The sequence below is a fragment of the Alcanivorax hongdengensis A-11-3 genome (assembly GCF_000300995.1).
Taxonomy (GTDB): Bacteria; Pseudomonadota; Gammaproteobacteria; order Pseudomonadales; family Alcanivoracaceae; genus Alcanivorax; species Alcanivorax hongdengensis.
The window spans coordinates 1-56,034 of sequence record NZ_AMRJ01000022.1 but is presented as its reverse complement, the minus strand read 5'-3'; the positions used below and the strand labels follow the sequence as shown (position 1 = coordinate 56,034).

At 61.3% G+C, this 56,034-nt stretch carries 53 protein-coding genes and 4 tRNA genes (1 of these 57 only partly in view); 37 read left to right on the top strand and 20 right to left on the bottom strand.

Annotation, left to right across the window (positions count from 1 at the left end; all coding sequences use genetic code 11):
- The 4 genes from purB to A11A3_RS12915 all read right to left on the bottom strand — a co-directional run.
- On the bottom strand, window positions 1-600 hold the 5' portion of the coding sequence (gene purB, locus A11A3_RS12930) for an adenylosuccinate lyase (protein WP_008929758.1). 771 nt of this gene lie to the left of the window's left edge; the window shows 600 of its 1,371 coding nt (coding positions 1-600); the start codon lies at window positions 598-600; the stop codon falls past the left edge of the window.
- Between the two features lie 158 nt (window positions 601-758).
- The gene (gene hflD, locus A11A3_RS12925; RefSeq protein ID WP_008929757.1) at window positions 759-1,409 is read right to left on the bottom strand and encodes a high frequency lysogenization protein HflD; all 651 of its coding nucleotides are present in this window, start codon (window positions 1,407-1,409) and stop codon (window positions 759-761) included.
- Window positions 1,406-2,503: a tRNA 2-thiouridine(34) synthase MnmA gene (gene mnmA / locus A11A3_RS12920; protein WP_040297191.1), complete on the bottom strand. Its 1,098-nt coding sequence runs from the start codon at window positions 2,501-2,503 to the stop codon at window positions 1,406-1,408. The genes hflD and mnmA overlap by 4 nt, the downstream gene beginning before the upstream one ends.
- Window positions 2,504-2,505: 2 nt before the next feature.
- Window positions 2,506-2,973, bottom strand: coding sequence for an NUDIX hydrolase (locus A11A3_RS12915; RefSeq protein ID WP_008929755.1), 468 nt, complete (start codon window positions 2,971-2,973; stop codon window positions 2,506-2,508).
- A 130-nt stretch (window positions 2,974-3,103) separates the two neighbouring features.
- Here A11A3_RS12915 and moaC point away from each other — a divergent pair, with 130 nt between their 5' ends.
- The 3 genes from moaC to A11A3_RS12900 are packed head-to-tail and all read left to right on the top strand — an operon-like array spanning window position 3,104 to window position 4,318.
- A complete protein-coding gene (gene moaC / locus A11A3_RS12910; protein WP_008929754.1) occupies window positions 3,104-3,604 on the top strand; it encodes a cyclic pyranopterin monophosphate synthase MoaC in 501 nt (166 codons plus the stop codon).
- On the top strand, window positions 3,597-3,851 hold the full coding sequence (gene moaD, locus A11A3_RS12905) for a molybdopterin converting factor subunit 1 (RefSeq protein WP_008929753.1): 255 nt from the start codon (window positions 3,597-3,599) through the stop codon (window positions 3,849-3,851). The genes moaC and moaD overlap by 8 nt, the downstream gene beginning before the upstream one ends.
- Complete coding sequence (locus tag A11A3_RS12900) at window positions 3,848-4,318, top strand: molybdenum cofactor biosynthesis protein MoaE (protein WP_008929752.1); 471 nt, start codon at window positions 3,848-3,850, stop codon at window positions 4,316-4,318. The genes moaD and A11A3_RS12900 overlap by 4 nt, the downstream gene beginning before the upstream one ends.
- Here the strand turns inward: A11A3_RS12900 and A11A3_RS12895 are convergent.
- Complete coding sequence (locus A11A3_RS12895) at window positions 4,224-4,847, bottom strand: pseudouridine synthase (RefSeq protein WP_008929751.1); 624 nt, start codon at window positions 4,845-4,847, stop codon at window positions 4,224-4,226. The genes A11A3_RS12900 and A11A3_RS12895 overlap by 95 nt on opposite strands.
- 151 nt (window positions 4,848-4,998) lie before the next feature.
- On the opposite strand from A11A3_RS12895, the gene icd reads away from it, so the two are divergent.
- Entirely contained in the window at window positions 4,999-6,261 is a 1,263-nt protein-coding gene (gene icd / locus A11A3_RS12890; RefSeq protein ID WP_008929750.1) for an NADP-dependent isocitrate dehydrogenase, read from the top strand.
- Window positions 6,262-6,283: 22 nt separating this feature from the next.
- Here icd and A11A3_RS12885 read toward each other — a convergent pair whose 3' ends face one another.
- Window positions 6,284-6,547: a cold-shock protein gene (locus tag A11A3_RS12885; protein ID WP_008929749.1), complete on the bottom strand. Its 264-nt coding sequence runs from the start codon at window positions 6,545-6,547 to the stop codon at window positions 6,284-6,286.
- Window positions 6,548-6,769: 222 nt separating this feature from the next.
- Between A11A3_RS12885 and clpS the strand changes: the two genes are divergently transcribed.
- Together clpS and clpA are read left to right on the top strand one after the other, a co-directional pair.
- Window positions 6,770-7,162, top strand: coding sequence for an ATP-dependent Clp protease adapter ClpS (gene clpS / locus A11A3_RS12880; RefSeq protein ID WP_008929748.1), 393 nt, complete (start codon window positions 6,770-6,772; stop codon window positions 7,160-7,162).
- 51 nt (window positions 7,163-7,213) lie between these two features.
- The gene (gene clpA / locus A11A3_RS12875; RefSeq protein WP_008929747.1) at window positions 7,214-9,478 is read left to right on the top strand and encodes an ATP-dependent Clp protease ATP-binding subunit ClpA; all 2,265 of its coding nucleotides are present in this window, start codon (window positions 7,214-7,216) and stop codon (window positions 9,476-9,478) included.
- A gap of 184 nt (window positions 9,479-9,662) precedes the next feature.
- Here the strand turns inward: clpA and infA are convergent, their stop codons facing one another.
- From infA to trxB, 4 genes are all read right to left on the bottom strand, one after another.
- Window positions 9,663-9,881, bottom strand: a complete 219-nt coding sequence (gene infA / locus A11A3_RS12870) for a translation initiation factor IF-1 (RefSeq protein ID WP_008929746.1) — start codon at window positions 9,879-9,881, stop codon at window positions 9,663-9,665.
- Between the two features lie 104 nt (window positions 9,882-9,985).
- Entirely contained in the window at window positions 9,986-10,699 is a 714-nt protein-coding gene (locus A11A3_RS12865; protein WP_008929745.1) for an arginyltransferase, read from the bottom strand.
- 50 nt (window positions 10,700-10,749) lie between these two features.
- Window positions 10,750-11,481: a leucyl/phenylalanyl-tRNA--protein transferase gene (aat, locus tag A11A3_RS12860; protein ID WP_008929744.1), complete on the bottom strand. Its 732-nt coding sequence runs from the start codon at window positions 11,479-11,481 to the stop codon at window positions 10,750-10,752.
- Window positions 11,481-12,428: a thioredoxin-disulfide reductase gene (gene trxB, locus A11A3_RS12855; RefSeq protein ID WP_008929743.1), complete on the bottom strand. Its 948-nt coding sequence runs from the start codon at window positions 12,426-12,428 to the stop codon at window positions 11,481-11,483. Before trxB ends, aat begins: the two co-directional genes overlap by 1 nt.
- A gap of 399 nt (window positions 12,429-12,827) precedes the next feature.
- Between trxB and A11A3_RS12850 the strand changes: the two genes are divergently transcribed.
- From A11A3_RS12850 to cysG, 5 genes are read left to right on the top strand one after another with little or no spacing between them, the layout of a single operon-like run.
- Window positions 12,828-15,068 carry a DNA translocase FtsK gene (locus tag A11A3_RS12850; RefSeq protein WP_008929742.1) on the top strand — a complete coding sequence of 747 codons (2,241 nt, stop codon included), beginning with the start codon at window positions 12,828-12,830 and terminating at the stop codon, window positions 15,066-15,068.
- Window positions 15,069-15,087: 19 nt separating this feature from the next.
- Window positions 15,088-15,705 carry an outer membrane lipoprotein periplasmic chaperone LolA gene (lolA, locus tag A11A3_RS12845; protein WP_051011819.1) on the top strand — a complete coding sequence of 206 codons (618 nt, stop codon included), beginning with the start codon at window positions 15,088-15,090 and terminating at the stop codon, window positions 15,703-15,705.
- Between the two features lie 6 nt (window positions 15,706-15,711).
- Window positions 15,712-17,037 carry a replication-associated recombination protein A gene (locus tag A11A3_RS12840; RefSeq protein ID WP_008929740.1) on the top strand — a complete coding sequence of 442 codons (1,326 nt, stop codon included), beginning with the start codon at window positions 15,712-15,714 and terminating at the stop codon, window positions 17,035-17,037.
- Between the two features lie 51 nt (window positions 17,038-17,088).
- A complete protein-coding gene (gene serS, locus A11A3_RS12835) occupies window positions 17,089-18,375 on the top strand; it encodes a serine--tRNA ligase (RefSeq protein WP_008929739.1) in 1,287 nt (428 codons plus the stop codon).
- Between the two features lie 32 nt (window positions 18,376-18,407).
- Complete coding sequence (gene cysG, locus A11A3_RS12830) at window positions 18,408-19,793, top strand: siroheme synthase CysG (protein ID WP_008929738.1); 1,386 nt, start codon at window positions 18,408-18,410, stop codon at window positions 19,791-19,793.
- 289 nt (window positions 19,794-20,082) lie between these two features.
- On the opposite strand, the gene A11A3_RS12825 is transcribed toward cysG, so the two are convergent.
- Genes A11A3_RS12825 through A11A3_RS12805 form a run of 5 tightly spaced genes read right to left on the bottom strand, consistent with a single transcriptional unit; the run spans window position 20,083 to window position 22,757 of the window.
- A complete protein-coding gene (locus A11A3_RS12825) occupies window positions 20,083-21,072 on the bottom strand; it encodes a glycosyl transferase family protein (RefSeq protein ID WP_008929737.1) in 990 nt (329 codons plus the stop codon).
- A gap of 54 nt (window positions 21,073-21,126) precedes the next feature.
- Window positions 21,127-21,381, bottom strand: coding sequence for a hypothetical protein (locus A11A3_RS12820; RefSeq protein WP_008929736.1), 255 nt, complete (start codon window positions 21,379-21,381; stop codon window positions 21,127-21,129).
- Complete coding sequence (locus tag A11A3_RS12815) at window positions 21,381-21,698, bottom strand: hypothetical protein (RefSeq protein WP_008929735.1); 318 nt, start codon at window positions 21,696-21,698, stop codon at window positions 21,381-21,383. Before A11A3_RS12815 ends, A11A3_RS12820 begins: the two co-directional genes overlap by 1 nt.
- Window positions 21,691-22,080 (bottom strand): sulfurtransferase complex subunit TusD, encoded by a 390-nt coding sequence (gene tusD / locus A11A3_RS12810; RefSeq protein ID WP_008929734.1) that lies wholly within the window; start codon window positions 22,078-22,080, stop codon window positions 21,691-21,693. Before tusD ends, A11A3_RS12815 begins: the two co-directional genes overlap by 8 nt.
- A complete protein-coding gene (locus A11A3_RS12805; protein ID WP_040297181.1) occupies window positions 22,080-22,757 on the bottom strand; it encodes a Bax inhibitor-1/YccA family protein in 678 nt (225 codons plus the stop codon). Before A11A3_RS12805 ends, tusD begins: the two co-directional genes overlap by 1 nt.
- A 144-nt stretch (window positions 22,758-22,901) precedes the next feature.
- On the opposite strand from A11A3_RS12805, the gene A11A3_RS12800 reads away from it, so the two are divergent.
- Window positions 22,902-22,989 (top strand) — tRNA-Ser (locus tag A11A3_RS12800).
- 110 nt (window positions 22,990-23,099) lie between these two features.
- On the opposite strand, the gene A11A3_RS12795 is transcribed toward A11A3_RS12800, so the two are convergent.
- From A11A3_RS12795 to A11A3_RS12785, 3 genes are read right to left on the bottom strand one after another with little or no spacing between them, the layout of a single operon-like run.
- Entirely contained in the window at window positions 23,100-24,116 is a 1,017-nt protein-coding gene (locus A11A3_RS12795; RefSeq protein WP_040297188.1) for an ArsA family ATPase, read from the bottom strand.
- On the bottom strand, window positions 24,116-24,394 hold the full coding sequence (locus A11A3_RS12790; protein ID WP_008929731.1) for a cory-CC-star protein: 279 nt from the start codon (window positions 24,392-24,394) through the stop codon (window positions 24,116-24,118). Before A11A3_RS12790 ends, A11A3_RS12795 begins: the two co-directional genes overlap by 1 nt.
- Window positions 24,394-26,067, bottom strand: coding sequence for a carbon starvation CstA family protein (locus tag A11A3_RS12785; RefSeq protein WP_008929730.1), 1,674 nt, complete (start codon window positions 26,065-26,067; stop codon window positions 24,394-24,396). The genes A11A3_RS12790 and A11A3_RS12785 overlap by 1 nt, the downstream gene beginning before the upstream one ends.
- 211 nt (window positions 26,068-26,278) lie before the next feature.
- Here A11A3_RS12785 and uvrY point away from each other — a divergent pair, with 211 nt between their 5' ends.
- From uvrY to A11A3_RS12680, 21 genes are all read left to right on the top strand, one after another.
- The gene (gene uvrY, locus A11A3_RS12780) at window positions 26,279-26,932 is read left to right on the top strand and encodes a UvrY/SirA/GacA family response regulator transcription factor (RefSeq protein WP_008929729.1); all 654 of its coding nucleotides are present in this window, start codon (window positions 26,279-26,281) and stop codon (window positions 26,930-26,932) included.
- Between the two features lie 60 nt (window positions 26,933-26,992).
- On the top strand, window positions 26,993-28,819 hold the full coding sequence (gene uvrC / locus A11A3_RS12775; protein WP_008929728.1) for an excinuclease ABC subunit UvrC: 1,827 nt from the start codon (window positions 26,993-26,995) through the stop codon (window positions 28,817-28,819).
- A gap of 112 nt (window positions 28,820-28,931) precedes the next feature.
- Window positions 28,932-29,516, top strand: coding sequence for a CDP-diacylglycerol--glycerol-3-phosphate 3-phosphatidyltransferase (gene pgsA / locus A11A3_RS12770; RefSeq protein ID WP_008929727.1), 585 nt, complete (start codon window positions 28,932-28,934; stop codon window positions 29,514-29,516).
- Between the two features lie 93 nt (window positions 29,517-29,609).
- Window positions 29,610-29,685, top strand: a tRNA-Gly gene (locus tag A11A3_RS12765).
- Window positions 29,686-29,736: 51 nt separating this feature from the next.
- Window positions 29,737-29,810 (top strand) — tRNA-Cys (locus A11A3_RS12760).
- Between the two features lie 23 nt (window positions 29,811-29,833).
- Window positions 29,834-29,920, top strand: a tRNA-Leu gene (locus tag A11A3_RS12755).
- Between the two features lie 194 nt (window positions 29,921-30,114).
- The gene (locus A11A3_RS12750; RefSeq protein WP_008929726.1) at window positions 30,115-33,783 is read left to right on the top strand and encodes a response regulator; all 3,669 of its coding nucleotides are present in this window, start codon (window positions 30,115-30,117) and stop codon (window positions 33,781-33,783) included.
- A gap of 11 nt (window positions 33,784-33,794) precedes the next feature.
- Window positions 33,795-34,658 (top strand): CheR family methyltransferase, encoded by an 864-nt coding sequence (locus tag A11A3_RS12745; protein WP_008929725.1) that lies wholly within the window; start codon window positions 33,795-33,797, stop codon window positions 34,656-34,658.
- A gap of 15 nt (window positions 34,659-34,673) precedes the next feature.
- On the top strand, window positions 34,674-35,141 hold the full coding sequence (locus A11A3_RS12740; protein WP_008929724.1) for a response regulator: 468 nt from the start codon (window positions 34,674-34,676) through the stop codon (window positions 35,139-35,141).
- Window positions 35,142-35,161: 20 nt separating this feature from the next.
- The gene (locus A11A3_RS12735; protein ID WP_040297180.1) at window positions 35,162-35,740 is read left to right on the top strand and encodes a chemotaxis protein CheB; all 579 of its coding nucleotides are present in this window, start codon (window positions 35,162-35,164) and stop codon (window positions 35,738-35,740) included.
- A gap of 7 nt (window positions 35,741-35,747) precedes the next feature.
- Window positions 35,748-36,881 (top strand): response regulator, encoded by a 1,134-nt coding sequence (locus A11A3_RS12730; RefSeq protein ID WP_008929722.1) that lies wholly within the window; start codon window positions 35,748-35,750, stop codon window positions 36,879-36,881.
- Window positions 36,882-36,883: 2 nt separating this feature from the next.
- Window positions 36,884-38,383 carry a type II secretion system ATPase GspE gene (gspE, locus tag A11A3_RS12725; RefSeq protein WP_008929721.1) on the top strand — a complete coding sequence of 500 codons (1,500 nt, stop codon included), beginning with the start codon at window positions 36,884-36,886 and terminating at the stop codon, window positions 38,381-38,383.
- A complete protein-coding gene (gene gspF, locus A11A3_RS12720; protein WP_008929720.1) occupies window positions 38,383-39,600 on the top strand; it encodes a type II secretion system inner membrane protein GspF in 1,218 nt (405 codons plus the stop codon). The genes gspE and gspF overlap by 1 nt, the downstream gene beginning before the upstream one ends.
- A 15-nt stretch (window positions 39,601-39,615) precedes the next feature.
- Window positions 39,616-40,044, top strand: a complete 429-nt coding sequence (gene gspG, locus A11A3_RS12715; RefSeq protein WP_040297179.1) for a type II secretion system major pseudopilin GspG — start codon at window positions 39,616-39,618, stop codon at window positions 40,042-40,044.
- Between the two features lies 1 nt (window position 40,045).
- Window positions 40,046-40,759, top strand: coding sequence for a type II secretion system protein (locus A11A3_RS12710; protein WP_008929718.1), 714 nt, complete (start codon window positions 40,046-40,048; stop codon window positions 40,757-40,759).
- A complete protein-coding gene (gene gspI, locus A11A3_RS12705; RefSeq protein WP_008929717.1) occupies window positions 40,756-41,148 on the top strand; it encodes a type II secretion system minor pseudopilin GspI in 393 nt (130 codons plus the stop codon). The genes A11A3_RS12710 and gspI overlap by 4 nt, the downstream gene beginning before the upstream one ends.
- On the top strand, window positions 41,145-41,771 hold the full coding sequence (gspJ, locus tag A11A3_RS12700) for a type II secretion system minor pseudopilin GspJ (RefSeq protein WP_008929716.1): 627 nt from the start codon (window positions 41,145-41,147) through the stop codon (window positions 41,769-41,771). Before gspI ends, gspJ begins: the two co-directional genes overlap by 4 nt.
- Entirely contained in the window at window positions 41,762-42,826 is a 1,065-nt protein-coding gene (gene gspK / locus A11A3_RS12695) for a type II secretion system minor pseudopilin GspK (protein WP_237738865.1), read from the top strand. Before gspJ ends, gspK begins: the two co-directional genes overlap by 10 nt.
- Before the next feature lie 2 nt (window positions 42,827-42,828).
- A complete protein-coding gene (gene gspL / locus A11A3_RS12690) occupies window positions 42,829-43,965 on the top strand; it encodes a type II secretion system protein GspL (protein WP_040297178.1) in 1,137 nt (378 codons plus the stop codon).
- On the top strand, window positions 43,962-44,474 hold the full coding sequence (locus A11A3_RS12685; RefSeq protein WP_008929713.1) for a type II secretion system protein M: 513 nt from the start codon (window positions 43,962-43,964) through the stop codon (window positions 44,472-44,474). Before gspL ends, A11A3_RS12685 begins: the two co-directional genes overlap by 4 nt.
- 3 nt (window positions 44,475-44,477) lie before the next feature.
- Window positions 44,478-45,770, top strand: coding sequence for a hypothetical protein (locus A11A3_RS12680; protein ID WP_008929712.1), 1,293 nt, complete (start codon window positions 44,478-44,480; stop codon window positions 45,768-45,770).
- On the opposite strand, the gene A11A3_RS12675 is transcribed toward A11A3_RS12680, so the two are convergent.
- Window positions 45,760-47,460, bottom strand: coding sequence for a CocE/NonD family hydrolase (locus A11A3_RS12675; RefSeq protein WP_040297176.1), 1,701 nt, complete (start codon window positions 47,458-47,460; stop codon window positions 45,760-45,762). The genes A11A3_RS12680 and A11A3_RS12675 overlap by 11 nt on opposite strands.
- A 51-nt stretch (window positions 47,461-47,511) precedes the next feature.
- Here A11A3_RS12675 and A11A3_RS12670 point away from each other — a divergent pair, with 51 nt between their 5' ends.
- Both A11A3_RS12670 and A11A3_RS12665 read left to right on the top strand, forming a co-directional pair.
- Window positions 47,512-48,261, top strand: a complete 750-nt coding sequence (locus tag A11A3_RS12670) for a lipoprotein intramolecular transacylase Lit (RefSeq protein WP_008929710.1) — start codon at window positions 47,512-47,514, stop codon at window positions 48,259-48,261.
- Entirely contained in the window at window positions 48,258-50,270 is a 2,013-nt protein-coding gene (locus A11A3_RS12665) for a PEP-utilizing enzyme (RefSeq protein WP_008929709.1), read from the top strand. The genes A11A3_RS12670 and A11A3_RS12665 overlap by 4 nt, the downstream gene beginning before the upstream one ends.
- Window positions 50,271-50,380: 110 nt before the next feature.
- On the opposite strand, the gene metH is transcribed toward A11A3_RS12665, so the two are convergent.
- Complete coding sequence (gene metH / locus A11A3_RS12660) at window positions 50,381-54,082, bottom strand: methionine synthase (RefSeq protein WP_008929708.1); 3,702 nt, start codon at window positions 54,080-54,082, stop codon at window positions 50,381-50,383.
- 268 nt (window positions 54,083-54,350) lie between these two features.
- Between metH and A11A3_RS12655 the strand changes: the two genes are divergently transcribed.
- Window positions 54,351-55,169, top strand: a complete 819-nt coding sequence (locus A11A3_RS12655; RefSeq protein WP_008929707.1) for a mechanosensitive ion channel family protein — start codon at window positions 54,351-54,353, stop codon at window positions 55,167-55,169.
- A gap of 13 nt (window positions 55,170-55,182) precedes the next feature.
- Window positions 55,183-55,965 (top strand): DUF481 domain-containing protein, encoded by a 783-nt coding sequence (locus tag A11A3_RS12650; RefSeq protein WP_008929706.1) that lies wholly within the window; start codon window positions 55,183-55,185, stop codon window positions 55,963-55,965.
- Window positions 55,966-56,034: the final 69 nt, after the last annotated feature.

Sequence of the window (56,034 nt, the reverse complement as noted above, 5' to 3'; positions counted from 1 at the left end):
TGCGGCAAACTGGTCACGCTGGCGCTGCAGGCGGGCAACCACGTTGGCCATTTCCTTGCCGACGGTGGTGGGGGAGGCGGACTGTCCATGGGTGCGTGACAGCATCGGCTGGTCGGCCTGGGCATGGGCCAGCTTGCGGATACCGCTGATCACCTGGTCCAGTTTGGGCAACAGCACCTCGCGGGCTTCGCGCAGCATCAGCGAATAGGACAGGTTGTTGATGTCTTCGCTGGTGCAGGCGAAGTGAACGAATTCGCTCATCTTGGCCAGCTCGTCGTGGGCGGCCATCTTTTCCTTGATGAAGTATTCCACCGCTTTCACGTCGTGGTTGGTGGTGGCCTCGATTTCCTTGATGCGCTCGGCATCCTTCATTTCAAAATCGCGGGTCACGCCACGCAGATGCCAGGCGGCCTGGCCACTCATCAGCGGTACTTCGGGAATATTCTTGTCGTGGGCCAGTTGTTCCAGCCAGCTGACTTCCACATGGACGCGGAAACGGATCAGGCCATATTCACTGGTAATACTGCGCAGGGCATCCACCTTGCCGGCATAACGGCCGTCGACCGGGGAAATGGCAGTCAGAGGGGTAAAGCTGGACATGTCTGGCTCCTGAGAACAATGCAAAGGCGGCGCAATCATACAGTAAAACCGCAGGGGCTGCGTTAGCAGCTTGCCAGCCCGTGCGGCAGTTTGTGTCAGCGCTGCCAGGCCGGGCTTGCCGGGTAGCAAGTAAAGCTATTTATAGCTTTAAATTTTACCTATAAATCATTGATATTTATTGACTCTATGGCGTCAATAAGACGCTTTCTCTGAAACAGCAGGTGCCAGCGGCGACCGCCCAGCTGGTGCCAGAGAAAGGCGGCGCGCACGCCGGCCAGGAACAGTGCCCGAATACGGGCGGCCTTGTCTTCATCCTGCAGGTGAGCCGGTTCTCCCCGGACCTGGATGCGAAAGCGGAAGGTGCCCAGGGTGTCCAGGTAGATGCCGGCCAGACGATGGCAGAAGGCATCGTCGGTGATGTCATCGAAATGGGCCTGCTGGCCGGACAGGGCTAGCAGGCGGTGGCGCAGGATGCTGATGGTGTCGCTCTGCTTGCGTAGCTTGCCACTCAGGTGCAGCAGCGCCAGACCGTAATTGAGCGGGCGCATGTGCGGCCCGTTGGCTTCCTTGCCGAGACTGCGATTGAGCAGGCTCAGGCCTTCGCGCAGCATGGCAGGCTGCGGGTAGATGGCCTGGAACTCGGTGGCATCCATGGCCATGACCCCTTCCAGCAGGCTGCGCAGGGCGCGGCGATCACAGTCACCGCGACTGGCGATGTCGTCGGCCAGCTGGGCGGCTTCAAAGACCGCGGCCAGGGCCAGCAGTTGCTGTTGTTGTGGTGTCAGTTGCGGTGTCAGTTCCGTCGTCATGCGGTCTCCTCAATGACGGCGCCGCCCAGACATTCCTGGCCATGGTAGAACACCACCGATTGGCCGGGGGTGACGGCTCGCTGGGGCACATCAAAGATCACGCGAACCTTGCCATTGCCGGCATCTTCCACGATGCAGGCCTGGTCGGGCTGGCGGTAACGGGTTTTGGCGGTAAGACGTGCTGGCAGGACTGGCGCTTGCAGGGCGGTCCACATGACCGGCGCGCTGGTCAGCTCGCGGCGGAAGAGCAACGGATGGTCGGTGCCCTGGACGGCGATCAGCACGTTGCGCTCGAGATCCTTGCCGGCCACATACCAGGGGGCATCGCCGGCATCGGCACGACCGCCGATACCCAGGCCCTGGCGCTGGCCCAGGGTGTAATACATCAGGCCGTCATGCTGGCCGATGACATGGCCATGATCGTCCTCGATGTTGCCGGGCTGGGCGGGCAGGTACTGCTCCAGGAAGTCCTTGAAGCGTCGCTCGCCGATAAAGCAGATACCGGTGGAGTCCTTCTTCTTGTGGTTGGCGAACCCCTTTTCCTCGGCAATCTGGCGGACCTGGGGTTTTTCCAGGTCGCCCAGCGGAAACAGGGTGCGGGCAAACTTCTCGTGATCCACCGCGTGCAGAAAGTAGGTCTGGTCCTTGTTGGTATCCACGGCCCGCAGCAGCCGGGCCGGGCCACTGTGATCCACCCGCGCATAGTGACCGGTGGCGATGTAGTCCGCGCCCAGGGTCACGGCGTGATCGAGAAAGGCCTGGAACTTGATTTCCTTGTTGCAGAGGATGTCCGGATTGGGCGTGCGGCCGGCCCGGTATTCCGCCAGAAAATGCTCGAACACCCGGTCCCAGTATTCACTGGCGAAGTTGGCGGTATGCAGCTCGATGCCCAGCACGCCGGCCACCTGCATGGCATCCATCAGATCCTCGCGGGCGGTGCAGTACTCGGTGCCGTCGTCCTCGTTCCAGTTCTTCATGAACAGGCCTTCCACCTGGTAGCCGGCATCCAGCAGGCGGGCGGCGGCCACGGAGGAATCCACACCGCCGGACATGCCGACGATCACACGGGTGTCTTGGGGCGCTCTGGATGACACGATCAACCTCGTTGCAGGGGCCAGGGGTGCTGGTAAATGGTGTCCAGCGGTAGTCGGCGGCCGGACAGGTAATCGTCCAGGCAACGCTCCACCAGCGGGCTGCGATGCTGGTGGCGGCGGGCACGGAACTGGTCCGGAGTCAGCCATTCAGCGTCCAGAATGCCGGTGTCCAGCTTCTGGCGCGGATCATGGCTGATCGGCCGGGCGATAAAGCAGGTACGATAATAGACGCCCGCGCCCTTGCGTGGCTGGAAGATATACCAGCCGAGCAGGTCGGTGACTTCCACCTGCCAGGCGGTTTCTTCCAGCGTCTCGCGGTAGGCTGCCTGCATCAGGGTTTCGCCGAACTCGGCGTGCCCGGCGGGCTGGTTGAGCACCTCTTCGCCCTGGCTCATTTCGCGCACAAACAGAAAACGGCCATCTTGTTCCACAACACAGGCCACAGTAATGTGCGGTTCGAAACTGTTCATAGCATCCCTTGGTTATCGTTACCCGGTATGGGGGCATGGGGCCCGAGGATCAATGGCAGGCTGTTTCGCCAGCCTGACAGGGGCGAGAATGGTAGCGTAGAGCGGCCGTCGACAACAGGTTGATTAGTTCATGAGCAACAAGCAATTCAGCCATCTGGACAGCCAGGGCAGGGCGCGGATGGTGGATGTTACCGACAAGAGCGAAACCCGGCGCCAGGCCGTGGCCGGGGCAAGGCTGCGCATGCAGCCGGCCACACTGGCGATGATCCGTGACAATGCCCACCCCAAGGGTGACGTGCTGGCCACGGCGCGCATTGCCGGCATCCAGGCTGCCAAGAAGACCTGGGATCTGATTCCGCTGTGCCACCCGCTGATGTTGACCGGGGTCAAGGTGGAGATCGAGCCCGAGGGCGATGACTGCCTGGTGATTACCGCCCTGTGCAAGCTCAAGGGGGTGACCGGCGTGGAAATGGAAGCGCTGACGGCGGCGTCGGTGGCGGCGCTGACCCTTTATGACATGTGCAAGGCGGTGGATCGCGGCATGGTCATCGAGCAGGTCTGTCTGCTGGAGAAGCAGGGCGGGCGCAGTGGCCATTTTGTCCGTGATGCCCCGGGGAGTGACGATGATTGAACTGCGTTTTTTTGCGGCCCTGCGTGAACGGGTGGGCCATGACCGCCTGTCCGTCACGCCGCCGGAACAGGTGACCACCGTTGAGCAGCTGATCCGCTGGCTGGCTGAAGACAACCCGACAGTGGCCTCGGCGCTGGCGGCGACGCCACGCTACATGGTGGCCATCAACGAAGAGCTGGGCTCCCCGGCGAGCACGCTGAGCCCCGGTGATGTGGTGGCGCTGTTTCCGCCGGTGACCGGCGGATGAAGCGCCATATCGAGATCTGCGAGCGGCCGCTGGCGAGTGCGGCGCCCGCCAGCTGGCTCCATGATGCCGGTCTTAGTGGTGCCCAGGTACAGTTCTGTGGCCAGGTCCGCGACGAGCAAGGGCAGGTTCAGGCACTGCATCTGGAGCATTACCCGGGCATGACGGAACGGGTATTGCGCGCCATCGTGGCGCAGGCCGGCGAGAAATGGCCCCTTAATGGTGCCTGGGTGGTGCACCGCATTGGCACCATCACCGCCGGTGATGACATCGTTCAGGTGGCGGTCAGTGCGTCCCACCGGCAGGATGCCTTTCAGGCCTGCGCCTTCATCATGGACCTGCTCAAGACCCGCGCGCCGTTCTGGAAGAAGGAGCTTATCGGCGGCCACTGGCAGTGGGTCGAGGCCCGCGAGTGCGACGCCGAGGCGGCCGCTGCCTGGCTACAGCAGGCTTCGGTGCATGAACCGTGAGACGGCGCCATTGGCCGGGAGCCAGGCCGTCCAGCGTCCAGTCACCGATCTGCCAGCGTACCAGTCGCAGGGTGGGGTGACCGATGGTGGCGGTCATGCGCCTGACCTGGCGGTTGCGACCTTCGTCTATGGTGAGTTTCAGCCAGCTATCGGCTACCGTTTTGCGCTCACGGACCGGCGGATGCCGGGGCCATAACGATGGTGGCTCGATGGCTTCCACGCGGGCGGGCCGGGTAGGGCCGTCCTTGAGTGTGACCCCCTGGCGCAGTTTTTGCAGTTGCTCCGCGCCGGGCACCCCTTCCACTTGCACCAGATAGGTCTTGGGCAGATGAAAGCGGGGATCGCTGATGCGTGCCTGCAGGGCACCGTCATCGGTCAGCAACAGCAGCCCCTCAGAATCCCAGTCCAGTCGGCCGGCGGGGTAGACACCCGCTACCGGCATGAATTCGCCCAGGGTTTGTCGCCCGCGCTTGTCGGTGAACTGGGAAAGCACCTGAAAGGGTTTGTTGAGCAGGATCAGCTGCGCCATAGAGAAAGTCTGGTCCATGAGAGGTTTGGCGAGATGGTCGTGAGCGTTTTGATACGCGAAAGGTACGTCGCTCTCTAACAAGGGTACTGCGTGAGTGCTATACTCGCCACCGCACGCCGAATTACGGTTTTATATAGAGGGAGTAGTGTAGATGGGATACCAAAAGATCACGGTTCCCGCGGACGGTGACAAAATCACCGTAAATGCGGACCTATCCCTGAATGTCCCCAACCACCCGATTATTCCTTATATCGAAGGGGACGGCATCGGTGTTGATATCTCACCGGTGATGATCAAAGTGGTTAATGCCGCTGTAGAAAAAGCCTACGGCACCAAGCGTGGCATCACCTGGATGGAAATCTACGCCGGGGAAAAAGCCACTGTGGTATACGGGCCTGATGTATGGCTGCCCGAGGAAACCCTGGAAGCCATGCGTGAATTCACAGTGGGCATCAAGGGCCCGCTGACCACCCCGGTAGGTGGGGGCATCCGCTCCCTGAACGTGGCGCTTCGCCAGGAACTGGACCTTTACACCTGTATGCGCCCGGTGCGCTGGTTCGAAGGGGTTCCCAGCCCGGTTATCCACCCGGAACTGACCGACATGATCATCTTCCGGGAGAACTCCGAAGACATCTATGCCGGTATCGAGTGGGCCGCCGACAGCCCGGAAGCCACCAAACTGATTCGCTTCCTGCGCGAGGAAATGGGCGTTACCCAGATCCGTTTCCCGGAAGGCTGTGGTATCGGCATCAAGCCGGTGTCCCGTGAGGGCACCCAGCGTCTGGTTCGCAAGGCGATCCAGTACGCCATCGACAATGACAAGGATTCCGTCACCCTGGTGCACAAGGGCAACATCATGAAGTACACCGAGGGGGCCTTTAAGGACTGGGGCTACGAGCTGGCCCGGGACCGTTACGGCGCCGAGCTGCTGGATGGCGGCCCCTGGCTGACCATGAAAAACCCCAATACCGGCAAGGATATTGTCATCAAGGACGTGATCGCGGATGCGTTCCTGCAGCAGATCCTGATGCGCCCGGCGGATTACAGCGTGATCGCCACCCTCAACCTGAACGGTGACTACATTTCCGATGCCCTGGCAGCGGAAGTGGGCGGTATCGGTATTGCGCCGGGGGCCAACATCGGTGGGTCCGTGGCGCTGTTCGAGGCCACCCATGGTACGGCACCCAAGTATGCGGGCCAGGACAAGGTGAACCCGGGTTCCCTGATCCTGTCAGCGGAAATGATGCTGCGTCACATGGGCTGGGCGGAAGCGGCAGACCTGATTATCAACGGCGTGGAAGGGGCCATTGCGGCCAAGACCGTGACCTACGATTTCGAGCGTCTGATGCCCGATGCCACCCTGCTCAAGTGTTCCGAATTCGGGGATGCTGTGATAGAGCACATGGGCGTGTAACCACGCCCACAGCTACGGCTGATCAGGAAGGCGTCGACTGTTCTGCAGCGGCGCCTTCTTCATGTGTGGCAGTGTCATCATTGTCGCTGGCGCGCAGATTGACGGCGTGAAACCCCTTGTTGGCGGCCTGCACCTCGTATTCCACCGGTTGGCCAGCCTTGAGGCTTTTGTAACCGTCCATCTGTATATAGGAGTAATGCACGAACAGATCCTCGCCGCCTTCGTCCGGCCGGACAAAGCCATACCCCTTGGCGTTGTTAAACCACTTTACTCGTCCCGTTGCCATGGTCCTTCCCTCTGCCTATCCAATGGCGTTTGCTTTTTTGTTATACCCGGCCTTCAGCTGCGGTAGACTGTAATTACCGGATCATTGCACAACTTTTAATCATGCTTGGCAGGGTGTCAAGCCCACCGAAAATTTGCCGCCCCGGGATTGAAAAACACCCTGCCGCCCATCACTTCTTCATTGCCTGCTGACGCCAGCAGGGTTACAACGGTTTTAAGAGATATGAACTGGCAGCACATTCAACAGCAATCACACCCCCTGACATCTGGCCCGATTCCGCTGCGCGGCGGGCCTGCAGACGAGCCCGAACAGCCGGGGCGTCAGGGGGACCTGGCGGTGGAAGAGGCCAAGCCCAAGCTCAGAAAGCCGTCCATGTACAAGGTGCTGATGCTGAATGACGACTACACACCGATGGATTTTGTCGTTGAAGTGCTGGAGACCTTCTTTAGTCTGGACCGTGAGCAGTCAACCCGGATCATGCTCACCGTTCACACCCAGGGAAAGGCAGTGTGCGGGGTCTATCCCCAGGACATCGCCGAAACCAAGGCCACGCAAGTGGTGGATTACGCCCGGGAAAATCAGCATCCGCTGATGTGCCAGGTGGAAAAAGCCTGAGGACCACGGTGATCCCGTTGCCCGAAGGCGAACATGCAGTGAGGTAGCCCTATGCTCAGTAAAGAACTGGAAATGACGCTCAACGAGGCGTTTCGCCATGCGCGCAGCCATCGCCATGAGTTCATGACGGTGGAACACCTGCTACTGGCACTGCTGGATAACGACGCGGCGGTGGAAGTGCTGCGTGCCTGTGGCGCGGACATGGACGAGCTGCGTGATGCCCTGAGTCAGTTCATTGATGAATCCACGCCACTGCTGCCGGATAACGACCCGGAGCGTGACACCCAGCCGACCCTGGGCTTTCAGCGTGTACTGCAACGCGCCGTTTTCAGCGTTCAGTCCTCTGGCAAGAAAGAGGTCACCGGCGCCAATGTGCTGGTGGCCATCTTCAACGAACAGGAAAGTCAGGCGGTTTACTTCCTCAACTGCCAGGACATTCACCGCCTGGACGTGGTGAATTTCATTGCCCACGGCATTTCCCAGGTGCAGGACGCCGAGCCCTCCGTGGAACAGGAGCAGGAAGGCGAGGCCGGCGTGGAAGCCGGTCCGGCCAGCGCTCTGGACAGCTATGCCAGCAATCTCAACGAGCTGGCCCGGGCGGATCGTATTGATCCACTGGTGGGGCGTGCCTTCGAAATCGAGCGGGCCGCGCAGATTCTCTGCCGTCGCCGCAAGAACAACCCGCTGCTGGTGGGCGAGCCCGGTGTCGGCAAGACGGCCATCGCCGAGGGGTTGGCGCGCATGATCGTGGAAGAGAAGGTGCCCGAGCCGCTGCTCGATGCGGTGGTCTATTCACTGGATCTGGGCGCGTTGCTGGCGGGTACCAAGTACCGGGGCGACTTCGAAAAACGCCTCAAGACGTTGCTGGCGGAGCTCAAGAAAGAGCCTAATTCGATTCTCTTCATCGACGAGATTCATACCATCATCGGCGCCGGCGCGGCGTCCGGCGGTGTCATGGATGCCTCCAACCTGCTCAAGCCGTTGCTGGCATCCGGTGAGCTGAAATGCATGGGGTCCACCACCTTCCAGGAATATCGCGGCGTCTTCGAGAAGGACCGGGCCCTGTCACGGCGCTTTCAGAAGATCGATGTGGTGGAGCCGTCCGTGGACGACACCGTGGGCATTCTCAAGGGGCTCAAGAGCCGCTTCGAGGCGCACCACGATGTCAGCTACACCGATGGTGCCCTGAAGGCCGCCGCCGAGCTCAGTGCCCGCTATATCAACGACCGCTTCCTGCCTGACAAGGCCATCGATGTGATCGACGAAGTGGGTGCCTGGCAGCGGCTGCGTCCGGAAGACGAGCGCAAGCAAACCATTGACGAGGAAGACGTGGAAGCGATGGTGGCCAAGATTGCCCGCATTCCTCCCAAGCAGGTGTCTTCCTCCGACAAGGAGCTGCTGCGCAATCTGGAACGCGACTTGAAGATGACCGTGTTCGGTCAGGATGAGGCCATCGACACCATCGCTGCGGCCATCAAACTGTCCCGTGCGGGCCTCAAGGGTGAAAACAAGCCGATTGGCAGCTTCATGTTTGCCGGCCCCACCGGGGTGGGCAAGACCGAGGTCAGCCGTCAGCTGGCCCGTGCCCTGGGCGTGGAACTGGTGCGCTTTGACATGTCCGAGTACATGGAGCGGCATACTGTCAGCCGCCTGATTGGTGCGCCTCCCGGCTATGTGGGCTATGACCAGGGGGGGCTGCTCACCGAGGCGATCACCAAGACGCCGCACTGTGTGCTGTTGCTGGATGAAATCGAGAAGGCGCATCCGGAGGTGTTCAACATCCTGTTGCAGGTGATGGATAACGCCACGCTCACCGACAACAACGGCCGCAAGGCGGATTTCCGCAATGTGATCCTGATCATGACCACCAATGCCGGCGCGGAAGTGCTCAACAAGCGCAGCATCGGTTTCACCGAGCAGGACAACAGCAGCGACGGCATGGAGATGCTCAAGAAGGTGTTCACGCCGGAGTTCCGCAACCGCCTGGATGGCATCATCCAGTTCCAGCCGCTGACCACCAAGGTCATCCTGGGTGTGGTCGACAAGTTCCTGGTGGAGCTGCAGGCCCAGCTGGACGAGCGCGGCGTGGTGCTGGATGTGGACGAGGAAGCCCGTCAGTGGCTGGCGGAGAAGGGCTACGACAAGGATATGGGCGCTCGCCCCATGGCCCGCCTGCTTCAGGAGCAGCTCAAGAAACCGCTGGCGGAAAAACTGCTGTTCGGCGAATTGTCTCGGGCCGGTGGTCAGGTCAAGGTCACCGTCAAGGACGATCAGTTGTCCCTGTCCGTGCAGGAAGCTGAGGCCGAGCCGGCCTGACAGCAAGCTAAGTGGCGACAGGTGCCTAGAGGAAAAGACCCCGGCTTCGGCCGGGGTCTTTGCGTTGGGGCCGGCATTGAAAGAGGGGGTGGCGCAAGCGCGCAGCCATAAAAATACCCCTGGCTCTTGGGAGGCAGGGGTATTTTAGTGATCAGTGGTCCGCGCCAGGCGAGCCATTGACAGGTTATTTCATGCGGAAGGTGATGCGCCCCTTGCTCAGGTCGTAGGGGGACATTTCCACTTTGACACGGTCACCGGTGAGAATGCGGATATAGAATTTACGCATCTTTCCGGAGATGTGGGCCGTGATTACATGACCGTTGTCCAGCTTGACCCGGAACATGGTGTTCGGGAGCGTTTCAACGATGACACCTTCAAGTTCGATCTGCTCTTCTTTCGCCATCCAATGATTACCTTGGGTTGCCGGCTGTTAGCGAGGCGCAATTGTGCCGTAAAAGCCGGCGCCCTGCAAAGGGAGATCGGCCCGGGTGGCGCGGTGGGGCGGGTTCAGTCGTCCTGCAGTTCCTGCCAGTGGCCCTGGATCAGGATTTCCAGTGGCCGGTACTGGCTCTTGTAGCGCATTTTCTGGCACTGGCGGATCCAGTAACCCAGGTAGAGGTAGGGCAGTCCCTGGCGGCGGCAGTAGTCGATCTGCCAGAGCAGTGCCATGACACCCAGGCTGCGATCATCCAGGGTTGGATCAAAAAAGGTATAGACCGCCGACAGGCCGTCATCCAGCGTATCGGTCACCGCCACCGCGCGCAGTTTGCCCGCTTCCCGGAAACAGAAGAAATCCGTGTCTGCCCAGTCGCAAATCAGGAAGTTGTTGAACTGTTCCTCGGAGGGCGGATACATATCACCGTCACCATGGCGGTAATCGATATAGCTGGCATAAAGCTGATAGCACTCGCGGCTGAAGTGGGCGCGCTCGCGGGTCACCTCCAGGTCACCATTGCGTTTGAGAATGCGCCGGTGGCGACGGCGGGGGTGAAAATCCGCCACCCGCACCCGGGCGGGAATACAGGCCTGGCAGCCCTCACAATGGGGTCGGTAAAGATAATCGCCACTACGACGAAACCCCAGCTGGCTCAGTTCACTGTAGAGCGCCGGGGTCAGGGTAGCCTGCGGGTCCACGAACAGGGTGGACGCCTGGTGATCTTCCAGGTAGCTGCAGGCATGGGCCGGAGTGCGGAAGAACCGCAACGTGGACAGATCTGTCATGGCTTTAGTGTAGCCCAGTCATTGTGCCGGCTTAAATCCCTTGCCGGCGGTTAAAAACGGGCTGGCAACAGCGGTTGAAGTTGCGACCACTGCCAGCGATCGCGCGGCCAGTGTTCCGGGGGCACATGATCGGGAATCAGGCTGGCCAGCTGCTGCTCGAAATCCTGGCGGGAAATCAGCCGGGCGCCCAGGCGCATCAGGTGAGGGTTTTCCACCTGGGCATCAATCAGGGCGATGCCCAGCGCCGGGGCCAGGCAGGCGAGGGCGGCCAGCGCACTTTTCGAGCCGTTAGTGCGTGGCGAGACCATGGATTCGCCAAAGAACACCCCGCCGAGCTTGATGCCATAGATGGCCCCGGCGAGCTCGTCGTCCTGCCAGACTTCCAGGCTGTGGGCGTAACCCAGGGTATGCAATTGCTGATAGGCCTGGCACATGTCCTCACTGATCCAGCTGCCGCCGCCATCGGAGCGGGGAGCGGCGCACAGACGCATGACGGTGTCGAACTGTCGGTCCAGCGTAAAGGTTTGCTCGGTACGGTTCAGATGGCGTCGCAGGCTGCGGCTCAGGTGCAGCGTATCGGGGGTGAAGATGCAGCGGGGTGCCGGGCTCCACCAGAGAATCGGCTGGTGGTCGGCATCATACCAGGGAAAGATGCCCAACGAATAAGCCCGGAGAAGCCTCTCCGGGCTCAGGTCGCCGCCGGCCGCCAGCAGCCCGGGAGGGTCCTCCTGGGCGCTGGTGGTGGGCGGAAAGTCGCCGCCGGGAAGCAGCCAGGGGATCATCAGTCCTTGAGGCTGTCCAGGTACTTTTCGGCGTCCAGGGCGGACATGCAGCCGGCACCGGCGGACGTGACTGCCTGACGGTAGACATGGTCGGCCACGTCACCGGCGGCGAACACCCCGTCCACGCTGGTGGCGGTGGCGTTGCCGGCCAGCCCGCTGCGGATCTTGATGTAGCCGTCGTTCATGTCCAGCTGGCCTTCAAAGATATCCGTGTTGGGCTTGTGGCCGATGGCAATGAACACGCCCTGCAGGTCAATGTCCTTGCTGTTGCCGTCCTTGACGGACTTGATGCGCATGCCGGTCACGCCGCTGTCGTCACCCAGCACTTCTTCCAGCGTGTGATCCCACTCGACGCTGATGTTGTCCTTGGCGAGCAGCTTGTCCTGCAGGATTTTCTCGGCGCGCAGGCTGTCACGGCGGTGTACCAGGGTGACGTGCTCGGCAATGTGAGACAGGTACAGCGCCTCTTCCACGGCGGTGTTGCCGCCGCCAATGACGGCAACGCGCTGACCCTTGTAGAAGAAACCGTCACAGGTGGCACAGGCGGAAACGCCCTTGCCCATGAAGGCTTCTTCGGACTGCAGGCCCAGGTACATGGCAGACGCACCGGTGGCGATGATCAGGGCATCACAGGTGTAGGTGCCGGAATCGCCCTTGAGGGTAAAGGGGCGGTTGCGCAGATCGACCTCGTTGATGTGGTCATAGACCATCTCGGTGTCAAAACGCTCGGCGTGCTGCTGCATGCGCACCATCAGGTCCGGACCCTGCAGGCCTTCCACATCACCGGGCCAGTTATCCACTTCCGTGGTGGTGGTCAGCTGACCGCCGGGCTGAATACCGGTAATCACCACCGGCTTGAGGTTGGCACGGGCGGCGTAAACGGCAGCCGTGTATCCCGCGGGGCCGGACCCCAGAATAATCAGACGGTGATGTTGCACGTCGCTCATGTTTGTCTCCATTCACAATTCGTATGCGCTTTATATGAGGCATCTGCCTGCGCGTTCAAGGAGTTTTTCAGAGGCTCCCGAGGCGTGAGAAAGCTACAGTAAAACCGCGGGGCCGTGAAGCCTATGAGTACGATAGGGAACATCAAATACAGTGATGACGTCCAACGACCCGGCGGGGTTTTGTGCGATAATCGCCCACACGTTATGGCCGCCCGGCCCGCCGGCGGTGCCCGGCGCTGGCTTGAGGCGCCGGTTATGACTACAATCGCAATAATTTCAAATTGTTATCTGTTTTTCTTAACAACTTAATGAAGTGAGGGGCAGGGCGTGACAAAAGCATCCGCCGGGCAAGGACAGTCCGGATTTTCCCGCCATCTCAAGCGCGGACTGGTAGAAGGCATGGTGATTGCGCTGATTGCGCTGTCCCTGTACCTGTTGCTGGCCCTGATCAGTTTCGATAGCCGTGATCCGGGCTGGTCCTATGTGGGCGATACCCCGTCGGTTCACAACGCGGCGGGCCGCGCCGGCGCCTTCAGCGCCGACCTGCTGCTGGGCCTGTTTGGCTACATGGCCTATCTGTTCCCGGTCCTGGTGGCGTTCTGGGCCGCCAAGGTGCTGCGTGAACGCCATGCCGGGTTGCCCGGCAGCTGGCCATTGTTCAGCCTGCGGCTGGTGGGCTTTATCCTGACCATGGTGTCCGGCACCGCGCTGTCGTTCATGCATTTCTCCGTGGGGGCGCTGCCGGAAGGCGCCGGCGGCATTCTCGGGCACGAAGTCGGGGGCGCAGCCCTGGCCGGCTTCAACCCCTTGGGGGGCACCCTGATCATGGTGGCGCTGTTCCTGATTGGCGTGACCATCTTCACCGACCTGTCCTGGATTGCCCTGGCGGAAGGCACCGGCGCTCTGATACTCGCCGTGTTCGAGAAAATCCCCGCCTGGTGGCAGGCCCGCAAGCAACAGCGTGAGGAAGCCCGTCAGCGCAAGGAAGCCCGCGAGAAGCGCGCCAAGGTCATCACCGAGGCCAAGAAAAAGGCGGAAACCCGTACGCCGCCGAAGATCGCCAAACCGGCCAAGCCGGTGGAAAAGAGCGAGCGGGTGCAGAAAGAGAAACAGCAGAAGCTGTTTACCACCGAAGTCACCGGCGAGTTGCCGCCGCTGGGCCTGCTGGACCCGGTGGAGGACAGCAAGGGCGGTTATTCCGAGGAAGCCCTGGAGGGCATGTCGCGCCTGCTGGAAATCAAGCTCAAGGATTTCAATATCGACGCGGAAGTGGTGGCGGTACAGCCGGGTCCGGTGATTACCCGCTTCGAGATCCAGCCGGCACCGGGCATCAAGGTGTCCAAGATCACCAACCTGGCCAAGGATCTGGCCCGTTCGCTGGCGGTGATCAGTGTGCGGGTGGTGGAAGTGATTCCCGGCAAGACCACCGTGGGTATCGAGATTCCCAATGAGCAACGGGAAATGATCCGCTTCACCGAGGTGGTGGGCACGCAGTTGTTCGATCAGGCCGCCTCGCCGTTGACCATGGCGCTGGGCAAGGATATTTCCGGCAAGCCGGTCACCGGCGACCTGGCCAAGATGCCGCACCTGCTGGTGGCCGGTACCACCGGCTCGGGTAAATCCGTGGGCGTCAACGCCATGCTGTTGTCCATGCTCTTCAAGTCCACGCCGGAAGATGTGCGGCTGATCCTGATCGACCCGAAGATGCTGGAACTGGCGGTGTATGACGGCATTCCCCACCTGCTGACACCGGTGGTCACCGACATGAAGGAAGCCGCCGGCGCCCTGCGCTGGGGGGTGGGTGAAATGGAGCGGCGTTACCGCCTGATGGCGGCCATGGGCGTGCGTAATATCTCCGGTTACAACCGCAAGGTGGAAGAGGCGAAAAAGAAGGGCGAGCCGCTCAAGGACCCGCTCTGGAAGCCGGACGATCCCATGAACCTGGAAGAAGAAGCGCCGCTGGCCGAGCATCTGCCCTATATCGTTATCGTGATCGACGAATTCGCCGACATGATGATGATCGTTGGCAAGAAGGTGGAAGAGCTGATCGCCCGCATTGCCCAGAAGGCGCGGGCCGCCGGTATTCACCTGATTCTGGCCACCCAGCGACCGTCCGTGGATGTGATCACCGGCCTGATCAAGGCCAACGTGCCCTCGCGTATCGGTTTCCAGGTGTCCTCCAAGATCGATTCGCGCACGGTGCTGGATCAGGGCGGGGCCGAGCAGCTGCTCGGCCATGGTGACATGCTTTATTTGCCCGGTGGCACCAGTATGCCGGAACGGGTGCACGGCGCCTTTGTCTCAGATGAAGAGGTGCACCGGGTCTGTGATGACTGGCGCAAGCGCGGCGAACCCAACTATCTGGAAGAAATTCTCGATGGTGGCAGTGATCTCAACGCGCCCATGCCCGGTATGGAAGGGGCCGGTGGCGACAGCGATGACGAGAACGACCCGCTGTACGACGAAGCGGTGGCCTACGTGACCGAATCCCGCCGGGCCTCCATCTCGTCGGTGCAGCGTAAACTGAAGATTGGTTATAACCGGGCGGCCCGTCTGGTCGAAGCCATGGAAATGGCTGGCGTGGTCAGCGAGGCCGGCCACAATGGTCAGCGCGAAGTGATTGCGCCACCCCCGGTCTGACCGGACACAAGGAGATTCAATGAGGAAAATATTTTGCGGGTTGCTGCTGGTGCCGACCCTGGTATGGGCCGGCCCCACCGAGGAGCTGCTGGGCCATTTGCAGAGCCTGAAAACCCTCTCCGGGCAGTTTGATCAGACCATCCTGGATGCCAGCGGCACCCACCTGCAGGAAGCCCATGGCAACTTTCAGGTGGCCCGTGGCAACCGCTTTTACTGGCATACGCAGGACCCCTTCGAGCAGATTGCCGTGTCCAACGGCAGCAAGGTGTGGGTTTATGACGTGGACCTGGAGCAGGTGGTGGAGCGGCCGCTGAGCGCGGATCTGAGCAAGACACCGGCACTGCTGTTCGGCGGTCAGCCGGACGCGGTGGGCAAGGCTTTTCGCATTGCGGAAAAGGACCATGACGGCCAGACCGTGACCTATCGTCTTACCCCCAAGGGGGATGACCCGCTGTTCGAGCAACTGGATGTGACCTTCCAGGGGAATCAGCCCCAATCCATGCGCCTCAAGGACGCCCTGGGGCAGCAGACCGTGATCGATTTCCCCCAGGCGAAGGTGAACGGCAAGCTGGATGACAGTCTGTTTGATTTTCAGCCACCGGAAGGCGCCGACGTCATTCAGCAACAGTCACCGTAACCGACCATGAGTGACCTGTTCGCTGCCGATGCCGGCCAGCACGCCCAGCCGCTGGCCGCCCGCCTGCGCCCCACCAGCCTGGATGACTACGTGGGCCAGCAGCACCTGGTGGGCGAGGGCAAGCCGCTGCGTCAGGCCGCCGCCCGTGGCCAGCTGCATTCCATGATCCTGTGGGGTCCGCCGGGCACTGGCAAGACCACCCTGGCGCTGATTCTGGCCCAGGCGGTGGATGCTCAGTTCATCACCCTGTCGGCGGTGCTGTCCGGGGTGAAGGATATCCGCGCGGCAGTGGAGCAGGCCAAGGCCCGCCTCGGCCAGGGGCGCCGTACCGTGCTGTTTGTGGACGAGGTACACCGCTTCAACAAGGCCCAGCAGGATGCCTTTTTGCCCCATGTGGAAGAGGGCACCATCACTTTCATCGGTGCCACCACCGAAAACCCGTCCTTCGAGCTCAATAACGCGCTGCTGTCCCGGGCGCGGGTCTATCGCCTGCGTTCGCTCACCAGTGAAGACCTGGCGTCGTTACTGGATCGGGCTCTCAAGGAGCCCAGCCTGGACGGGCTGACACTGGACGATGACGCCCGTCAGCTGCTGCTCAATTACGCCGATGGCGATGCCCGGCGGCTGCTCAACATGCTGGAGGTGGCCGCGGACCTGGCCGATGACGCGCAGCCGGTGATCGACGCCGAGCTGATGGCCGAGGTGCTGCGCGATGCGGTGCGCCGCTTCGACAAAGGCGGCGACCTGTTCTACGACCAGATCAGCGCCCTGCATAAATCCGTGCGTGGCTCCGACCCGGATGCCGCCCTCTACTGGTTCGCGCGCATGCTGGACGGTGGCTGCGACGCTCTGTACATTGCCCGGCGCGTGGTGCGCATGGCCAGCGAGGACATCGGCAACGCCGACCCGCGCGCCCTGACCCTGTGCCTGCAGGCCTGGGATGTGCAGGAGCGCCTTGGCAGCCCGGAAGGGGAGCTGGCCATTGCCCAGGCCATTGCCTACCTGGCGGTGGCACCCAAGAGCAACGCGGTCTACAAGGCCTACAATCAGGCCCGGGCACTGGTGCGCGAGAAGCCCACCGATGAAGTGCCGCTGCATCTGCGCAATGCCCCCACGCAATTGATGAAGGACGAGGGCTTCGGGGCCGAGTACCATTACGCCCACGATTTTCCCGAGGCCTTTGTGCCCGGGGAAAACTACTTTCCCGTCAGCCTGCGCGACACCCGGCTCTATGAACCGGTGCCCCGCGGGCTGGAAATCAAGATGGCAGAGAAGCTGCGCCGGTTGCGCGCACTGAACGATAACAGCGACTGGCACCGTTACGAGGACTGATCGGGTCCCGGCCGGTCGCCACCCCTGACAGAGAACTGGAGTAAAACAACCATGCTGGATATTCGCGCCCTGCGGCAGGACGGCGAAGCGATCAAGGCGGCGCTGGCCAAGCGCGGCTACGAACTGGATCTCGAGGCCTTTGCCGCGCTGGATGCCCGGCGCAAACAGGCGGATGTACGCTCCCAGGAGCTGCAGGCCGAACGCAAGAAAGCCTCCAAACAGGTCGGTGAACTGATCAAGTCCGGCATGGACGTGGAGCAGGCCAAGGCCCAGGTGGCCGAGACCCTGAAAACCCTGGATGCGGAACTGGACCAGGAAGTGGCCAGCGCCAAGGCCATCCAGGATGAGATTCGTGAGTTTCTCATGGGCATTCCCAATGTGCCCCAGCAAGCGGTGCCCGCCGGTAAGGACGAGGAAGACAACGTGGAGGTGCGCCAGTGGGGCACCCCGAAGACCTTTGCCTTTGAACCCAAAGACCATGTGGACGTGGGCGAAGGCCTGGGCGGGCTGGACTTCGAGCGGGCCGCCAAGCTGTCCGGTGCCCGTTTCGCGGTCATGAACGGTGGCCTGGCGCGGCTGCACCGGGCGTTGATCGACTTCATGCTGGATATCCACACCGATGAGCACGGCTACCAGGAAGTCTACGTGCCCTACCTAGTGGGCCCGGAAGCCCTGCGCGGCACCGGCCAGCTGCCCAAGTTCGCCGAAGATCTGTTCAAGATGGAAGGTGAGCGCGAGCTGTACCTGATTCCCACCGCCGAGGTGCCGGTGACCAACCTGGCCGCCGACGAAATCCTCGAGGCGGACACCATGCCGCGCCGTTACGCCTGCCATACCCCCTGTTTCCGCTCCGAAGCCGGCAGCCACGGCAAGGACACCCGCGGCATGATCCGCCAGCACCAGTTCGAAAAGGTGGAGATGGTGCAGCTGGTTCGCGCGGAAGAATCCGACGACGCCCTGGAGGCGCTCACCGGCCATGCCGAAGCCATCCTGCAAAAACTCGATCTGCCGTACCGGGTGGTGATCCTGTGTGGTGGTGACCTGGGCTTTTCCTCCTCCAAGACCTACGACATCGAAGTCTGGCTGCCCAGTCAGCAGCGCTACCGGGAAATTTCCTCCTGCTCCAACTTCCGTGACTACCAGGCGCGCCGCATGCAGGCCCGCTGGCGTAATCCGGAAACCGGCAAGCCCGAACTGGTACACACTTTGAATGGGTCTGGTCTGGCAGTAGGGCGTACACTGGTGGCGATCCTGGAGAACTATCAGAATGACGATGGTTCGGTAACGATCCCCGAGGCACTGCGTCCCTACATGAGAGGCCTGGAGCGGCTGCAGTAATTACGCTCCCGGCAGGGGAACAGGGAGCAACAATGGAATTTTTACCTATCAGCTGGCGGCTTCAGGGCAAGCCCGCGTTGCTGGCCGGCGGTGGTGAAGTGGCGCTGCGCAAGGGGCGCCTTCTGCACCGATCCGGTGCAAAGGTCAGCGTGGTGGCACCGCAGGTGTGCGACGAACTGCGCGAGATTGTGGTGCAAAGTGGCGGTGCGTGCCTGCAGCGTGCCTTTGCACCGGCGGATCTGGACGGCCAGGCGCTGGTGATCTGTGCCACCGATAACCGTGATCTCAACGCCGACATTGCCGCCCAGGCCCAGCAACGCGGGCTACCGGTGAATGTGGTGGACAACCCGGCCCTGGGGGATTTTATCTTCCCGGCCATCGTCGACCGTTCGCCGGTGCTGATCAGCATCAGCTCCTCCGGCGCCTCGCCGGTGCTGGCGCGCAAACTGCGCAGCCAACTGGAATCCAGCCTGCCGGCCCGCTGGGGGCGCCTGGCGGATCTGATGGCGCGTTTTCGCCAGCCGCTCAAGGCCAAGCTCGATAACATTGGTGCCCGCCGCCTGTTCTGGGAACAGGCACTGGATGGCCCGCTGGTGGAGAAGGTCCTTGCCGGCAAGGATTCCGAAGCCGAGGCCATGCTGAGCGACGCCATCGACCAGGCCGACGCCAGTCGTCTGAGCCGTGGTGAAGTCTACCTGGTGGGGGCCGGCCCCGGTGACCCCGATCTGCTTACCTTCCGCGCCCTGCGCCTGTTGCAGAAGGCGGATGTGGTGCTCTACGACCGGTTGGTGGGCAAGGGTATTGTCGATCTGGCGCGGCGGGATGCGGAGCTGGTGTACGTGGGCAAGGCCCGCGACAAGCACGCGCTGCCCCAGGACAACATCAACGAGCTGCTGGTCCATTACGCCAAACAGGGCAAGAAGGTCTGCCGGCTGAAAGGCGGTGATCCCTTTATCTTCGGGCGCGGCGGTGAAGAGATTGATCTGATCGTCGCCGAGGGCATCGACTTCCAGGTGGTGCCGGGCATTACCGCCGCCAGTGGCTGTGCCGCCTATGCCGGCATTCCGCTCACTCACCGGGACCATGCCCAGTCGGTGCGTTTTGTCACCGGCCATCGCCAGGATGGCACCGTGACCCTGGACTGGCAGCACCTGGTCAGCGAAACCGAAACCGTGGTGTTCTACATGGGGCTGGTGGGTCTGCGGCAGATCTGTGATCAGTTGATGGCCCATGGCCGCCGGGGCGATACCCCTATCGCGCTGGTGTCACGGGGCACCACCGACCTGCAGGAAGTGATCACCGGCACCCTGGAGAGCCTGCCGGATGCCATCGAAGGCCGGGAAATCCATGCGCCGACCCTGATCATCGTCGGCAGCGTGGTCAGCCTGCATCCGAAATTTGGCTGGTTCAAACCCTGATCGGGTTTCACCACAGAGGGCACAGCGTTCCCGGCGGAAAGTCCCGATGGGTGCCGTTGATCCATGGCTAGCGGTTTGCCCGCGATACCGGGTGTTACTGTTCAATTCGCGGTTGTTAGCCCCTCTCCCTGTCCCTCTCCCGTAAACGGGAGAGGGGACCTGCCTGAAAGCCAGCAAGTGTTATGTGAGCAGCATTAGGCGAGACATCGGGCTTGGGGTTGTCGATTCGGTGCTCTCTGTGACCTCTGTGGTAGCAATCGCCAGCAGGCTGGCTCCTACAATAAAAGCGTCAAAGGCGGGTCCTGTTGCGTTCGTCCCAGAGCGTGCGGGCCTGTTCGCGGGCGTCTGACAGGCTGGCGGCCTTGTCCAGGCCCCACAGCGCCACGGCCACGGTCTGAATCACCGCCTCGCGGCCATAATCCTCGTCCTGCTGACCGCGCCACAGGGCCAATAGCGCCCGGGCGTCCGGTGTCCCGGGGGGCGTCTGGCGCGGCATGAGGCTATCGAGTTCGGTGCTCTCCAGAGGCTGGCCATGGCGGATGCCAAACAGTTGGGTGCGCGCATCCGGGCGGATTTCCAGTTCGCCGCCTTCGCCCTTGAACAGCAGCAGGTCACGGTCACCGGCCAGATCTGCGGCGCCCTGGTGCAGGGCGATATAGGCCGGATGGAAGACGCTCTGCATGGACAACGGTGCCCGGGCCGGATTCAGGCTGCGCGCCAGGGTGTTGATGGGGGAGCGCAACCCCAGGAAATAGCGCAGTGTCAGCAGCTCGGACAGGGGTGCGCAGAACTGCTCCAGTGGCAGGTAGGCAAGGCCCTGCTGTTGCAGATGCTCGCTAGCCTCTTGCGCATTGCTGGCCACCGGCAGGCCCAGTTGCATGAGCATCTGGTCGCTGTAATGGCGGGCCGGGGTATGGGCCGGGCCGCCGTGGAGCAGGGTGTGAATGCCCTGGTCCGCCAGCAACACCGTGGCCAGCAGATACCAGGGGTGGTGTTTCTTCTTGCCGGCATAGCTGGGCCAGTCCAGCTGCACCGGCGGCAAATCTGCCAGACGCTGATAGCAATAGGGGCGGCAGGCATTCAGAAAGCCGGCCAGTTCTTCCGGGGTTTCTTCCTTGACGCGCAGCAGCATCAGGAAGGCACCCAGCTGCACCGGTTCCACCTGGCCGTCGAGAATGGCCTGCATGGCGTCACGAGCTTCCTCGCGGGTCAGGCTGCGCCGGGCGCGTTTGCCGCGCCCCAGGGTACGCACAAAAGGCGCAAAGGCGTGTTCGGTCATGGTTTCCTCAATGAGCAGAGACGGCCCTGGAGGGCGGAGCCATCCACAGGGCAATCAGTACCAGCTGGTGCAGGGGCCGTGTTCCGCCAGCAGATCCAGCATGGCGTTGTGGTCCAGGGTCGGCAAGTCACTGGCGGGCATGTCCAATGTCGGGTGCTGCAGGCAGTAACCGGGACCCCGCAGGGGCAGGGTAGAAGCAAGCATCAGGCCCGCATCGGTGAAGATGCAGATATCACCCTCGTCATAGAGCGCCAGGAAGCTTTGCCCCTGGTCACTGTGCAGTTGCGAGAAGCCCAGCAGATGTATCATCAGAATACCCGTATTTCCCGCGCCTGGGCGCGCAGGGCGGCCAGGGTGTCATCATCCATCGGCTCCACCGGCAGCGGTAGCCCCGGATGCGCCTGCAGGGCCTGCTCGCTGGCCAGGCAGCGCACGCCGAAATCCGCCAGATTGACCAGGCTGTCATCGTGGCTGGCCAGCGCCAGCGAGGCGATACAGCCGTCGGTGAGCCACAGCGCCGTGGGCTGACCGAAGGCGGCGCCGGTGAGCAGCATATCCAGCATTTCCTGGAAGCGGCTGCTCAGAGGAGACGGACCGGTGGCGATGTAGAGGGTCAGATCAGCCAAACTGGATCACCTGTTCGCTTTGCCTCTGGGCATCAGCCCACTGGCCGAGCCCGGCGAGGGTAAAGCCCGGGGCCAGATTGCCATGGCGCTGTCGCTGGCTGGCCAGTTTGTCGTCGCAGACGCCACGGCGCTGGGCGGCGCCCACACAGACGCTGGCGTCCACCTCATGATCGCGAACAAACGCCTGCCAGAGCTGGGCCGCACCGGCCTGATCGTCGTCACCACGCCAGGCCAGGGCATTGGCCAGCGACACGCCATCACCATAAAAAAACAGCCGGTAAAGGCTGTGCTCGGGGTGGTTGATCAGGATTTGTGCGGTGCGAAGTGCGGTGAGGGCGGCGGGGCAATCCGGCGCCGCCATCACCAGCAGGGAGAAACGCATCAGTCGTCGCCGAGGCTGAGGATGCTCAACAGGGACATGAACAGGTTGTACAGCGACACGAACAGGGTCACGGTGGCCATGATGTAGTTGGTCTCACCGCCGTGGATGATGGCACTGGTCTGCCACAGGATCAGCAGGGATGACAGCAGCACGAAGGCGGCAGAGACAGCCAGATGCAGGGCTGGAATCTGGAAGAACAGACCCGCCAGGCTGGCCAGGAAAGCCACCAGAATACCGGTCATGATGAAGTTGGTCAGGAAGCTGAAGTCCTTGCGGGTGACCAGTGCAATGGCGCTCATCACCACGAAGATGCCGGCGGTGCCGCCCAGGGCCAGGGTAACAATATCCATGCCGCCCTGAACCTGGGCATACATGTTGATGATCGGGCCGGTGGTAAAGCCCAGCCAGCCGGTCAGGCCGAACACGGCAAGAATGCCCCAGGCGCTGTTGCGCAGGGCGTTGGTGGCAAACAGCAGGCCGAAGTAGACCAGAATGGTCATCAACGGGTTGATATAGCTGATCTGGTTGACCATGGCGAACCAGGCGGCGCCGGTGGCCACCATCAATGACAGGCCCAGCAGCATGTAGGTATTTTTCAGTACTCTGGCGGCCTGTTCGCCACGTACCGAGGTTGCCTGACTGTGGGAAACGGCGTATGGGTCCATCCGGTTATTCATGATCACACCAAGGTTGAGAATTGTTACTCAGATCATAAGGGCGAGGGCCCCAAAATCAAGGTGTAAAACAGGAAGTTAATTGCACAAATGTTGCACGTCACAGCGTTGACTGTGAAGAACTCTCAGGTATGATGGCTGCCTTCCGGAGGGGTGGCTGAGTGGCCGAAAGCAACGGTCTTGAAAACCGTCGACGGGAGACCGTCCGTGGGTTCGAATCCCACCCCCTCCGCCAAACAACAAAGGCGCCCAAACGGGCGCCTTTTTTGTTTGGCCGAGGGCGGATGATGAGAGACCACCGGGTTCGAGCGAGCTGGCTGCCACAGTGGGGCTTCGCTAATGCCTCTAAACGCGCTTGCCGCCACCGATGATTTCACCGAAGCGTTCCAGTGCGGCCAGTCCTTGTACATCTTCTTCCTGTAATGGCACCGGCCGGCGCGGCAGTTTGCCCAGTACCTGCTCGATTTCCGCCAGGTATTTGTCCTGCTGGCGCCGGCGTTTGGCCAGAAAATCCCCGTCCGCCGCGTCTGGCAGCAGCCGGTTGACCAAGGCGCCGGCGACGGGAATGTGGTTTTCACGCAGAGCATCCACCGCGCGGCGGGTTTCCAGAATCGGCAGCTTTTCGGCGGTGAGCACGAACAGAAAGGCGCTGCGCTCGCTGTCGCAGAGCAGGCGTCGGGTGCGGTGGAACAGCCGTTGGCGCTTGAGCAGGGTGTCAGCCAGCTCACGGCTGCGCGGGTCCAGGTCGGCACCGGCGTGTTCGCCGGGGTCCTGTAGAGGGCTGTCCAGATCCTTGCCCGGGGTCAGGTGATTGAGTACCTGGCCCAGTTTGCGCGCCCGGTCATTGTGGCGCAGCAAACCGTCGGTCCAGGCCGCCATCACTTCCGGCAGGCTCAACAGGCGCAGGGTGTGGCCGGTGGGTGCGGTGTCGAAGATCAGCAGGTCGTGGCGCAGCAGTCCATCTTCCATCAGGTGGGCCAGGCGCTCCAGCAGGGCCGCTTCCTGGGCGCCCGGGGCCTGGCGGTTGAGGCGCAGCTGTTTCTCCAGGGCATGGACCTGGTCCGGGCCGGCAAAACGGCGCATCTGGGCACTGACCCGGTCCAGGTAGGCATCGACCTCCTGCTCCGGGTCCAGCTCCAGGGCTGACAGGTTGGCGGCCAGCTGCACGGCTTCACCGCCGATGGGGCGTTCGAAGGCGTCGGCCAGGCTGTGGGCCGGGTCAGTGGAGATCAGCAGCACGTCGCGACCGAGGGACGCGGCCCGTACCGCCAGCGCCGAAGCGCTGGTGGTCTTGCCCACGCCGCCTTTGCCGCCGACCATCAGCAGCCGCTTGTGCAGTAGCAGGGCGTCAATATCCAGCATCAGCAGCAACGAAAATGATCGAGGGGCGAGCGTTCCATGCCCATGCGGGTATGCCAGTCATGGAAGCGCTCCATCAACAGGGGCTGCAGTTCCAGGGTGCTCCAGGCCGCCGGGTTGGGCACGCCCATCATTTCGGCAAAGACCAGCAGCATGAACAGATCCTCTTCGTCGCGCCGGGCCCGGGCGATGGCGGCGCGATAGGGGGCGTTGTAGTAGGTGGCGATACCGGCGTTGAGCCGGCGAAACCACTGGCGAGTCTGTGTAAGGCGCTGTCCCATCAGGCCTCTCCGGTGCTTTCCTGGCGACTGCGTTTCAGTGCTGCCACGCATTCCAGCGTCACCAGAATGGCGGCCACCAGCACCACCGCATCCAGGCCCAGCAGGAACCATTTCGATTGCTCGAAGAACTGCTTGAGCTGAATCAGCAGGGCCGCCAGGGTCATGACCAGCAGAAAGACCAGCGGTGCCAGGGTGTAGATGGCGGGTCGGCCACGGCGCACCAGCATGATGGTGATCACCAGCAGGGTCAGCCCGGCCAGCAACTGGTTGGTGGTGCCGAACAGGGGCCAGATCAGCAGGCCGCCGGAACCATCCGCGCCGCCGGCACCGAAGGCCAGCAGCAAACAACTGATCACCGCCAGCAGGGTGGCGGGGAAGGGTTTGCCCATCCATTTTTGCTGATAGATTTCTCCCCATTCCTGGAAGATGTAGCGCTGCAGGCGCAGGCCGGTATCCATGGTGGTACCGGCGAACAGGGCGGCCATTACTGTGAGCAGGGTGGCCGCCACGCTGGCATCCAGCCCCAGGCCATTGGCCAGAATAGCCGCGCCGCCGTCCACGAAAGCCGTCAGGCTGCCGGAGCCGAACGCAGTATAGACTGCCTGCCAGTCCGCCAGGCTGGCGAAGCCGGCGGTGGCGGCGAGAATGGATGCCAACGCCAGCGCGCCTTCCCCCACGGCACCAAAGTAGCCCACAAAACGGGCATCGGTTTCCCGGTTGAGCTGCTTGGAGCTGGTGCCGGAGGCGACCAGGCCATGGAAACCGGAAATGGCGCCACAGGCGATGGTCACGAACAGTAACGGCAGCAGCGAGGGCGTTCCGGCCGGCACGTCGTGGTTGATCATGGGCGCCACCACCGTGGGGTTGGCCAGCAATACCGCGCCATAAAGCAGGATCAGGCCCACAAACAGTTGCAGCCCGTTGATGTAATCCCGCGGTTGCAGCAGCATCCACACCGGCAGTAGCGAGGCGATGGCGGCGTAGGCAAACAGCAACAATATCCAGTTGGCACTGGCGGACAGGCCCATGAAGGAATCGGGCAGGGAGACCGGCACCTGCGGGCCCACATAAATCAGCGCATACAGGGCGACCACCCCGACAATGGAGACGATGCCCAGGCCGATAATTCGCCGGTAGATCAACTGGCCGATCACCAGCGCCACCGCAATGGCACCCCAGACCGGAACCACCGCGCCGGGATTGTTGATCAGCAGTTTGGCGATCACCACGCCGAATACCGCATTGACCATCAGCAGCACCAGGAAGATGACAATCATGAAGACGCTGCGAGCGCGGCCGCCGACCACCTCCCCGGTGAGGGCGCCCACGGATTTGGCGCGATTGCGCACACTGGCCCAGATAGCCCCGCTGTCATGCACGCCGGCAAAGAAGATGGTACCGAAGACCACCCACAGGAAGGCGGGCAGCCAGCCCCAGATCACGGCAATGGCCGGCCCGACAATGGGAGCGGCGCCGGCCACCGAGGTGAAATGGTGACCCCAGAGCACGTAACGGTTGGTCGGCACGAAGTCGACGCCGTCTTCGTATTCATGGGCCGGGGTGCGAAAATCCGGATCCAGCTGGTAGATCTTTTCGGCGATAAAGCGTGAATAGAGAAAATAGCCTGCGGCCATGCCGCCCAGGCCGAGGAGGAGTAGAATGATGGCACTCATTGTTTTGTCCTTGTCTTTGCGTCAAGGGTCAGCCGGCACTGACAGTATCCGCTATCTTTGGCCGGCATGGGGTCCGGCGTCAACGCGACCAAAGGCGAATGGTCACCGTGGAAAACTGACCCTAGGCATTGGCCGTTGCGGGCGCTAGGCTTGTTGTCACATTAACGACAAGACATTGAGCACAAGGGATGTACTCAAGGGGGAAGTAGTCATGATCAAGGTACTGGTGGTCGACGATCACGATCTGGTTCGGACAGGGATTGCCCGCATGCTGGATGACGTGGACGGCATACGAGTCGTCGGCGAGGCCAGCTCCGGTGAACAGGCGGTGCAACTGGCCCGGGAGCTGTCACCGGATGTGGTGCTGATGGACCTGAAAATGCCGGGCATCGGTGGTCTGGAGGCCACGCGCAAGCTATTGCGGGTGGATGATGGTATCCGCGTGATCGCGGTAACCATGTGCGAGGAAGAACCTTTCCCGTCGCGGCTGATGAAAGCCGGCGCCGCCGGCTACATGACCAAGGGCGCGGCGCTGGATGAAATGCTGCGTGCCATCAAGGTGGTGGTGTCCGGCCAGCGCTATATCAGCCCGGAAATTGCCCAGGCCATGGCGCTCAAGCCCTACACCGGCGACGAGACCTCGCCGTTCGACCTGCTCTCCGAGCGGGAGCTGCAGATCATGATGATGATTGTCAGCTGTCACAAGGTGCAGGACGTGGCCGACAAGTTGTGCCTGTCTCCGAAAACGGTCAACACCTACCGTTACCGTATTTTCGACAAGCTGGGTGTCACCAGCGATGTGGAAATGGTGTTGCTGGCCGTGCGCCACGGCATGCTTGATACCTCGGAGTTGCACACCGCCTGACGTTTTGGCCCTCGCCGGCGGCTGTTACAATAACGCTTTTGACCGCCAGGACATGCCCGCGTGAGTGCCTTTGATTCCGCCCACTTTCTTCAGCATTGCGCCCGCAAGCCGGGTGTCTACCGCATGTACGACAAGGCCGGCGCGGTGCTGTATGTGGGCAAGGCGCGCAACCTGCAGGCACGGCTGAGCAGTTATTTCCAGAAGAACGTTTCCAGCGTCAAGACCCGGGCGCTGGTGGCCCGTATCGCCGAGGTGCAAACCACGGTAACCGGCAGTGAGGCCGAGGCACTGTTGCTGGAACAGTCGTTGATCAAGTCGCTGCGCCCGCCCTACAACATTCTGCTGCGTGACGACAAATCCTATCCCTATATCCGTATCACCACCGCCGATCGTTTTCCGCGTGTCACCTTTCATCGTGGCACCCGTCGTGCCGGTAGTCAGTATTTCGGGCCTTACCCCAGTGGCGGGGCGGTGCGTGAGGCCATTGCCCTGGTGGAGAAGGTGTTCCGGGTGCGCAACTGCCGTGACAGTTTCTTTCGCAACCGCACACGGCCCTGTCTGCAGCATCAGATCAACCGCTGTACGGCGCCCTGTGTGGGGTTGGTCAGTGACGAGGATTACGGCCGCCAGGTGAAGATGGCGATGGATTTTCTGGATGGTCGCAGCCGACAGGTGACAGAGCAGCTCAGTGCCGAGATGGAGGCGGCCTCCCAGGCGCTGGAATTCGAGCGAGCCGCCATGTTGCGTGATCAGCTGGCCGCGATTCAGGCGGTGCAGCAGAAACAGTATGCGGAAACCGGGCAGGGCAATGACCTGGATGCGGTGGCCCTGGGAACGCGCCATGGTCTGGCGGTGGTGGAGGTGCTGATGATCCGCCACGGTCGCATCCTCGGCCATCGCACCTTCCGGCCGGATACCCGCGGCGAGGAAGACCGTAATGAAATTCTGGAAGCTTTCCTGGCCCAGTATTATCTGGGTGAACGCGATGACGCGGTGATTCCCCAGGAAATTCTGCTCAGTGATGAATTGCCCGGCGCGCAGGCCCTGCAGCAGGCCTTGCAACAGCAGTGGGGCCGCAAGGTGCGCCTGGCCTGGCGAGTGCGGGGGGACCGTGCCGCCTGGCTGGAAATGGCCGCCACCAATGCCAGTCAGTCACTGGATGCGGACCTGGCCGCCCGGGAGCATCTGGAGGCACGGTTCATGGCTCTGGAACAACTGCTCGAGCGCGATCAGCCGGTGCGCTGGATCGAGTGCTTCGATATCAGCCACACCCAGGGGGAGAAAGCCGTGGCCTCCTGCGTCGTGTTCGATCAGCAGGGCGCCCGCAAGAGCGACTACCGCCATTTCAATGTCAGCCCCACGGCGGCCGGGGATGACTATGAAGCGCTGGAAGAGGCGGTAACCCGTCGCTATCAGCGAGTCGTCAAGGAGCAGGGACGGCTGCCGGACCTGCTGCTGATCGATGGCGGCAAGGGGCAGATGCAACGGGCCTGGGAGGTGATCTGCTCACTGCAGCTTGAGTCGCAGATGCTGGTCATGGGCATCGGCAAGGGCCCCAGCCGCCGGCCGGGGCTGGAGGTGTTGTATCTGCCGGATGGCCGTGAACTGGTGCCGGGGCCTGCCCACGCCGGCCTGCATCTGCTTCAACAGGTCCGTGACGAAGCCCACCGCTTTGCACTGACCGGCCACCGGGCGCGGCGGGGCAAGACGCGACGACAATCCGGGCTGGACGAAATTCCCGGCATCGGGCCCAAGCGACGCAAGGCCCTGCTGACCCATTTCGGCGGCCTGAAACAGCTGCGTAATGCCTCGGTCAGCGAACTGGCGCGGGTGCCCGGTATCAATGTACAAATGGCCGAGACCCTTTATCACTGGTTCCACGAATAGGGCAGATGCCGTCATTTGCCTGTAATCGGCAATGAGGTGGCGGCCACTTTCCGTTATACTGTGGGCTTGTTCACGCGAATCGGTAGTAGCCATGCGCCAAGCGAATCCCCTGATGAATCTTCCCAATATCCTCACCCTGATCCGCGTTCTGGCTATTCCCGTTCTTGTTCTTGTCTACTATGTGCCGTTCAAGGGCAGCCATATCTGTGCCGCCGGCCTGTTTCTGGCTGCGGGCATCACCGACTGGCTGGACGGTTATCTGGCGCGCCGTCTCAACCAGACCAGCCCCTTTGGTGCCTTTCTGGACCCGGTGGCCGACAAGCTGATTGTCGGTGTGGCGCTGGTGATGCTGGTGCAGGTCCATGCCACCGCCTGGCTGGCGGTGCCGGCCATGGTCATCGTCTCCCGGGAGATCACTGTTTCCGCCCTGCGCGAATGGATGGCGGAGCTGGGCAAGCGGGCGCGGGTGGCCGTCAGCCAGCTTGGCAAGATAAAGACCGTGGCGCAGATGTCGGCGATTACCCTGTTGCTGGCGCAGAAGCCGGCGTTTGATTTCCATGGCGATATTGTCATGACACCCTGGTTGTGGCTGAGTTATGGTCTGTTGTATGTGGCAACCGGGCTGACTTTGTGGTCCATGATGTCCTATCTGCGGGCAGCGGCGCCGGAATTGCTCAAAAGTCAGTCAAAGTCCTGAAAATACAGAAAAAACAGGACAAAACAGGGTTGACACTCCGGGGCCGATGGGTAGAATTCTTCCCCGCAACGGAGCAATGCTTCTTGTAGCAAAGCGGGAATAGCTCAGCTGGTAGAGCACAACCTTGCCAAGGTTGGGGTCGCGAGTTCGAATCTCGTTTCCCGCTCCAAGATTTCCTAAACCTCGGTTCCACCGAGGTTTTTTCTTGGTAGACAGTTAAGGCGCGGTGGCAGAGTGGTTATGCAGCGGACTGCAACTCCGTGTACGCCGGTTCGATTCCGACCCGCGCCTCCAATCTACTGACCCGCACGGTCACCGCCCGGGTGGCGAAATTGGTAGACGCAACGGACTTAAAATCCGTTGACCCTTGGGTCGTGCGGGTTCAAGTCCCGCCCCGGGCACCATCCGCTTGTTGATACATCTTCTTTCCTTTTGTTTCTTTCCCTCTCAAGAATGTCTGCAAAATCAGGCAGCTAGTCGTGTTAGTTCAGGCGTTTTATTGCCGTACACAGCGCGTTTCTGGTAGCCTCACCCTTTAGTATTAGCCTTGTTGGGCCATACAGAACAACAAGCCGGAAAAGGCAAGAGGGTACTCCTGATGAACTGGTTCCAGAACCTGTCCGTGCGGCTGAAGATCCTGTCAGTGGCCGGGCTGGGCATTGCGCTGTTTGTCGTTTACGCGGCCTACAGTTACTACATTGCCGAAACCAATATCGATCATTTACAGCGCATCGAGAAACAGGATTTTCCGGTTCTTGAAATGATCAATGCCAACAATGTGGAATTCATTTCCATCAGTGAATCCTACATTGCGGCAATTACCCAGGCGGATGCCGACCTCCTGTCAGAGGCGAAAAGCCGCGCGGATGCCTTCAAGCAGCGCCTGGCGCAGATCAGCCGCACGGACCCGACCCTGCGTGACGGCGTGGATGAGCTCAGTCAGGCCTTTTCCAGTTACATCAGCACTGCCACCAGTCTGGCACGGGGCATGATCGACAACAGCATTCCCTCCGACCAGATGTACAGCCGCATTACCCGTGTGCGTGAGCTGCAGAATCAGTACGAAGACGCCCAGAAGGATTTTGAAAAGCAGCGCTATGAGGCTTTCCGCAGCACTCTCAATACCAGCCACGAAGATAACCTGAGTACCCAGAAAATCGGCATGCTGCTGGGCCTGGTGGCGTTCACCCTGTTGGCACTGATCGCCCTGAGAGTTACCCGCGCCATTACCCGTCCGCTGGAAGGGGCGGTGGAAGCGGCCGACAACATTGCCAACGGCAAGTGGAATACCGATATTGCGGATACCGGCCGGGATGAAACCGGCCAGCTGCTGCGAGCCATTCGCAAGATGCGTGATGCGCTGGTGTCGCGCTACCGGGAGGACCGCAAGCAGGAAACCGTCAAGAATCACTTGGCCGAGCTCAATGCCCGCATGCGCGGTGACATGCCCCTGGAAGAGCTGGGCAACAACATGCTCAGTTTTCTGGTGCCGGTGCTGGAGGCCCAGGTGGGCGCTTTTTACACCCTCGACCAGAGCAACAATCAGCTGACGCTCAGCAGCTCCTATGCCATGCAGCGGCGCAAGCACCTGGCCAACGCATTCAAGCTGGGCGAGTCGCTGGTGGGGCAGTGTGCCCTGGAGCGCAAAAGCATCCTGCTTGAGCAGGTGCCCGAGGATTACATCAGCATCAGTTCCGGTACCGGCGTTGGCAATCCCCGCAATGTGGTGGTGATGCCGATCATCCACGAAGAGGAAGTCAAAGGGGTGCTGGAGCTGGGCTCGTTCAACCCCTTCAGCGACGATGACATGGCTTTTCTGGAACAGGGCGCCGGTGTCATCGGTGTGTCCCTGCACAGCGCCCAGAGTCGCCTGCGGCTCGGGGCCATGCTGGAACAGACCCGTCAGCAGGCCGAAGAGCTGGCCATGCAGAAGGAGGAGATGACCCAGGTCAACACGGATCTGGAAGAGCAGGCCATGGAACTGGCAGCCTCCGAATCGCGCCTGCAACAACAGCAGGAAGAGCTCAAGGCTATCAATGAGGAGCTGGAATCCCAGACCCAGGCCCTGCGCGCCTCCGAGGAAAGTCTGCAGGCCCAGCAGGAAGAGCTGCGTGTCACCAACGAGGAGCTGGAGGCCCAGGCCCGGCTGCTCACCGAACAGAAAACCGAAATGGCGCAGAAGAATGATGAGCTGGAAAAGCTGCGCCACGAGCTGGAAGACAAGATCAAGGAACTGGAGCTGTCCTCCAAGTACAAGTCCGAATTCCTTTCCACCATGAGCCATGAGCTGCGCACACCGCTCAACTCGATTCTGATCCTGTCCAATGCCCTGGGGCAGAACAAGAAAGGCAACCTGGATGAAAAGCAGGTCGAGCACGCCCAGGTAATCCATTCCGCCGGCTCCGACCTGCTTAGTCTGATCAATGACATCCTCGATATTTCCAAGATCGAGGAGGGCAAGATGGATGTGGTGATCGACGACCTGACACCGCAGGAAATGCGTGAGCATTTCCGTCGTCATTTCGCCCACGTGGCAGAAAGCCGTGGCCTGGAGTTCCATGTGGACCTGGGTGACAACCTGCCCGAGCACTTCTATACCGATCGCCAGCGCCTGGAGCAGATCATCAAGAATCTGCTTTCCAACGCCCTCAAGTTCACCGACCAGGGCTCGGTGACCCTGGGCATCAGTCGTCCGGATGCCGAGGCGCGTCTGCCGTCACGGCATTTGGTGCCCGGTCAGACCCTGTGTTTCTCGGTGACCGACACCGGCGTGGGGATTCCCGAAGAGAAGCAGAAGCTGATTTTCGAGGCCTTCCAGCAAGCCGACGGTACCACCAGCCGCAAATATGGTGGCACCGGCCTGGGGCTGACCATTTCCCGGGAACTGGCGCGCCTGCTGGGTGGCGAGATCAGCCTCTACAGTGACGGCGAAGGCCAGGGCGCCACTTTCATGTTCTATGTGCCGATCGGCAATGCCGACACCGTGGTGCAACTGGATGAGAACGAACTGGATAGCGATGTGGGCGCCAATGCCGAGGCCCATACCGCTGCCACCGCACCGGTGGATGGTGCCAACGAGGACTATGTGGTCCGCGAAAAGACCGTGCTGGTGGTCGAGGATGACGAGGATTTTGCCGGCGTACTGGTGGAGCTGGCCGCCGATTACGGGCTGGAAAGCCATGTCTGCAGTGATGGCGAATCCGGTCTGGAATACGCCAGTCATTACCGCCCCAGTGCCATTATTCTGGACATCGGCCTGCCGGGCATTGATGGCTGGGAAGTGATGGAGAAGCTCAAGGCGGACCCGCGCACCCAGGATATCCCGGTGCATTTCCTGTCCGGCAAGGATGAGCGCAAGAAAGCCCTGGAGCTGGGCGCCATCGATTTCATGACCAAGCCGGTTAATCAGGACCAGATTCTCTCTGCCTTCGCCAAGATCGAGGGGGCCATCGAGAAGAATGTGCGCCGCTTGCTGGTGGTGGAAGACAGTGAAATCCAGCACGAGAGTATTCGCGAGCTGTTCGATCAGAAGGGCGTGGAGATCACCGCTGCCACCAGTGGCCAGGAAGCCCTGGAAGCCCTGCGCGAGACCGTGTTTGATTGCATGATCCTGGATCTGACGCTGCCGGACATGAGCGGTTTTGAACTGCTTGAGAAACTGCATGGCAATGATCAGTACGACAGCGTGCCGGTGGTCATCTACACCGGCAAGGACCTGACCCGCGAGGAAGAGGCGAAGCTGCGCAAGTACGCCGACCGAATCATCCTCAAGACCGAGCGCTCCCACGAGCGCCTGCTCAACGAGGCATCCCTGTTCCTGCACTGGCTGGAGTCCACATTGCCGTCCGGCCGTCGCCCCTCCGCCGGTGCCATCGAGCACCGTGATGATATCTTCGAGGGCAAGCAGTTGCTGCTGGTGGACGATGACATGCGCAATATCTATGCGCTGTCGGCGCAGATGGAAGAGCTGGGCTTTGAGATAACCCTCGCCAACAATGGTCGTGAAGCCCTGGAAGCCCTGGATGCCAATCCGGCCATGGACATCGTGCTGATGGATATCATGATGCCGGAAATGGATGGCTACGAGGCCATGGGCCATATTCGCGAGCAGAAACGTTTCGCCAAGTTGCCGATCCTGGCACTGACCGCCAAGGCCATGAAAGACGACCGCGCCAAGTGTATCGACGCCGGTGCCAATGATTACTGCTCCAAGCCCATTGATATGGCCAAACTGACCTCGCTGTTGCGGGTGTGGCTGCACAAGTGAGGGACCCGGATATGGAACCGGTGATGCCGATTGATGATGATCAGGTCAACGTGGAAGAGGTGGAAATCCGCCTGTTGCTGGAGGCCATCTATCAGCTGTATGGCTACGACTTCCGCTCCTACAGCCGGGCGTCCATGCGCCGGCGCATCATGCATCGCCTGACCATGTCCGGCTTTTCCACCATCATGGAAATGACCGACCGGGTACTGCGTGATCGTCAGTTCTTTGTCACTTTGCTCAATGATCTGACCGTCAACGTCACCGAGATGTACCGTGATCCGGAGTTCTACCGTGCTTTTCGCGAGGAGGTGATCCCGGTCCTCAAGACCTTCCCGTTCATCAAGATCTGGCATGCCGGCTGCTCCACCGGCGAGGAAATCTACTCCATGGCCATCCTGCTGGAAGAGGAAGGCCTGTACGAGCGCGCCATGATCTATGCCACCGACATTGACAAGAATGTACTGGCCACCGCCAAAAAGGGCATCTACTCCATTGAGGCCGTCAAGCAATACGCTGACAATTACCGCCGGGCAGGTGGGCGCAATTCCCTGTCCGACTATTTCACGGCCCGCTACGACAGCGTGATCATGGAGCAGCGGCTCAAGCGCAATATCGTGTTTGCCGACCATGACCTGGCAACCGATCAGGTTTTTGGAGAAATGCACGTTATTCTGTGCCGCAATGTGCTTATCTACTTTGACCGGGCATTGCAGGAGCGAGTGATCCGGCTGTTCAGTGACAGCCTCGACATGGGCGGCTTTCTGTGTCTGGGCACCAAGGAAAGTCTGCGTTTCAGTGGCCACGACGAGGCATTTGACGTGGTCAACAAGCCGTTGCGAATATTCCGCAAGCGGCAATTTCAACATCATGCATGAATTTAGAGAATCAAGATGATCGAGCAGAAGTTGTTATTGGTGGACGATCAGCCGGCGAACCTGGTGTCGCTGGAGGCGATTCTGGAGGAGGAAGGGCGCACGCTTATCAGTGTGCATTCCGGCCAGGAAGCGCTGAAAGTTCTGCTCAAGGAAGATATTTCCCTGGTGCTGCTGGACGTGCAGATGCCCGGCATGGATGGCTTTGAAGTGGCAGAGCTGATGCGCCAGCGCAAGGATACCCAGACCATCCCGATTATTTTCGTGACCGCCATCAGCAAGGAAAAGCAGTACGTCTTCAAGGGATACCAGGCCGGTGCAGTGGATTACCTTTTCAAGCCCCTGGATCCACTGATCCTGAAAAGCAAGGTGGACTTCTTTCTCAAGCTCGACCATCAGCGGCGCGAGCTGCAACAGAAACTCAAGGAAGCCCAGGCCCATCGGGCCGCCTATGAGGCCGAGAAATCACGTCGAGGCGACGACTAGACGTCGTCCCCGAGGGTAAGATGCGCCATGGACAGCCAACGCAAACCGTAGTGATGGGGGCCTCCTGGGGAGGCTTGAACGCCTATACCACCATACTGTCTGCACTGCCCGAGGATTTTCCCGCTGCCATTCTGCTGGTGCAACATCAGCATGCCAGCGCGGAAAACCGCTTGCCATGGTTGCTGGCGCGCTACTGTGCCTTGCCCGTTATCGCCCCGGAAGACAAGGAGCCGATTCTTCCCGGGCACATCTATGTGGCGCCACCGGGCTATCACATGCTGGTGGACAGTGACGAAACAGTGGCTTTTTCCGTGGGTCGGCCCGTACACTTTTCGCGGCCTGCCATCGATGAACTTTTCTTCTCTGCCGCCACGGTTTACGGCAGCAGATTGACAGGTGTGATTCTGACCGGCGCCAACGAGGACGGTGCCGCCGGTTGTGAATACATACAACGCCGCGGGGGATTGACCATCGCCCAGTCACCGGTCAGCTCGGAAGCCCCGGTGATGCCAGAAGCGGCCATAAAAACAGGTGCAATATCCAGGGTGCTGGATCTGGAACGGATCGGCCCCTTTTTGGCGGAACATTTAAGCGGGTAACAGCACGATGAAGCAGAACATTCTGGTTGTGGATGACCATAGGGAAAACCTGATTGCGCTGGAGGCGATCCTGGACGGGGAGGGCCGCAATCTGGTGATGGCGGAGTCCGGAAACGAGGCACTGGGCCTGGCGCTCAAGCACGACTTTGCCCTGGTGTTGCTGGATGTGCAGATGCCGGAAATGGACGGCTTTGAAGTCGCCGAGCTGATGCGCAAGAACAAGAAGACACGGCACATCCCCATCATCTTTGTCACGGCCATTTCCAAGGAACAGAAATACGTCTTCAAGGGCTACCAGTGCGGCGCCGTCGACTATCTGTTCAAACCCATCGACCAGCAGATACTGGAAGCCAAGGTCACGGTATTTCTGGAACTGGACCGCCAGCGGCGCAAGCTCCAGCAGGCGGTGGTACAGATGAAGCGGCTAAAGGATGAAAACGAGCGGTTGCTGCATGCCCTGGGCGAAGCGGTCATCGGTTCGGACACCCAGGGCCGCATCACCTTCTGTAACGAAGCCGCCTGCGCCCTGACCGGGCGACACCGGGATGAACTGGTCGGCAATGACATGGCCGAGATCCTGCTCAACGATGATACCGGCCGGGCACGCTGGGCCTGGCAGGATTCCCCGGTGCTGGCCGCCTGTCAGAATGGCGAAGACTGGCACAATGAACACAGCCTCTATACAAATAGTCATGAAGGCCTGATAGCCTTGTCCCTGCGAGCCAACCCGATCCTCAATGACAGTGGTGATTTCACCGGCCTGGTCACCGTGATCCGCCAGGCCCGGGACGAGAACGAAGCCGACAATGGCCGGGACCATCGTCGCCACCCCCGCAAGAAAATGTTCCGGGAGATGGTGGTCTTCGACCGCAGCACCGGCGGCAATGTGGGCCGGCTGATGAACCTCAGCGAGGACGGCTTCAAGCTCTTTACCCGGCGCGAGCTGGCGCCGGGCGAGACCCTGCAGCTGGGTATGGTATTGCCCGACCAGATTGCCGGGGTCAACACCACCAGCTTTGACGCGCGGGTGATCTGGTGCGAAAGTCTGGACGCTCCGGGCGAGTTCCAGGCCGGCTTCCAGTTTCTGGATCTGGTTCGTACCTCGCGCGATGTGATAGAAACCTTGATGGACAAATATTAATAATGAACGCGACCCCGTCCACGGAAGAGACCCTGTCCAGCCCGGCCCTGCTGCCCTACGGCTTTGCCCGACGCTATGGCGTATTGCTGCGCGAAAAGGATGGCCACCAGGAGCTGTGCTACCGGGGGGACGTGTCGGTGGGAGCGCTCAGTGAAGTACAGCGCTGGCTGGGTTTCCTGCCTCCGCTGGTCAATCTGGATGACAGCAGCTTTGCCAGCAGCATGGCGCTGGCCTACGAGCAGCAGCGTGGCGCTGCAGCGGAGGCCGCCGATGACCTGGAATCCCTGGACCTGGCCAGCCTCGCCGATGCCCTGCCGGAAACCGCCGACCTGCTGGAGCAGGAAGACGACGCGCCCATCATTCGCCTGATCAATGCGCTCCTGCAGGAGGCCATCCGGGAGGATGCCTCGGATATTCATATCGAGACCTTTGAGCGCCGCCTGGTGGTGCGCATGCGGGTGGATGGCGTATTGCGTGAAGTGTTGACCCCCAAGCGCGAGCTGGCCTCGCTGCTGGTTTCGCGTATCAAGGTTATGGCGCGGCTGGATATCGCCGAAAAACGCGTTCCCCAGGATGGCCGGATTTCCCTGCGTATCGGTGGCCGGGACGTGGATGTGCGGGTCTCCACCATGCCCTCCAGTAACGGCGAACGTGTGGTGTTGCGTCTGCTCGACAAGCAGGCCGGCCGTCTGCAGCTATCCCACCTGGGGATGGGGGAGGCCAGCCACAAGCGCATGCTGGAGCTGATTCACAAACCCCATGGCATCATTCTGGTCACCGGGCCCACCGGCTCCGGTAAGACCACCACCCTGTATGCCTCCATCACCGATCTCAACGACAGCTCACGCAATATCCTCACGGTGGAAGACCCGATCGAATACCAGCTGGAAGGTATCGGCCAGACCCAGGTTAACCCCAAGGTGGACATGACCTTTGCCCGGGGTCTGCGCGCCATTCTCCGTCAGGACCCGGACGTGGTGATGGTGGGCGAGATTCGTGATCTGGAGACCGCCGAAATTGCCGTACAGGCCTCCCTCACCGGTCACCTGGTGCTTTCCACACTGCACACCAATACCGCCGTTGGTGCCGTCACCCGCCTTCAGGACATGGGTATCGAGCCCTTCCTGCTGTCCAGCTCCCTGCTGGGCGCGCTGGCCCAGCGACTGGTGCGGGTTCTTTGCGATGACTGCAAGACTCCCTATGAGCCCAGCGACAGCGAACGGGCCATGATGGGGCTGAGCGCCGATGAGCCCTGCACGCTTTATCATCCCGCCGGTTGCGAGCACTGCAACCAGCAGGGGTACCGCGGTCGTACTGGTATCTACGAGCTGGTGCTGGTTGACGACACCATGCGTGAGCTGATCCATGACCGGGCCGGGGAGCTCGAGCTGGGCCGCCATGCCCGCAAGCTGACGCCTAGCATTCGTGAAGACGGCTGGCGCAAGGTCCGTGCCGGCCAGACCAGCATTGAAGAAGTGCTGCGGGTAACCCGGGAAGACTGATGCCAGCGTTTGAGTTCAAGTCCCTTGACCATCGCGGCAAGGTCAAAAAAGGCACCCTGGAAGCCGATAGTGCCCGTCAGGTGCGCCAGCAACTACGCGACAAGGGCTGGGTGCCGCTGGAAGTGCATGAGGCCGGTGACAAGGCCGGCGCAGGCATGGCCCGTTTCTCCGCCTCGGGCAAGCTCAAGGGCGCTGAACTGGCGTTGATTACCCGCCAGCTGGCCACCTTGCTCAAATCCGGTCTGCCGGTGGAGCAGGCATTGTCCGCGGTAGCCAAGCAATCCGCCAATGACCGCGTAGAGCGCATCATGCTGGCCGTGCGCGCCAAGGTCCGCGAAGGGCACAGCATGGCCCGCAGCCTGGCATCCTTTCCCCGCGCCTTCTCGGAAATGTACCGGGCCACCGTGGACGCCGGCGAGCAGAGTGGTCACCTGGAGCAGGTACTGTCCCAGCTGGCCGATTATCTGGAAACCCGTCATGACACCGGCCGCTCGGTGGCCCAGGCCATGGTTTACCCGGCTTTCATCATGGTCTTTGCCAGCATAGTCATCCTGCTATTGATGACCATGGTGGTACCCAAGCTGGTGGCGGTGTTCGAAAACCGCAACCAGGCGCTGCCGTTGGTGACCCGGGTGGTGATCTTTCTTAGTGACTTCGTGCGCGACTGGGGCTGGCTGCTCGGCCTGATTCTGGTTGCCGCCATTGTCTTCTTCCTGCGCGCCATGCGGGACCCGGGCTTTCGCTTCCGGGTCCACCAGCGCCTGGCGGCCACGCCGATGGTCGGCACCATGCTGCGGGCCGCTGACAGTGCCCGCCTGGCCAGCACCCTGGGGATTCTGGGTCGCGCCGGGGTGCCGCTGGTGGACGCGCTCTTTATCGCCGCCCAGGTGGTAGGAAACCTGGCGGTACGGGATGCGGTCAAAACCGCTGCAGTGCGCGTGCGCGAAGGGGGCAATCTCAGCCGTGCCCTGGAGGTGAGTGGCTATTTCCCGCCCATGCTGGTGCAGATGATTGCCAGTGGCGAAGCCAGCGGCGAACTCGACCACATGCTGACCCGGGCGGCGGATTATCAGGAGCGGGAGCTGAGCAGTACGGTCAGCACCCTGGTCGGCCTGCTTGGCCCCATTATGTTGTTAATAATGGCCGGAGTCGTGATTCTGATTGTACTGTCAGTCATGCTCCCCATAATGCAGATGAACAATTTTCTGGCCCACTAGGCCTGAGGTGGAACAATGAAAGCAAGACGTAGTGCCATGTCCGGTTTTACCCTGCTGGAAATCATGGTGGTAGTGGCCATCATCGGTTTACTGGCGGCAGTAATCGTGCCCAACGTGATCGGGCAGGGGGAATCCGCCAAGATTGACCTGACCAAGGCCAACATGGGCAAGATCGTTCAGCAGCTGGATCTGTACAAGTTCAATAACGGTAGCTACCCGACCACCGAAGAAGGGCTGAAAGCCCTGGTCGAGCGCCCCAATTCCGCCAAGAAATGGCCGGAGGGCGGTTACCTGCCGAAGGTACCCCAGGACCCCTGGAACAACGATTACGTTTACCTGAGCCCGGGTGTTGACGGCCCCTATGACCTGTACTCCCTGGGGGCGGATGGCGCCGAGGGCGGTGAGGGTAACGACGCGGACATTAGCTGGCGCGACGTTCAGTAAGATGCTCGCCCCGGCCCGGCAGCGCGGCTTTACCCTGCTGGAAATCATGGTGGTGGTAAGCCTGATTGCCCTGTTGAGCCTGGTGGTGGTGACCCAGACCACCTGGGTGGACGACGACCACCAGCTGGACGACGAATCCGCGCGCCTGAAAGACGCCATTTCCCTGCTCAATGAGCGCAGTCTGTTTTCCGGGCAGCTGCTGGCACTGCGTCTGCAGGACAACGGCTGGACGCCGCTGGCCTATGACCTGGTCAAACAGCAGTTTGTGCCGGTTACCATTACCGGGCTGCAGGCCCGGCAGTTGCCGCCCTCCCTGGAGCTGGTCTGGCAGCTCGATGACCTGCAGGACGATGACAATCCTGACCCGGTCTCCCTGAAAGACGTGGCCGATACCCTGGTAAAAAAACGTCGGCAAAATGGTATGGATACCCTGCAGAATCCGGATGACGATGGCGACGATGGGGCCGGGCAGGGCAGTGAAGACAAGGAAGAGGATAAACCCTTTCCCCAGGTATTCTTTTTCCCCAGCGGCGAGACCTCGCCGGTGACGCTGACGTTGCGCTCGCGCGATGATATTGATGCCGAGCAACGCATCAAACTCTCGGCGCTGGGTCATATCTCCGACCCGGATGTACCGGACGACCAGCAGGAAAAACACAGCGGCAGGGTCACCGACGAAGTCCAGCGACAGCAAAGCCTGGAGGACGCGCCATGAGCCGCCGTGGATCTGCCCAGCGTGGCTTCACCCTGGTGGAGGTGCTGATTGCCGTGGCGGTACTGGCACTGGTCATGGTGGTGCTGGGCCAGACCATGGGCTCCACCGCCCGTGCCTACACCAACATCAACGAAACCCGCCTGGGGTATCTGGTGGCGGCGGATAAACTGGTGGAATTGCAGGTCTACCAGCAATGGCCGTCCACCGGCACCTCCGACAGCCAGGAAGAGCGTAACGGTCGAGACTGGTGGATTCGCACGCGCATCAGTGACGGCCCTTACCCGGATACTCGCCGGGTGGATATTGATGTTGGCCCCATGAACGGCGAAGACAAGGGCGGGCTGGCCTACAGCCTGGCCAGTCTGATTGGCAAGCCGGTGTCCGGATGAGCAGGGTACGCGGTTTTACCCTGCTGGAGATGGTCATCACCATCGCCATTTTCGCCATCATCTATATTGCCGTGGCGACCTTTCTGTCCGATGCCCTGCGTGGTCGTGAGCAGCTCACCGAAAGCGCCGAGAAGCTGGAGGACAGCCAGCGGGCCATTACCTACCTGACGCTGGATTTCGAACAGCTGATTGCGCGTCCGGTCCGCGACCCCTATGGCGACCCGATGCCGGCGATCATTGGCCGCGACAATTATGTGGAATTCACCCGGCTGGGCTGGGCCAACCCTTTTGGTCTGCGTGATCGCAGCCAGATGCAGCGAGTGATCTATTCCCTGGAGGACGGCAAGCTCTATCGGCGTTACTGGCCGGTGCTGGATACCAATGTGGCCACCGAATACCAGCAGGACGTACTGCTTGATCATGTGGAAAGCTTCACGGTGCGCTACCTGGACCTCACCCCGCAGGGCGAATGGGTGTGGAAGGAACTGTGGCCGGATGCGGCTCTGGAGGCCGTGCCGGTCTGGCAGCAACGCCTGCCCAAGAGTATCGAGGTGGATATCAAGCTGGAAACCGGCGAGGAAGTTCATCGTTTCTACCGGACGGTGGTGAACCCATGGCAATGAAGCAACGACAGCAGGGCATGGCACTGGTGATTGTACTGTTGCTGTTTGCCATCATCTCCACCATCACCGCCGAAGTGCTGTTCCGCCAGGACCGGTTTCTGACCCGGGCCGACAACCTGCTGCAATGGGACAAGCGCTATCAGTACGCCATGGCCGCGGAAGTGGTGGCCCAGCAGGCCCTGATTGACGATCTGGAAGACGACCGCAGCAATAACGCCATGGTCGATGACTGCGTCGATGAAAAATGGGCGGTACAGCTGCCGCCCACGCCCTATGAAGATGCCATCCTTACTGCCAGCGTCCAGGATCTGCAGGGCCGCTTTAACCTCAACTGGCTGGTCACCAGTGAAGGCGACGGCTTTGTCCGCAACAGCGAGGCCATTGATGAGCTGACACGCCTGCTGCAACAGACGCTGCCGGACCCGGGCAAGGCCTCGCTGATGGCTAACGAAATGGCCGACTGGATCGACTCCAACAACATTGTCGACGGGGTGGAGGGGGCCGAGGACCCGGATTATCGCAACCGCCGCACCCCCAACATGCCGATTGCCCATGAAAGCGAGCTGCGGGCCATCCGCAGCTTTACCCTGAAAGATGAATTTGCCGACCCGCAGAGCTGGGGGCTGTTCACGGCGCTGCCGCTGGGCACCGTGCTCAACGTCAACACCGCCTCGCCCCAGGTTCTGGATGCGGTGGTCGGCAACCTGGCTGGCGAGGCCGGTGTCGAGGCCATTACCAAGGCCCGGGCGGACGAGCCGATTGACGATATTGCCCAGCTTCTGCAGCAATCGCCCTTTGACAAGCTCGATAGTGACAAACGCGACCAATTGTCGGCCAGACTGGGCGTGAGCAGCGAGTATTTTCAGGTTATGGTGGATGTGGAAGTGGATGGTCAGGTGAGTCGGCTGGTGAGCCGGCTGCATCGAGGCAGTGAGGAAGGGGCCGGGACCGACGTGTTCAGCCGGCAGGTAATGCCCCTGCTGACGCCCCTCGAACCCTCCTGCAATCCCTTCTACAATAGCGATAACGCAAAGAATAACGATCAAGGACAGTAACCGTGGCGGACGCCTCTCTTATCTATCCCAATGCTTGCGGCATGCCCCATGCCGACATGCCGGTTTACTGGCGACAGGGGGGCGCTGACGTACAGTCCGGCTCCCTGGCCCAGGCGTTGCAGGCCTGTAACGGCCCGGTGCGATTGGTGCTCAGCAACCGTGATGCGCAACTGACCGAGGTCAGCCTGTCCCGCAAGCAGGCCCGGCATCTGCAAAAGGTGCTGCCGTTTCTGCTTGAAGAGCAACTGCTCGATAGCCCGGAGTCTCTGTGGCTGGCGGCCGGCAAGGCTGAATCCGGTCATTATCCGGTGGCCGCCATCGCCCGCGAGCACATGGATGCCTGGGTGGCCCTGGTGGCAGACAGCCCCTGCACTCTGCAATCCATTCGCGTGGACACTGATCTGCTGGCTGACCGTGCGCCGTTGATCATCAGCCTGGATGGCAAGGTGCTGCTGCAATCCGGCCGTAATCAGGCATTGTGGATCGACCAGGCTGATCAGGACCGTATTCAACCGCTGTTTGCCGGTGCGCTGGACGAAGCCATGTTGATCAGCGCCGAGGATGAATTATTCGACCTCTTTGCGGCGGCCTTTCGAGAAGGTCGTGCCGTAGAGCTGATGCAGGGCGCCTATGCGCCGCGCAAGGACAAGCAGGCATCCAGTTCCATGTGGGCCCCCTGGCGGCCGATCATGGCCATGGCAGCGGTGATTTTCGTGTGCGCCGTCATCACTCTCTGGGTACAGGAGTGGCGCTATCAACGGGCGGCGGATGCGGCGTTTGCCCAGGCCCAGGCCCGTTACGAGCAACTGTTCCCCGGTGATCGGGCCACTGCGGCGCTGAGCCGTCAATTCCGTGCTCGCCTGGCAAGGCTGGGCGGGGTGGAAACCGCCGATGCCGGTTTTCTGTCCCTGCTGGCACCGGTTGCCACGGTGCTCCACGGCAGCAAGGTGGAGGCCAAGCGCATGCAGTTCGACCAGCGCGATGGCTCCCTGATGCTGGATGTGGGGGCCAAGGATTATGCCGAACTGGAGAAACTGCAGCAGGCCATCCGTAAACAGGGGGTGGACGCCAACATCGCCAATTACCGTAATGGCGCCAGCGGCGTAAATGCGCGAATCAAGGTGGAGCAGGCCGGATGAATGTTGCACAGCTGAAAACCACCGCCGCGCAGCGTCTGGCGCCGGTACAGCAATGGTATGAAAGCCGCGAGCCCCGCGAACAGCGGGTGCTGCAGGTATTGGCGCTGGTCATGGCGCTGGTTCTGCTTTACTGGTTGCTATGGGCGCCGAGCATGGCCGCCCGGGAAAAGGCCCGCCAGCGTTATATCGCCAACACCCAGACGCTGGAATGGATCAGTGACAACGCCGAGGCAGTACGCGCGGCGACCCGTGGCAGTGATCGCAATGCACCTCCGGGCAACTGGGTCAGCAACGTCAGCCGCAGCGCCGACCAGTATGGTTTGACCCTGAAAGGCTTTTCACCCCAGGGCAACCAGTCGGTGCGTATCCAGCTGGAAAACCAGCCGGCCGCGCAGACCGTGCTGTGGCTGCAATCCATGGTGTCGCAGGGACTGGAGCTGGCCTCCATTGAAATGAGCCCGGGCGACAAACCCGGCACCAGTACACTCCGCGCGACCTTGCAGCAGTAATTAATGATCCGATTTGTTGCAGCCGGTTTACTGGCTCTTTCCAGCACCGCGGCACTGTCCGATTGCCGCTTTGATACCCTGGATCAGGGGCGCGTGCTAAAGCTGGATGCCACCCGGTTTCCGTCCCTGCAGGGCAAGAGCCTGCCGTCCCTGTCACTGATGCGTTATCAGCAGGGCCGCTATGTGCCGGTGCCATACCAGTTCGATGAGCTGGATGAGCATGGCCAGGTCTGGTTCGCGAGCACCGGTTTTGCCCTGGACGGTGCGCCGGGGCGCCTGGATGGCCACGATCAATTACTGGCTATGCTCACCGATGCCGGCCGTTCGGCGCCGGCGGGCAGTCAGCCGGAAAGCGGTCAGGTGCTAGCAGATATTGCCGTTGCCCACGGTTGCCATTTTTATCTGGTGCAGGACAACAGTGAGCGCAGTGGCCGTTACTACGTGTCCCACGATCCGGAAACCGGTGTCACCAACACGGCGCTCTACCGGCTGGACGTGGAGCCGGATAACGAACTCAACTGGCGCTATCTGGGTTACCTGGGCTACCAGGGCGACGGCTCCATCATCGATACCCTGAAGATGCGCATGAGCGCCGGCGTGCTGTCGCGCTTTACCCGCATGTCCCTGGACAATCACAACCTGCGACCCCAGGCCATCGGTCATCGCCTGGGGCCGATCCGCTCGGTCATGCATCTGAAAACCCGGGTGGTATTTGCCGGCATTCCGGTAATGACCCTGCAGGTGCAGGCCATGCGATACGCGGCCCATTACGAGGCCCATACCTACGCACGGATCCCCGATCTTTACCGTGCCACGCTCAAGGACCCGCAGGTCAGTGTCACCATCGATGGCAATGCCCAATACGGGGCACGGGTCTATACCGCACGTCACAGTGACGACCCGGTGGTGGTGGATGGTGAACCCGATGCCCGTGATCAGGCATTTGCCGACCAGGCCGTGACCACTGAGGACAACTGGATTCTGTTCGATAGCCAGCGTGATTTCGTGCTGCTCACCGAGCTGTCGGTACCGGAGGCGTTAAAGAATATGCCACTGGGGCTGGTGTACCAGGATGATCGCACTCTGGATCTGGACCCGGAGCAGTTTCCCGGTCAACTCCCCAATCTTGGCTATCGGGTGGAGGGTTGGCCGGACCCCCAGGAACTGCAGTTTTCGGTGTCGCTGTATTTCGACAACGGACTGCATGACATGGCGGCCGGCCGCTTTGCCAGGCTGCGGGCGGAGCCGGTCCAGGCGACCGTTACCCGCCCCGCAGCCTCCACGGTTACTCCATAGTCGCGCTGCTGCGCTCGCGGGGATAGGGCAGGCTGTCTTTCAGCGCCACATTGTCCGAGCGGGACAGGGGCAGCCAGACATGGCCCTGGACATCCGCTACCCGGGCCAGGAAGGCGGAATTGAGCGGAAACTGGGTGGTGAATCCATAGATGATCAACCCCACCCGGTCACCGGCTTCCAGCGGTTGTGACAGGGCCGGCAGTTCCATGCGATAGATGCCCTTGTCCGGCAGGGGCGTGAGTTGCTCACTGGCAACTTTCACGCGGCGGTGGTTGGCATGTTGCACCCCCACGCCGACAAACACGGGCATGCTTTTCTTGCCGGAGGTACCGCCCAGATTCAGGTCGATACGCGGCTTGCCGAGCAACAGTTCATCATCACCCCGGGCCACATAAACCGGCACGAACTTGGGCCGGCCAAAGCCGCCATTGGGCTTGAGGTCGCGCAGGTCGGCACCGGGCCACAGGCCCCGGAACATGTCGGTGCCCACATCGAAGCCGATCATCAGCCACTCAAAGGCGCCGGACAGGGGCAGGGTGACCCGGCTCTTGGGCACCGGGAACTCGTCTCGGCCCTCGGGCAGGGGCGCATTCAGGGCGATACCGCGCTCATCATCCACATTGATGCAGGTGTTGGGCAGCTCGCTTTTGCCGCCTCGCAGTTTTTCATCCCACCAGCTGACCACGGTATCCACGGTGGTGTCGTTGAAGTCCCCACAGTGCACATTGTCATCGGTTTCGAAGGGCAGAAAACCTTCCCATTGCTGGATCGGCCAGGGCAGCACATGGGCACTCTGCAGGCCGATCAAGCGTGCATCGCGGCCGCCTTTTTCCCAGCACTGCTGATTCTTTTCGGCTTGCTGGTAGGGGAACATGGTGTCATGGAAACCCTGGATGAAGAGGGCGTCCGCGTAGGGGCGTTTGCCCTGGTCGCAGTACCAGGCCGGGCTGCGCTGGTACATCAGCGCCTTGAGCTGCTCGTTGACGGTGCCGCCGAACGCGCTGCGCCAGGGCTCGGCGAACATTTCGCCCACATCAAAACCGCTGTTGATGGCGCCTGCGGCCAGCAGAATGCCGCCCCAGCCCGTGCGGAATTCGCCATTCGGGGCCACACTGTTCATGTCGTACCAGCTGGCCAGGGGTACGATGGCCTTGAGCCGCTTTTCATTGAAGGCGGCCAGGGTCTGCACGCCGGCCCCGTAGGATTCGCCGATCATGCCGATGGCGGGGCTGCCGTCATCCAGGCGGTGGATGCCGGGCAGGTGATTGAGTGACCAGTCGATCACCTGGGACAGGTCGGCCACTTCATAATCCGGGTCCATCATGTGGACATGGCCGTCGGAGTCCCCCCAGCCCCGCTGGTCATAGAACACCACCCAGTAGCCTTTCTTCCAGGCGGCCAATGCGGCCTCACCGGTGAGCATGGACTTGCCATAGAGAGAGAACGGTCGCTTGGCGCGGAAACCACCCCAGCCATGGGTGGCAATAATCAGCGGCGCGTCCTCACCGGCACTCATGGCAGGCTGGTACACTGTGGCGGCCAGTTCCTTGCCGTCACGGGTCGGAATCTTCACCTGAAAATAGCGAGCTTCCAGATTGGCGGGCGCCTGCGTGGCGTTGGTGGTGTTCAAATGGGTGGTGCTGCAGCCGGCAATCAACAACAATGCCAGCGCGCTAACGAGTAATCGCATGGGGCTGCGTCCTCTCTTTATTATTCTTACGTTCCGGATGCGAGGCTAAATATGGGCAAAATGGCTGCCAAAAGCCAGTTTTCATCCACCTTGTTGTGGTTTTTTTATGGCCTGTGTTCTCTGTTGCTGGCCATTTGTGTCACCTGGGGCCTCTACAGCCAGATCAATTACGGCTTCCCGTTCTGGTACAAGCAACTACACATCAATGAGCATATCCACCAGTACGCTCCCAAGAATCGCCATAAACACGGCTTTGCACAATTGCCGCCTGAGCAACATATGCAGGCATTTGAGCAAATCACCCGTGCCGTGCATCACGGCGGTGAGGGGCTTGAGGCCATTACCTATCAGGCGCCGGGCTGGCCGCCCCAGCGGTTGCTGGACCGCGCCGAAGTGCAGCATCTGCAGGATGTAGCGCATTTTATCGACCTGGGGCGCTGGTTGATGCTGGGGCTGGCGATACTCTGGTTACCGCTGGCCTGGTTGTGTATCCGTCGCGGGCTGCCGTTCATGCGTTACCGACTGCTGTTCACTGTTTTCGTGGCAGGGGCTGTGATAGCGTGGTTCGCCGTTGCCGGGCCGACAGCCGTGTTTTACCAGTTTCATATCTGGCTGTTTCCCGCCGGCCATCAGTGGTTCTTCTACTGGCAGGACTCACTGATGAGCACCTTGATGAAAGCGCCGGATCTGTTCGGGGGAATCGCAGCAGTGATCGGAGCAGGCGCCCTGGCGCTCACTCCGCTTCTGTATTTTTCCGGCCTTCGCCTGACACGCCATATTCAGACAAGAAACGGCTCATGAGCATAGAAGTACTGACCGCCGACGCCGGCGGCAGCGAGAACCTGCAACGCTGGGCAGCCCTGGGCCTGCCGGTGCCGCCCAGCTGGAAACTTTACCGGGACAGTACCCTGTGCCAGCCGCCGGAAGTGCTGGCCGAACAGCTGGGCAGCCTGCCGGGGTTGTTCCCGGGTCAGCGTTACTGGGTGCTCCAGCAGGGCCCCATGAACCCGGATTCGCGCCGCGAAAGCCTGCTGAACCTGGATTCGGACGAGGCCCTGGCCGCCGCCGTGCAGAGCATCTTTGCTCGCGACAACAGTCCCGACGAACTGGTAATACAGGCCATACCCCGCCAGCAGGCCGCCGGCGTGCTGTTTACCCGCCATCCACTGCGCCAGGACCTGGCCCATGTGGTGGTGGAAGGGGTCGTGGATGGCCAGGCGGAGCGCCAGCGTCTGATTTTTGATGAGCATGGCCGGCTGGTACACCGCACCGATGAGCAACAGGGCCTGGACACACTGGTAGGCGAGCAGCGCCTGATGGCGCTTTACCATCAGCTCCGGCAACACTTTGACCGGCCCCAGGCCGGTGAGTGGGTGTTTGATGGCGAACAGCTGTGGCTGTTGCAGACCTTGCCGGTGGGGTCTTTGCCCATGCCCCGTGAGGCCTGGAGTCGCCGGGCCGGAGGTGTGATCTTCCCGGATGTGGTGTCGCCGCTGTGGTATACCCTGGCCGGCCGCTGGCTCAAGACCGCGTTCTGGCAACCGCTGGTCAGCCAGCAACACTGGCGCGACCTGGAGAAGATCGAACCCTATCGGCGCCAACACAGCCACATCTACACCAATTGCGCCTTTTTCCGTGCCTTGCAGGCCGACCATCCGGCGGCGGTGCAGCATTTGCCGCCGGCCTGGCAGCCCCTGGGCCGTGATGAGGGGGTGGCCAGCGCGCCATCGCGCGTCAAACTGGCCTGGTGCGAACTGGTGCTGGGCCGTTTGGCCCGGGCCATACGCGGCTGGAACATCCGCCACCATGGCCGAGACGGGCTCTGGCAGGCGCTGATGCAGCTGGACCGGCTGGGGGAGCAGCTGGCCTTGCGCGAGGGGACGCTACGTTATCTGCTGGTGCCGGATCTGGCCCGCAACCTGAACCGGCCGTTGCCATTGGACAGCCTGTTGAGCCAGACCGAGCTGGATGCGGTGCGGGCCGTGGCCGCCGGGCAGGGGGCCCGCCTGGGCGATGCCCGCCTGCGCCCCGGTGCGGATCCGGTCCATGCGCCGCTCAGCGAAGGGCCGGCGCAGGCGGAAGGACTGCAGGGCTGGCAGGGTGAGCGCCCGATCTCTGGTGGTGAGCCGCTGCCCGAAACACTGGCAAAACCGGTGGACCTGGCTGGCCAGGCCCGCAGTCTGCGTTATGCGCTGGGTAACCGTTTTCGCCAGGTGCTGCGCGCCATGGCCGCCATCGTGGTGGAGGAGGGCCTGCTCAACCACCTTGATGATATCTACTTCCTCTACTTTGATGAGCTCTGGCAACTTTGGATGGAGCGTCAGATACCGGCCAGTGCCGGTGCCGAGAAACTGGCCGAGCGCAAGGTCCGCTACCTGGAAGATGGCCACAAGGGCGCACCGGACTGGATGATGGACCAGATCGGCTACGGCTTCGGGGGCGGCTACCGTCTGAGCCCGGTGTTGCGAGGTCGTCCCTTGGTACCGGGCCGGGTAACAGGGCCGGTACGACGATTATGCAGTGCCTGGGGCCTTAACCGCATTCGCCCGGGGGATATCGTGGTAGTCGATCAGGTGGAGCCCAGCTGGCTACCCTGGCTGGTGCAGGCCGGTGCCCTGGTGATTGCCGAGGCCGACCCGCTGAACAGCGCAGCCAGCCTGGCCTGTGCCTGCGGCATCCCGGCCATCTGGGGCGCCAGCGATGTGATGCACAGCGTCCGCGATGACCTGCTGGCCACCCTGGATGCCGAGCAGGGCGTGCTGGATGTGGATGAGGCGGAAATGGTCGACAGCGAACCAGTCGGAGACTAATCAATAACGCCGCAAAGCTGACTTTTTCACCCGTAAATGCAAGAGGCCGCGCCCAGTCGATGGGCGCGGCCTCTTGCATTTAAACGTCGAAAACGCGTGGTCGCGAACTATTAACTCTCATCCATATAGCCCAGCAGATGCGGCACCATGCGCTCGATCTCCTTGCGGGTCATGCCCTTGCGGGCGGCGTAGTCGTCCATCTGGTCCTTGGCCAGCTTGCCAGTGCCGAAATACTTGGCCTCTGGATGAGAGAAATACCAGCCGGAGACCGCCGCCGCCGGCAGCATGGCGTAGCTTTCGGTCAGGGTCATGCCAGCGTTGGTTTCCGGGTCCAGCAGTTGCCACAGCAGGGCCTTCTCGGTGTGGTCCGGACAGGCCGGGTAGCCGGGGGCCGGACGGATACCACGGTATTTCTCGCTGATCATGTCCTGGTTGCTGAGCGCCTCGTCACTGGCATAGCCCCAGTACTCCTTGCGCACCTTTTCGTGCATGCGCTCGGCGAAGGCCTCCGCCAGCCGATCAGCCAGGGCCTTGAGCATGATGGCGGAGTAGTCATCGTGGTCGGCCTCGAAGCGGGCCACGTGCTCGTCGATACCGATGCCGGCGGTCACGGCAAAGCCGCCCAGCCAATCAGTGAGGCCGGTTTCTTTCGGGGCGATGAAGTCGCTCAGGCAGTAGTCGGGTTTATCGTTCTTGCTGCGGTCCAGCTGCTGGCGCAGGTGATGGAGGGTCATGAAGGCCTCCTTGTCACCCGGGTGGCGGTACAGCTCGATGTCGTCCATGTCGGAATTGGCAGGCCAAAAACCGATTACGGCACGGGCAGTTAGCCACTTTTCTTCAACGATTTTCTCAAGCATTGACTGGGCATCGCGATACAGCTTGGTGGCCTCGGTGCCCACCACCTCATCGTCCAGAATGTTGGGGAACTTGCCGGCCAGCTCCCAGGAGCGGAAGAAGGGCGTCCAGTCGATGCGCTGGACCAGATCCTGCAGCGGGTAATCATCGAATACCTTGAGGCCTTTGACCCGGGGTTCCGGCGGCGTGTAGTCGCTCCAGTCCGGCTGGAAGCGGTGCTCGCGGGCCTGCTCGATGGCAATCAGGCTGCGATCCACCTGCTGCTGCTTGCGGCGCTCGCGCAGGCCCTCATAGGTTTCCTTCAGCTCGGCGACATAATCCGCCTTGGCAGTCTTGGACAGCAGCTTGGAGGCCACGCCCACGGCCCGGGAAGCATCGGCCACGTGAACCACCGCCTTGTCATAGGCCGGGTCGATTTTCACGGCGGTGTGGATGCGGCTGGTGGTGGCGCCACCGATCATCAGGGGCAGGTCCATCTCCAGGCGCTGCATTTCGCTGGCCACGTGCACCATCTCGTCCAGGGACGGGGTGATCAGGCCGGACAGACCGATAATGTCGACTTTTTCTGCCTTGGCCGTCTCGAGGATCTTTTCGCAGGGCACCATCACACCCAGGTCGATCACCTCATAGCCATTACACTGCAGCACCACGCCGACGATGTTCTTGCCGATGTCATGCACGTCGCCCTTGACGGTGGCCATGAGGATCTTGCCATTGGATTCATCCTGGGTGCCCATTTCCTCCTTTTCCTTCTCCATGAAGGGGAGCAGGTAGGCCACGGCTTTCTTCATGACCCGGGCGGATTTCACCACCTGCGGCAGGAACATCTTGCCTTCACCGAACAGGTCGCCGACCACGTTCATGCCGTCCATCAGTGGCCCTTCAATCACGTGCAGCGGCCGCTCGGCGTTCTGGCGGGCCAGCTCGGTATCGTCTTCCACGTAGTCGGCAATGCCCTTGACCAGGGCATGCTCAAGGCGCTTTTCCACCGGCCATTCGCGCCAGGCAAGATCTTCCTTCTTGGTTTTCTCAGCGCCACTGCCGCGGTACTTCTCGGCCAGGTCCAGCAGTACCTCGGTGCCGTCTTCCCGGCGGTTGAGCACCACGTCTTCCACGGCGTTGCGCAGTTCCTCGGGAATGTCCGAGTACACCGCCAGCATGGCGGGGTTGACGATGCCCATGTCCATGCCGTTCTTGATGGCGTAGTAGAGGAACACGGCGTGGATGGCCTCGCGCACCGGGTCGTTGCCGCGGAACGAGAAGCTCACGTTGGAGACGCCGCCGGAAATCATGGCGTGGGGCAGGGTGCGCTTGATGTCGCCCACCGCCTCGATGAAGTCCACCGCGTAGTTGTTGTGCTCTTCGATGCCGGTGGCGATGGCGAAGATATTGGGGTCGAAGATGATGTCTTCCGGCGGGAAACCCACCTGCTCGGTGAGCAGCTTGTAGGCGCGGGTACAGATATCCACCTTCTGCTGGCGGGTTTCCGCCTGGCCGTTTTCATCGAAGGCCATGACGATCACGGCGGCGCCATAGCGGCGCAGCAGCCGTGCCTGATGCAGGAAGGGCTCTTCGCCTTCCTTCAGGGAGATGGAGTTCACCACGCCCTTGCCCTGGATGCACTTGAGGCCGGCCTCGATCACTTCCCACTTGGAGGAGTCGATCATGATCGGCACTTTGGCGATTTCCGGCTCCGAGGCCACCAGGTTGAGGAATTTGACCATGCACTCGGCGGATTCCAGCATCCCCTCGTCCATGTTGATATCGATGATCTGTGCGCCGTTTTCTACCTGATCGCGGGCCACGTCCAGGGCGGTGTCGTAGTCCTCTTCCTTGATCAGGCGCAGGAAGCGCTTGGAACCGGTCACATTGGTGCGCTCACCGACATTGACGAACAGCGAGTCCTTGGTGATGGTGCAGGGCTCCAGCCCGGACAGGCGGCAGGCCACCTCGATGTCGGGCAGTACACGCGGCGCCAGATCTTGCACGGCCTGGGCCATGGCGGCGATATGCTCCGGGGTAGTGCCGCAGCAGCCGCCGATGATGTTGAGAAAGCCCTTTTCCGCCCAGCCGCGAATCTCTTTGGCCATGGTGGCCGGGTCCAGGTCGTACTCGCCCATCTCGTTGGGCAGGCCGGCGTTGGGGTGGGCGGACACGAAGGTCTCGGAGATGCGCGACAGCTCTTCGATATAGGGGCGCAGCTCCATGGGACCCAGGGCACAGTTAAGCCCGACGCTGATGGGGCGGGCATGGCGCAGGGAGTTGTAGAAGGCTTCGGTGGTCTGGCCGGTGAGGGTGCGGCCGGAGGCATCGGTGATGGTGCCGGAAATCATCACCGGCAGGTCCAGATTGTGCTCGTAGCAGTACTGATCCACCGCGAACACCGCCGCCTTGGCGTTGAGGGTGTCGAAGATGGTTTCGATCAGCACCATGTCGATGCCGCCTTCCACCAGGCCGTCCAGGGCGTCCAGGTAGGCCTCCACCAGCTGGTCGAAGCTGACATTGCGGAAACCCGGGTCGTTCACGTCCGGGCTGATGCTGGCCGTGCGATTGGTGGGGCCAAGCACCCCGGCCACGTAGCGGGGCTTGTCCGGTGTCGAGGCCTCGTCCGCCGCTTGCCGGGCCACGCGTGCGGCGGCCACGTTGATGTCCCGCGCCAGGTCCTGCATGTCGTAGTCGGCCATGGCAATGGACGTGGCATTGAAGGAGTTGGTCTCGATAATGTCCGCACCGGCGTCCAGGTAGCCCTTGTGCAGCGCCTTGATCTGTTCTGGCTGGGTGATGCAGAGCAGGTCGTTGTTGCCCTTGAGGTCACTGGGCCAGTCGGCGTACTGGCTGCCCCGGTACTGCTCCTCGGTGAACTTGCAGCGCTGGATCATGGTGCCCATGCCGCCATCCAGGATCAGGATGCGGTCTTTCATCTGGGCGGTAAGCTGCGCACGCACGCTCTGGGACATGAAACTCTCCGGCTGGGCCTTGTTGGAAGGAGGGGCATTATACCGGTGTGTATGCCGATACCCAATGTTGAACGGCCGTGGGAGGGAAATTCAGGCCCGGGACTGGCCATCTTTCCCGCAAGGTTTCATCATAGGCGGCGATTGGTTCACTCACCGGCCCCAAATCCGGTGAAACTTTTGTAAAATCATCCGCTTCGGCTAGTCTTCAGGCTTGGGACTCGCCGCAGTTGGGTGATAATCCGCGCTCACTGGATGAGGAGTACGCTGAATGGATCAATATCTGTCTCAATTGCAGACGTTTGCCAATGAAAACCTGATGCCCTACGCCTGGAATATCGTCGCGGCGCTGGTCATTTTCATTGTCGGTAAGTGGATTGTGGGTCGCCTGGCCAACTGGTCAAGCCGGATGCTCGACAAGCGTGTCGATGCCACCGTGGCCAAGTTCCTGGGCAATATCATCCACATCATTCTCTTTGCCTTTGTGGTGATTGCGGCACTGGATCAGCTGGGCGTGGAAACCACCTCGCTGGTTGCCATCCTTGGCGCTGCCGGCCTGGCCGTTGGCCTGGCCTTGAAGGATTCCCTGGGCAATTTTGCTGCCGGCGTCATGCTGATCCTCTTCAAGCCGTTTCGAGTGGGGCAGTATGTGGAAGCTGGTGGCACCGCCGGCACGGTCAAGGAAATTCGCATCTTTGCCACTATCTTCGGCACACCGGATAACAAGGTGGTCACCGTGCCCAACGGTTCGATCATGTCCGGCAATATCGTCAATTATTCAGAAATGCCTACCCGTCGTGTGGATATGGTGTTTGGCGTGGGTTACGACGCGGACCTTTCCCTGGTCAAGAAAACCCTGCAGGACATCCTCGCCAATGATGAGCGGGTGCTGAAAGACCCGGCCCCGACCATCGTTGTTGGTGAGCTGGCCGACAGCTCCGTGAACTTCCTCTGTCGCCCCTGGGTGAACAGCGCCGATTACTGGGGCGTGTTCTGGGATACCACGGAAACCGTGAAGCGTCGTTTTGATGAGGCGGGTATCAGCATTCCCTTCCCGCAAATGGATGTCCATCTGGACAAACAGGATTAATAGAGGAGTTAGCATGCGCAGTAAATACCTCGCTGCCATGGTGCTCGCTGCCGGCTTGCCGGCAGTGACCATGGCCGCTGAGACCGAGGGTAGCGATGGAGCCGACAAGGCTAAATGGTCCGGGGATATGGCCCTGGGCCTGCTGTTCCAACGGGGCAACACCAATTCCGATTCTCTGAATGCCAGCATCAATGCCACCCGTGACAGTGCCTTCTGGCGTCACACCTTCAAGGCCGATGCCAATAACGAGAAGGAGAAGAACCCGGATACGGATGAGTACCAGCGCACCGCGGAAAATTACTACGCGTCCTATAAGCTGGACCGCAAGCTCGGTGAAAACTCCAAGAACTATCTGTTCAACGTGGGCACCTACGAGAAGGACACCTTCTCCGGTTACCAGTACGAAGCCAGCTATGCGCTGGGTCTTGGCCGGCGCTGGCTGGAGACGGATCGTCAGACCCTGGATCTGGAACTGGGTCCGGGTTACCGCGTGCAGTGTCTGGAGCCGGAAGATTCCTACGGGGATTGTGCCAATACCGAGGAAAGCGCCATAGCACGGCTGGGGCTGAAATATACCCTGCAGGTAACCGAGAATTCCGACTTCCGCCAGGAAGTCACCAGCGAATTCGGTGACGGTTCTGCCAAGACCCGGAGTGAAAGTGTGTTTGATACCAAGATCAACTCGCACTTCTCCCTGCGGTTGCGCTACCTGCTGGAAACCGACAGCAATGCACCGGACGGGACGGAAAACACCGATCAGGAGTTTTCCGTGGGGTTGGCTTACAAGTTCAAGTAAGCCGCGCCCGCACAAGCTCGTTCAAAGCCCCGCCTCGTGCCACTGCTGTCCCACAGTTTGGGATAAATG

What these genes read in the sequence shown, in the direction of transcription:
- hflD (WP_008929757.1), bottom strand. Translation starts at nt 1,409, where the DNA reads ATGACGACGGAACTGACACCGCAACTGACACCACAACAACAGCAACTG.
- A11A3_RS12915 (WP_008929755.1), bottom strand. Translation starts at nt 2,973, where the DNA reads ATGAACAGTTTCGAACCGCACATTACTGTGGCCTGTGTTGTGGAACAA.
- moaC (WP_008929754.1), top strand. Translation starts at nt 3,104, where the DNA reads ATGAGCAACAAGCAATTCAGCCATCTGGACAGCCAGGGCAGGGCGCGG.
- moaD (WP_008929753.1), top strand. Translation starts at nt 3,597, where the DNA reads ATGATTGAACTGCGTTTTTTTGCGGCCCTGCGTGAACGGGTGGGCCAT.
- A11A3_RS12900 (WP_008929752.1), top strand. Translation starts at nt 3,848, where the DNA reads ATGAAGCGCCATATCGAGATCTGCGAGCGGCCGCTGGCGAGTGCGGCG.
- A11A3_RS12895 (WP_008929751.1), bottom strand. Translation starts at nt 4,847, where the DNA reads ATGGCGCAGCTGATCCTGCTCAACAAACCCTTTCAGGTGCTTTCCCAG.
- icd (WP_008929750.1), top strand. Translation starts at nt 4,999, where the DNA reads ATGGGATACCAAAAGATCACGGTTCCCGCGGACGGTGACAAAATCACC.
- A11A3_RS12885 (WP_008929749.1), bottom strand. Translation starts at nt 6,547, where the DNA reads ATGGCAACGGGACGAGTAAAGTGGTTTAACAACGCCAAGGGGTATGGC.
- clpS (WP_008929748.1), top strand. Translation starts at nt 6,770, where the DNA reads ATGAACTGGCAGCACATTCAACAGCAATCACACCCCCTGACATCTGGC.
- clpA (WP_008929747.1), top strand. Translation starts at nt 7,214, where the DNA reads ATGCTCAGTAAAGAACTGGAAATGACGCTCAACGAGGCGTTTCGCCAT.
- infA (WP_008929746.1), bottom strand. Translation starts at nt 9,881, where the DNA reads ATGGCGAAAGAAGAGCAGATCGAACTTGAAGGTGTCATCGTTGAAACG.
- A11A3_RS12865 (WP_008929745.1), bottom strand. Translation starts at nt 10,699, where the DNA reads ATGACAGATCTGTCCACGTTGCGGTTCTTCCGCACTCCGGCCCATGCC.
- aat (WP_008929744.1), bottom strand. Translation starts at nt 11,481, where the DNA reads ATGATCCCCTGGCTGCTTCCCGGCGGCGACTTTCCGCCCACCACCAGC.
- trxB (WP_008929743.1), bottom strand. Translation starts at nt 12,428, where the DNA reads ATGAGCGACGTGCAACATCACCGTCTGATTATTCTGGGGTCCGGCCCC.
- A11A3_RS12850 (WP_008929742.1), top strand. Translation starts at nt 12,828, where the DNA reads ATGGTGATTGCGCTGATTGCGCTGTCCCTGTACCTGTTGCTGGCCCTG.
- lolA (WP_051011819.1), top strand. Translation starts at nt 15,088, where the DNA reads ATGAGGAAAATATTTTGCGGGTTGCTGCTGGTGCCGACCCTGGTATGG.
- A11A3_RS12840 (WP_008929740.1), top strand. Translation starts at nt 15,712, where the DNA reads ATGAGTGACCTGTTCGCTGCCGATGCCGGCCAGCACGCCCAGCCGCTG.
- serS (WP_008929739.1), top strand. Translation starts at nt 17,089, where the DNA reads ATGCTGGATATTCGCGCCCTGCGGCAGGACGGCGAAGCGATCAAGGCG.
- cysG (WP_008929738.1), top strand. Translation starts at nt 18,408, where the DNA reads ATGGAATTTTTACCTATCAGCTGGCGGCTTCAGGGCAAGCCCGCGTTG.
- A11A3_RS12825 (WP_008929737.1), bottom strand. Translation starts at nt 21,072, where the DNA reads ATGACCGAACACGCCTTTGCGCCTTTTGTGCGTACCCTGGGGCGCGGC.
- A11A3_RS12820 (WP_008929736.1), bottom strand. Translation starts at nt 21,381, where the DNA reads ATGATACATCTGCTGGGCTTCTCGCAACTGCACAGTGACCAGGGGCAA.
- tusD (WP_008929734.1), bottom strand. Translation starts at nt 22,080, where the DNA reads ATGCGTTTCTCCCTGCTGGTGATGGCGGCGCCGGATTGCCCCGCCGCC.
- A11A3_RS12805 (WP_040297181.1), bottom strand. Translation starts at nt 22,757, where the DNA reads ATGAATAACCGGATGGACCCATACGCCGTTTCCCACAGTCAGGCAACC.
- A11A3_RS12795 (WP_040297188.1), bottom strand. Translation starts at nt 24,116, where the DNA reads ATGCTGGATATTGACGCCCTGCTACTGCACAAGCGGCTGCTGATGGTC.
- A11A3_RS12790 (WP_008929731.1), bottom strand. Translation starts at nt 24,394, where the DNA reads ATGGGACAGCGCCTTACACAGACTCGCCAGTGGTTTCGCCGGCTCAAC.
- A11A3_RS12785 (WP_008929730.1), bottom strand. Translation starts at nt 26,067, where the DNA reads ATGAGTGCCATCATTCTACTCCTCCTCGGCCTGGGCGGCATGGCCGCA.
- uvrY (WP_008929729.1), top strand. Translation starts at nt 26,279, where the DNA reads ATGATCAAGGTACTGGTGGTCGACGATCACGATCTGGTTCGGACAGGG.
- pgsA (WP_008929727.1), top strand. Translation starts at nt 28,932, where the DNA reads ATGAATCTTCCCAATATCCTCACCCTGATCCGCGTTCTGGCTATTCCC.
- A11A3_RS12750 (WP_008929726.1), top strand. Translation starts at nt 30,115, where the DNA reads ATGAACTGGTTCCAGAACCTGTCCGTGCGGCTGAAGATCCTGTCAGTG.
- A11A3_RS12745 (WP_008929725.1), top strand. Translation starts at nt 33,795, where the DNA reads ATGGAACCGGTGATGCCGATTGATGATGATCAGGTCAACGTGGAAGAG.
- A11A3_RS12740 (WP_008929724.1), top strand. Translation starts at nt 34,674, where the DNA reads ATGATCGAGCAGAAGTTGTTATTGGTGGACGATCAGCCGGCGAACCTG.
- A11A3_RS12735 (WP_040297180.1), top strand. Translation starts at nt 35,162, where the DNA reads ATGCGCCATGGACAGCCAACGCAAACCGTAGTGATGGGGGCCTCCTGG.
- A11A3_RS12730 (WP_008929722.1), top strand. Translation starts at nt 35,748, where the DNA reads ATGAAGCAGAACATTCTGGTTGTGGATGACCATAGGGAAAACCTGATT.
- gspE (WP_008929721.1), top strand. Translation starts at nt 36,884, where the DNA reads ATGAACGCGACCCCGTCCACGGAAGAGACCCTGTCCAGCCCGGCCCTG.
- gspF (WP_008929720.1), top strand. Translation starts at nt 38,383, where the DNA reads ATGCCAGCGTTTGAGTTCAAGTCCCTTGACCATCGCGGCAAGGTCAAA.
- gspG (WP_040297179.1), top strand. Translation starts at nt 39,616, where the DNA reads ATGAAAGCAAGACGTAGTGCCATGTCCGGTTTTACCCTGCTGGAAATC.
- A11A3_RS12710 (WP_008929718.1), top strand. Translation starts at nt 40,046, where the DNA reads ATGCTCGCCCCGGCCCGGCAGCGCGGCTTTACCCTGCTGGAAATCATG.
- gspI (WP_008929717.1), top strand. Translation starts at nt 40,756, where the DNA reads ATGAGCCGCCGTGGATCTGCCCAGCGTGGCTTCACCCTGGTGGAGGTG.
- gspJ (WP_008929716.1), top strand. Translation starts at nt 41,145, where the DNA reads ATGAGCAGGGTACGCGGTTTTACCCTGCTGGAGATGGTCATCACCATC.
- gspK (WP_237738865.1), top strand. Translation starts at nt 41,762, where the DNA reads ATGGCAATGAAGCAACGACAGCAGGGCATGGCACTGGTGATTGTACTG.
- A11A3_RS12685 (WP_008929713.1), top strand. Translation starts at nt 43,962, where the DNA reads ATGAATGTTGCACAGCTGAAAACCACCGCCGCGCAGCGTCTGGCGCCG.
- A11A3_RS12680 (WP_008929712.1), top strand. Translation starts at nt 44,478, where the DNA reads ATGATCCGATTTGTTGCAGCCGGTTTACTGGCTCTTTCCAGCACCGCG.
- A11A3_RS12675 (WP_040297176.1), bottom strand. Translation starts at nt 47,460, where the DNA reads ATGCGATTACTCGTTAGCGCGCTGGCATTGTTGTTGATTGCCGGCTGC.
- A11A3_RS12670 (WP_008929710.1), top strand. Translation starts at nt 47,512, where the DNA reads ATGGGCAAAATGGCTGCCAAAAGCCAGTTTTCATCCACCTTGTTGTGG.
- A11A3_RS12665 (WP_008929709.1), top strand. Translation starts at nt 48,258, where the DNA reads ATGAGCATAGAAGTACTGACCGCCGACGCCGGCGGCAGCGAGAACCTG.
- metH (WP_008929708.1), bottom strand. Translation starts at nt 54,082, where the DNA reads ATGTCCCAGAGCGTGCGTGCGCAGCTTACCGCCCAGATGAAAGACCGC.
- A11A3_RS12655 (WP_008929707.1), top strand. Translation starts at nt 54,351, where the DNA reads ATGGATCAATATCTGTCTCAATTGCAGACGTTTGCCAATGAAAACCTG.
- A11A3_RS12650 (WP_008929706.1), top strand. Translation starts at nt 55,183, where the DNA reads ATGCGCAGTAAATACCTCGCTGCCATGGTGCTCGCTGCCGGCTTGCCG.